Annotated in this window: 46 protein-coding genes, 2 tRNA genes and 1 riboswitch (1 of these 49 cut by a window edge); of the genes, 19 read left to right on the top strand and 29 right to left on the bottom strand. The window is 51.7% G+C overall.

Annotated elements, in window-relative coordinates; translation table 11 throughout:
- The 6 genes in view from LHF31_RS12925 to LHF31_RS12950 are tightly spaced (at most 32 nt apart) and all read right to left on the bottom strand, a layout consistent with a single transcriptional unit that may run on beyond the window.
- Positions 1-9, bottom strand: partial view of a tetratricopeptide repeat protein gene (locus tag LHF31_RS12925; RefSeq protein ID WP_298009662.1) — the 5' portion only. 345 nt of this gene lie to the left of the window's left edge; 9 of the gene's 354 nt are visible here — the first part of the coding sequence; it begins with the start codon at positions 7-9; its stop codon lies off the left edge, out of view.
- 24 nt (positions 10-33) lie between these two features.
- Positions 34-1,218: an ATP-binding protein gene (locus tag LHF31_RS12930; protein WP_298009659.1), complete on the bottom strand. Its 1,185-nt coding sequence runs from the start codon at positions 1,216-1,218 to the stop codon at positions 34-36.
- Between the two features lie 4 nt (positions 1,219-1,222).
- Positions 1,223-1,642 (bottom strand): GtrA family protein, encoded by a 420-nt coding sequence (locus LHF31_RS12935; RefSeq protein WP_298009656.1) that lies wholly within the window; start codon positions 1,640-1,642, stop codon positions 1,223-1,225.
- 32 nt (positions 1,643-1,674) lie between these two features.
- Entirely contained in the window at positions 1,675-2,637 is a 963-nt protein-coding gene (locus LHF31_RS12940; RefSeq protein WP_298009653.1) for a UDP-glucuronic acid decarboxylase family protein, read from the bottom strand.
- Between the two features lie 2 nt (positions 2,638-2,639).
- Positions 2,640-4,250 (bottom strand): G5 domain-containing protein, encoded by a 1,611-nt coding sequence (locus LHF31_RS12945; RefSeq protein WP_298009650.1) that lies wholly within the window; start codon positions 4,248-4,250, stop codon positions 2,640-2,642.
- A gap of 28 nt (positions 4,251-4,278) precedes the next feature.
- A complete protein-coding gene (locus tag LHF31_RS12950) occupies positions 4,279-4,818 on the bottom strand; it encodes an LmeA family phospholipid-binding protein (protein ID WP_303774286.1) in 540 nt (179 codons plus the stop codon).
- Between the two features lie 34 nt (positions 4,819-4,852).
- Here LHF31_RS12950 and scpB point away from each other — a divergent pair, with 34 nt between their 5' ends.
- Together scpB and LHF31_RS12960 are read left to right on the top strand one after the other, a co-directional pair.
- A complete protein-coding gene (scpB, locus tag LHF31_RS12955) occupies positions 4,853-5,443 on the top strand; it encodes an SMC-Scp complex subunit ScpB (protein ID WP_298003573.1) in 591 nt (196 codons plus the stop codon).
- A 6-nt stretch (positions 5,444-5,449) separates the two neighbouring features.
- Complete coding sequence (locus tag LHF31_RS12960) at positions 5,450-6,187, top strand: pseudouridine synthase (RefSeq protein ID WP_298003576.1); 738 nt, start codon at positions 5,450-5,452, stop codon at positions 6,185-6,187.
- Positions 6,188-6,246: 59 nt separating this feature from the next.
- Here the strand turns inward: LHF31_RS12960 and LHF31_RS12965 are convergent, their stop codons facing one another.
- Both LHF31_RS12965 and plsX read right to left on the bottom strand, forming a co-directional pair.
- Positions 6,247-6,984, bottom strand: a complete 738-nt coding sequence (locus LHF31_RS12965; protein ID WP_298003579.1) for a hypothetical protein — start codon at positions 6,982-6,984, stop codon at positions 6,247-6,249.
- A 24-nt stretch (positions 6,985-7,008) separates the two neighbouring features.
- Positions 7,009-8,022 (bottom strand): phosphate acyltransferase PlsX, encoded by a 1,014-nt coding sequence (gene plsX, locus LHF31_RS12970; protein ID WP_298003582.1) that lies wholly within the window; start codon positions 8,020-8,022, stop codon positions 7,009-7,011.
- A gap of 67 nt (positions 8,023-8,089) precedes the next feature.
- On the opposite strand from plsX, the gene LHF31_RS12975 reads away from it, so the two are divergent.
- The 3 genes from LHF31_RS12975 to LHF31_RS12985 all read left to right on the top strand — a co-directional run bounded on the left by LHF31_RS12975 (position 8,090) and on the right by LHF31_RS12985 (position 10,640).
- Positions 8,090-8,171, top strand: a tRNA-Leu gene (locus LHF31_RS12975).
- A 148-nt stretch (positions 8,172-8,319) separates the two neighbouring features.
- Positions 8,320-9,924, top strand: a complete 1,605-nt coding sequence (locus tag LHF31_RS12980) for a response regulator (RefSeq protein WP_303774287.1) — start codon at positions 8,320-8,322, stop codon at positions 9,922-9,924.
- On the top strand, positions 9,921-10,640 hold the full coding sequence (locus LHF31_RS12985) for a response regulator transcription factor (protein ID WP_298004300.1): 720 nt from the start codon (positions 9,921-9,923) through the stop codon (positions 10,638-10,640). The genes LHF31_RS12980 and LHF31_RS12985 overlap by 4 nt, the downstream gene beginning before the upstream one ends.
- Here LHF31_RS12985 and LHF31_RS12990 read toward each other — a convergent pair.
- The 12 genes from LHF31_RS12990 to LHF31_RS13045 all read right to left on the bottom strand — a co-directional run bounded on the left by LHF31_RS12990 (position 10,637) and on the right by LHF31_RS13045 (position 31,595).
- Positions 10,637-11,581, bottom strand: a complete 945-nt coding sequence (locus LHF31_RS12990) for a DMT family transporter (protein ID WP_298004302.1) — start codon at positions 11,579-11,581, stop codon at positions 10,637-10,639. The two genes, LHF31_RS12985 and LHF31_RS12990, sit on opposite strands and share 4 nt — an antisense overlap.
- A 7-nt stretch (positions 11,582-11,588) precedes the next feature.
- Positions 11,589-13,271 (bottom strand): pyridoxal-phosphate dependent enzyme, encoded by a 1,683-nt coding sequence (locus LHF31_RS12995; protein ID WP_298004304.1) that lies wholly within the window; start codon positions 13,269-13,271, stop codon positions 11,589-11,591.
- A gap of 17 nt (positions 13,272-13,288) precedes the next feature.
- Complete coding sequence (locus LHF31_RS13000; RefSeq protein ID WP_303774288.1) at positions 13,289-18,265, bottom strand: GAF domain-containing protein; 4,977 nt, start codon at positions 18,263-18,265, stop codon at positions 13,289-13,291.
- On the bottom strand, positions 18,234-19,016 hold the full coding sequence (locus LHF31_RS13005; protein WP_298006557.1) for a ParA family protein: 783 nt from the start codon (positions 19,014-19,016) through the stop codon (positions 18,234-18,236). Before LHF31_RS13005 ends, LHF31_RS13000 begins: the two co-directional genes overlap by 32 nt.
- A 9-nt stretch (positions 19,017-19,025) precedes the next feature.
- Positions 19,026-21,956: a GAF domain-containing protein gene (locus LHF31_RS13010; RefSeq protein ID WP_298006560.1), complete on the bottom strand. Its 2,931-nt coding sequence runs from the start codon at positions 21,954-21,956 to the stop codon at positions 19,026-19,028.
- Positions 21,957-21,983: 27 nt separating this feature from the next.
- On the bottom strand, positions 21,984-23,645 hold the full coding sequence (locus LHF31_RS13015; protein ID WP_298006563.1) for a GAF domain-containing protein: 1,662 nt from the start codon (positions 23,643-23,645) through the stop codon (positions 21,984-21,986).
- 3 nt (positions 23,646-23,648) lie between these two features.
- Positions 23,649-25,316, bottom strand: coding sequence for a GAF domain-containing protein (locus LHF31_RS13020; protein WP_298006566.1), 1,668 nt, complete (start codon positions 25,314-25,316; stop codon positions 23,649-23,651).
- Between the two features lie 3 nt (positions 25,317-25,319).
- The gene (locus LHF31_RS13025; protein WP_303774289.1) at positions 25,320-29,666 is read right to left on the bottom strand and encodes a GAF domain-containing protein; all 4,347 of its coding nucleotides are present in this window, start codon (positions 29,664-29,666) and stop codon (positions 25,320-25,322) included.
- Positions 29,667-29,676: 10 nt separating this feature from the next.
- Positions 29,677-30,075 carry a response regulator gene (locus tag LHF31_RS13030; RefSeq protein WP_013559606.1) on the bottom strand — a complete coding sequence of 133 codons (399 nt, stop codon included), beginning with the start codon at positions 30,073-30,075 and terminating at the stop codon, positions 29,677-29,679.
- A gap of 57 nt (positions 30,076-30,132) precedes the next feature.
- On the bottom strand, positions 30,133-30,504 hold the full coding sequence (locus LHF31_RS13035) for a response regulator (protein WP_298009425.1): 372 nt from the start codon (positions 30,502-30,504) through the stop codon (positions 30,133-30,135).
- 165 nt (positions 30,505-30,669) lie between these two features.
- Positions 30,670-31,473, bottom strand: a complete 804-nt coding sequence (locus LHF31_RS13040; protein ID WP_298009428.1) for an HAD-IIA family hydrolase — start codon at positions 31,471-31,473, stop codon at positions 30,670-30,672.
- A gap of 50 nt (positions 31,474-31,523) precedes the next feature.
- Positions 31,524-31,595 (bottom strand) — tRNA-Gly (locus LHF31_RS13045).
- Between LHF31_RS13045 and LHF31_RS13050 the strand changes: the two genes are divergently transcribed.
- The 3 genes from LHF31_RS13050 (at position 31,582) to LHF31_RS13060 (ending at position 34,002) form a co-directional block, all read left to right on the top strand.
- A complete protein-coding gene (locus LHF31_RS13050; protein ID WP_303774290.1) occupies positions 31,582-32,067 on the top strand; it encodes a hypothetical protein in 486 nt (161 codons plus the stop codon). The genes LHF31_RS13045 and LHF31_RS13050 overlap by 14 nt on opposite strands.
- Before the next feature lie 167 nt (positions 32,068-32,234).
- Complete coding sequence (locus LHF31_RS13055) at positions 32,235-33,332, top strand: hypothetical protein (protein WP_298009434.1); 1,098 nt, start codon at positions 32,235-32,237, stop codon at positions 33,330-33,332.
- 7 nt (positions 33,333-33,339) lie between these two features.
- Positions 33,340-34,002 (top strand): hypothetical protein, encoded by a 663-nt coding sequence (locus LHF31_RS13060; protein WP_298009437.1) that lies wholly within the window; start codon positions 33,340-33,342, stop codon positions 34,000-34,002.
- Here LHF31_RS13060 and LHF31_RS13065 read toward each other — a convergent pair.
- The 7 genes from LHF31_RS13065 to metH are packed head-to-tail and all read right to left on the bottom strand — an operon-like array spanning position 33,988 to position 44,323.
- Complete coding sequence (locus LHF31_RS13065) at positions 33,988-34,920, bottom strand: DUF4349 domain-containing protein (RefSeq protein WP_298009440.1); 933 nt, start codon at positions 34,918-34,920, stop codon at positions 33,988-33,990. The genes LHF31_RS13060 and LHF31_RS13065 overlap by 15 nt on opposite strands.
- 50 nt (positions 34,921-34,970) lie before the next feature.
- Positions 34,971-35,699 (bottom strand): metallophosphoesterase, encoded by a 729-nt coding sequence (locus LHF31_RS13070; protein WP_298009442.1) that lies wholly within the window; start codon positions 35,697-35,699, stop codon positions 34,971-34,973.
- Positions 35,700-35,705: 6 nt separating this feature from the next.
- Positions 35,706-36,902: a DUF3048 domain-containing protein gene (locus tag LHF31_RS13075; RefSeq protein ID WP_298009445.1), complete on the bottom strand. Its 1,197-nt coding sequence runs from the start codon at positions 36,900-36,902 to the stop codon at positions 35,706-35,708.
- Entirely contained in the window at positions 36,893-38,104 is a 1,212-nt protein-coding gene (gene coaBC, locus LHF31_RS13080; protein WP_298009448.1) for a bifunctional phosphopantothenoylcysteine decarboxylase/phosphopantothenate--cysteine ligase CoaBC, read from the bottom strand. Before coaBC ends, LHF31_RS13075 begins: the two co-directional genes overlap by 10 nt.
- Complete coding sequence (locus tag LHF31_RS13085; protein ID WP_298009450.1) at positions 38,101-38,868, bottom strand: type III pantothenate kinase; 768 nt, start codon at positions 38,866-38,868, stop codon at positions 38,101-38,103. Before LHF31_RS13085 ends, coaBC begins: the two co-directional genes overlap by 4 nt.
- 46 nt (positions 38,869-38,914) lie before the next feature.
- Complete coding sequence (locus LHF31_RS13090; RefSeq protein WP_298009453.1) at positions 38,915-40,789, bottom strand: bifunctional homocysteine S-methyltransferase/methylenetetrahydrofolate reductase; 1,875 nt, start codon at positions 40,787-40,789, stop codon at positions 38,915-38,917.
- Positions 40,790-40,804: 15 nt separating this feature from the next.
- Positions 40,805-44,323, bottom strand: a complete 3,519-nt coding sequence (gene metH / locus LHF31_RS13095) for a methionine synthase (protein WP_298009456.1) — start codon at positions 44,321-44,323, stop codon at positions 40,805-40,807.
- 70 nt (positions 44,324-44,393) lie between these two features.
- Positions 44,394-44,507, bottom strand: a riboswitch (SAM riboswitch).
- A gap of 121 nt (positions 44,508-44,628) precedes the next feature.
- Here metH and LHF31_RS13100 point away from each other — a divergent pair.
- The 10 genes from LHF31_RS13100 (at position 44,629) to LHF31_RS13145 (ending at position 51,995) form a co-directional block, all read left to right on the top strand.
- Positions 44,629-45,567: a 4Fe-4S dicluster domain-containing protein gene (locus tag LHF31_RS13100; RefSeq protein ID WP_298009459.1), complete on the top strand. Its 939-nt coding sequence runs from the start codon at positions 44,629-44,631 to the stop codon at positions 45,565-45,567.
- 16 nt (positions 45,568-45,583) lie between these two features.
- A complete protein-coding gene (locus tag LHF31_RS13105; RefSeq protein ID WP_298009462.1) occupies positions 45,584-46,009 on the top strand; it encodes a hypothetical protein in 426 nt (141 codons plus the stop codon).
- Positions 45,993-47,378 (top strand): L-seryl-tRNA(Sec) selenium transferase, encoded by a 1,386-nt coding sequence (gene selA, locus LHF31_RS13110; protein WP_298009464.1) that lies wholly within the window; start codon positions 45,993-45,995, stop codon positions 47,376-47,378. Before LHF31_RS13105 ends, selA begins: the two co-directional genes overlap by 17 nt.
- Positions 47,375-48,613, top strand: coding sequence for a Xaa-Pro peptidase family protein (locus LHF31_RS13115; RefSeq protein WP_298009467.1), 1,239 nt, complete (start codon positions 47,375-47,377; stop codon positions 48,611-48,613). Before selA ends, LHF31_RS13115 begins: the two co-directional genes overlap by 4 nt.
- A gap of 8 nt (positions 48,614-48,621) precedes the next feature.
- Positions 48,622-49,665 (top strand): tRNA (adenosine(37)-N6)-threonylcarbamoyltransferase complex transferase subunit TsaD, encoded by a 1,044-nt coding sequence (gene tsaD, locus LHF31_RS13120; RefSeq protein WP_298009469.1) that lies wholly within the window; start codon positions 48,622-48,624, stop codon positions 49,663-49,665.
- A 34-nt stretch (positions 49,666-49,699) separates the two neighbouring features.
- On the top strand, positions 49,700-50,332 hold the full coding sequence (locus tag LHF31_RS13125; RefSeq protein ID WP_298009472.1) for an RNA polymerase sigma factor: 633 nt from the start codon (positions 49,700-49,702) through the stop codon (positions 50,330-50,332).
- Positions 50,310-50,561 (top strand): anti-sigma factor, encoded by a 252-nt coding sequence (locus tag LHF31_RS13130; RefSeq protein WP_298009475.1) that lies wholly within the window; start codon positions 50,310-50,312, stop codon positions 50,559-50,561. The genes LHF31_RS13125 and LHF31_RS13130 overlap by 23 nt, the downstream gene beginning before the upstream one ends.
- A gap of 76 nt (positions 50,562-50,637) precedes the next feature.
- Positions 50,638-50,832, top strand: a complete 195-nt coding sequence (locus tag LHF31_RS13135; RefSeq protein WP_298009477.1) for a hypothetical protein — start codon at positions 50,638-50,640, stop codon at positions 50,830-50,832.
- A gap of 48 nt (positions 50,833-50,880) precedes the next feature.
- On the top strand, positions 50,881-51,555 hold the full coding sequence (locus LHF31_RS13140) for a thioredoxin family protein (RefSeq protein WP_298009480.1): 675 nt from the start codon (positions 50,881-50,883) through the stop codon (positions 51,553-51,555).
- Between the two features lie 23 nt (positions 51,556-51,578).
- Positions 51,579-51,995, top strand: a complete 417-nt coding sequence (locus tag LHF31_RS13145) for an OsmC family protein (RefSeq protein WP_298009483.1) — start codon at positions 51,579-51,581, stop codon at positions 51,993-51,995.
- Positions 51,996-52,051: 56 nt separating this feature from the next.
- Here LHF31_RS13145 and LHF31_RS13150 read toward each other — a convergent pair whose 3' ends face one another.
- Complete coding sequence (locus LHF31_RS13150) at positions 52,052-53,386, bottom strand: MFS transporter (RefSeq protein ID WP_303774291.1); 1,335 nt, start codon at positions 53,384-53,386, stop codon at positions 52,052-52,054.
- Positions 53,387-53,413: 27 nt separating this feature from the next.
- Entirely contained in the window at positions 53,414-54,868 is a 1,455-nt protein-coding gene (locus LHF31_RS13155; protein WP_298008844.1) for a LysM peptidoglycan-binding domain-containing protein, read from the bottom strand.
- A gap of 95 nt (positions 54,869-54,963) precedes the next feature.
- Here LHF31_RS13155 and LHF31_RS13160 point away from each other — a divergent pair, with 95 nt between their 5' ends.
- Positions 54,964-55,380 (top strand): hypothetical protein, encoded by a 417-nt coding sequence (locus LHF31_RS13160; RefSeq protein ID WP_303774292.1) that lies wholly within the window; start codon positions 54,964-54,966, stop codon positions 55,378-55,380.
- The last annotated feature ends 51 nt before the right edge of the window (positions 55,381-55,431 follow it).

The raw sequence follows: 55,431 nt of genomic DNA on the forward strand, positions 1-55,431 counted from the left end.
TTTTGCCATTTTTATTTTCCTCCCGTGACGTTTTCAGGACAACGAGTCGAGAATTTTGTGCATTTCTTCTTCTTCTCGGGATTGTTCCCGGAAATATTGTATCATGAAGGCAGACCGCCTCAGGCGTAGAGCCATTGGGGCAACGGTTTTGATATCTTCCAGAGTGACAGTGGTTCTGCCATCCGCTGCTGCATAGGCGCGCGCGGCTTCAAAGAGGGTGATTTCAGCACGGAGGGATTCGACCTGGAATTGCCGTACCAGTTCGGTTCCAGCGCGGGCAATTTCGGCAGGAATTTCTACACTGGGCAAGAGTGAGCGTGCCATTTGAATCTCAGCGCGTGCCTGGGCAGTTTCTTCTGCATACTGAGCCACCGTGGCTCTTGGGTTCAAGCGATAGGCTCTTGCGCGGCGGTAGGCTTCCAGGCGCTCATCAAGGTTGTCCAGCCCCCTTACCACCACCCGCAAGCCAAAGCGGTCCATAATCTGTGGTCTCAGGTTGCCCTCTTCAGGGTTCATGGAACCAACCAGTGTAAATCGAGAGCGGTACGTGGCTGCTACCAGATTGCGCCGCAGGGTATAGGTTCCCGAAGAGGCTGCATCCAGAATCGCATTGATGATATCGTCGCTGAGGAGGTTGACCTCATCCACATACAGCACGTTTTGATCCGCCTGAGCCAGAATACCGCGACGAATGCGCATGCGAAGATGACCGGGAGCATGCTCATCCAGTGCGCCTACCACATCTTCCAGTTTGGCATTCAATGGCAGTTCAATCAAACGGACACGATCCTTACGGGTGAGGGGGATGCCTTCGGCATATTTCCGGGCGCAGTCAGGACAGACCGCATCCATGCCTCCCTGTTCGATATCTTCAGGGAGACACCCGTAAAAACAGGTGCTGCGCTGGACTTCGGGAAGCAGGTCAATCAAACTGCGCGCGGTGGTGGTCTTCCCTGTTCCACGTGGTCCAATCAACAAAACCCCGTTCACCAGAGGGTTGATAATAGCGAGTAAAAGAGCCAGTTTCATTTCCTGTTGACCGACAAGTGCAAGGAAAGGAAACGGCATTACCTCAGCCAGCCCAGCGTCTTCGCGGTTGACTTCTGCCTGGAAGGCTTTTCCACTGACCAGATCTACCAGTTCCTTGAGCGACTTGACCGTGCGGGTCAGCAGATAATCTTTTGGCTCCGGAATGTCAAAAGAGGTATTATCGGACATATCTTTAGTTTACATCATTATATGTCCAGAAGCGATTGGCAAAGAAATTCCACATCATCACCACCAGCACGGCAATTGCCAGGGTGATGTTGTGCCCTACAAAAGTTGGGGTAAAAATAAATGGGCGTGGCAGGATGCGTGAGAACAGATTGATCATCGGGATTTCCAGGGTCGCAACCAGCGGAATGCGGATTCCTAACCCGATTGCGCTTACCAGTGCGAATTGAGCCAGTTGCTGTGAAAGTTGCTTGCTTCGTGAGTCGGGGTATGTCCAGAAACGGTTCCAGGTGAAATTGCTGATCACCGCAGCGGTAAAAGACATTGCACTTGCCCATACGGCTGGCATTCCCAGAAGGAGAATGCCGAAGTTAAACAAGCCAAAATCAACTACCGCTCCAATAACACCTACAACAGCAAATTTCAAAAACCGCTCTCGTTCTCGCGGATTGGACAAAATCATAAAGAAAGCCCCATTTTTTGTCGGAAGTATGGGATGGTGCGTTGAATGCCTTCGGCTAAAGATATTTTCGGTTCCCATTTTAAGATCTGCCTTGCACGAGTAATATCTGGTTGTCGGCGTTGAGGGTCATCTCCCAGGCGCGAAGCCGGTTGGAAGATGACGCCTGCCGGGTTCCCTACAATTTCATTGATGGTTTGAGCAAATTCCAGAATGGTGGTCTCAGTAGGATTACCGATATTGACAGGGTTATGTTCATCCGAGAGGAGCAGGCGGTAAATGCCTTCAATCAGGTCATCTACGTAGCAAAAACTGCGGGTTTGCGAACCATCTCCGTAAATGGTGAGGGGTTCGTGCCGCAGGGCTTGCTGAATAAAATTGGGCACTACTCTTCCATCGTCCAGCCGCATGCGGGGACCATAGGTGTTGAAAATCCGCACAATACGGGTATCAATGCCGTGATAACGGTGATACGCCATGGTCAAGGCTTCGGCAAAGCGTTTGGCTTCATCGTACACCGATCGCACACCAATAGGATCAACATGCCCCCAGTAACTTTCCTTTTGCGGATGTTCGAGAGGATCGCCGTAAATTTCACTGGTGGAAGCCAGCAGGTATCTGGCCCGGTGAGCGCGTGCCACTCCCAGTGTGTTATGGGTACCCAGCGCGCCCGCTTTCATGGTTTGAATGGGCAGGTTCGTGTAACCATACGGCGAGTTTGGGTTAGGACTTGCCGGTGAAGCAAAATGGAGCACTGCATCAATTTTGCCCGGCACAAAAATAAAATTGGACACATCATGGCGAATGAACAGGAAATTTGGATTCCCTGCCAGATGTGCCATATTATCCGGACTGCCCGTGATAAAGTTATCCATACCAATGACGAAGTGACCTTCCTTGATCAGACGGTCACATAAATGAGAACCGAGAAAACCAGCAGCGCCAGTAACTAAAATTCGCATCTTTACCAATCCACCTTTTCTATTAATCCATCTCCGGTGATTTGAATGGCTTCACCGGTTTGCGGGTGTACCAGGAACAAATTCTTCTGGTAAATTACTGCCAGACGAAAAGTTCCGTCCTCAAACGGCTCTGGCGACCAAACCACTTCCTGCGGGTCCAGTCCCAGTTTTCCTTCCTCAGGGAAAATTTGCCGGTTGTTTGAGCCATCCCGGTCCATCACCGAGAGGCGATATCGTCCATTCTCTCCCTGTTCACTGGAAATGTTATTCAGGTATGCCACCTGGTAACTTCCATCTGCACTTCGCGGCGAGACTACAGGATAGGCAAACATGCCTGCTTTTTCCACAATTTTAATGAATGCACCATTGTTGATGACGTAAGCGCTCACATCAAAATAGGGTGAGGTTTCGGCGTTCTCCTGCCCCGGGCGAGGTGCATGAGTTAGGGTATAAAGTACCTGGTGATTGGGAGACCATGCCAGTGCCGGCACCCATGCCCAGTCAGCGCGCGTCTGGTAGGGGGTGATTTCCACCAGAGGGGTAAGTTCACCGGTTTCCAGGTTGACCAGCCCGACAACATTCGGCTGAGCGTATGCCAGCAAGGCTCCATCCGGAGACCAGGCAAATTGAGTTCCCCACCAGCCGAACGCCCCGCCGTAATTGGCTTCAACCAGGGTAGAGGTTTCTAGTATGATGCCGCTGGGGCTGTAGCGGGTTAGGATCAGGTCATTGTTGGCTTGCCATCCAGGAGCAGTTGTTCGCGGTTCTACGGTTGAATAAGTAATACTTAGCCCCTGTCCGGGTACCCAGTCCGCAAAGTGAATGATGTTTTTGGCTCGCAGGTTGACCGGTTGGGCTTCAGGATCGGTCAGATTGAGCATCCATAAGGTGTTGATTTCCTCCCCCGGTTCGGTAGAAGAACGGCGGGTGAACAGGAGCCATTCCCTGTTGGGAGAAAGCGAAAAAATCCGCCCGTCTAAATCTCCTGTGGTCACCAGCGGACGCCGATTGCCGGTATTTCCCTCCATCAGCCACGCATTACCCCCCGAAAGATATACTAACTTGCCGGGTATATCCGTAGGGGTGAAAGGACGTTGTACCCCTACCATTTTGATCTCCGGACGGGGATCAACAATCCGTACTTCTTTGACAATGCTTCGGGAGACTTCCTGTCCATCCTCATAGACGACTCGGATGGTACGCTCCAGTTTTCCGTTGCTCCCCGATTGAATGATCATCGTGCGGCTTTCAGGAAGCGACTCGTTCTGCACGGTTTGGCTGTCAAAAGGAATGGTGATCTCCTCAATTTTCAGTTCTTCCTGGACACGAATCACTCGGATGGTATCGCCCTTTTCCAGTACGGTATAACCCGGCGGTTCCAGGCGATCCAGCGGATTCAGTTTGATACCGGCTTTTTCCACTGCACCTTGAGCGGTTGTCCCGGCAGGAACTTGCAGAGAGAGGCTTTGCCCATCTACCGAAATCTGTACGGTGTAATTCTCAACTGAAGGGCTGGGATTCAGAGAACAGGCACTTAAAACCCATCCCAGCAGGACAAATAATCCCATCAGGTGGATGCGAAGAGAGCGGCGGAAGGGTGTCAAGAACTGCATAATCAGGTATAATCCTGCCTCGTAAGGGTTATTTGAGGGAGCCAGTGATGGAGAGCAGTTCATCTTCTACACGGACCTCTTCAATCTTCAATGGCTTCCCCTGAAAGGTGGTCAGTTGCCCGATACGATCATTGACGGTTTGACTGAGGGCATTGACAGTTCTTTCGGGAAGGGGTAGAGAGCCAACCTTTGCAGAAACAATTTGCATTTGAAGAGTGCCTTCTGCAACAGAAGGCTCAAACACAACCTCCACCTGTGCATCCATGATGCCTGTTGAGGTCGTTCCGGTAAGTCGGATCTGGTTATCTTGAAAATCAACCTGAAGGTCACGGAGATCGCTTTCGGAGGTTGTGGATTGCTCTCGGATGAAAGAGGAAAGTTGTTTCTCAGTAATGGTCAGGGTGACTTGCCCCGTTGTGGCTAACTCTTGCAGTGCACTGGATAACTGCTCTTCCAGTGAAACGGAAGGTATGGTTTCGGGAGATGGAGTCGATTGGATCCGTTGAGGAAGGTTGCAGGCAACACTCAACGTGATCAGTAAGGCAACAAACAAAAGAATTTTACGCATCAATTTACTCACAGGACAACCGTATAAAAATCTGATGACAACCAATTATAGCATGAGTGAAAACCTGACTCTTAACAATCCCGTAAGCACAATCCTTCCCATGGTGGAGGCGTTGTTGTTTGTGGCTCCCGCACCGGTTGCGCCAGCGCAACTGGCTCAGGCTCTGGAAGTGCCGGTAGAAACCGTAGAGGCGGCATTACATGCACTACAGCAAAGTTATCAGAATGGGCGCGGGTTAAGCCTGCAGTGGCATCTGGGAAAAGTCCAGTTGACGACAGCGCCACATGTGGCGGAAGTGGTTGAGCGTTTCCTTGGACTGGAAGCCACTGCTCGCCTGAGCCGGGCTGCACTGGAAACGCTGGCGATTATCGCTTATCGTCAGCCCATCACCCGTCCAGCCATTGACGCCATTCGCGGGGTGAACAGCGATGGTGTGCTGAAAAGCCTGCTGAATAAAGGACTGGTCGAAGAAGTTGGGCGGGCAGAAGCCCCCGGTCGTCCAATCCTTTATGGCACGACCAGCGAGTTCCTGCAACATTTTGGTTTATCTTCCTTGCAGGAACTGCCGCCATACGATCGGGAAGAAGAAACACCAAAAGAAGAAAACCTGATTTTGAAGGATTGAGAAGATATGGCTGAAGAACGTGTACAAAAGATTCTGGCCCGTGCAGGGTATGGTTCGCGCCGTGCCTGTGAGGAATTGATTTTAGCGGGCAGAGTCAAAATCAATGGACAAACAGCGGTTTTGGGCTCGAAAGCCGATCCTGCCCGTGATCAAATTCTGGTGGACGGTCAAAAAATTCCCCTGCAACCTCCACCGATTTATATCATGTTGCATAAACCACAGGGTGTGCTATCGGATGTGGAAGTTCACAAGGACCCCCGTCCTACCGTACGCGATCTAGTCCCTGTGGAAGGGCATTTGTTCTCGGTAGGCAGGCTGGACTACGAGAGCGAAGGTCTGATTTTACTGACCAATGATGGTGAACTGGCGAATCGTCTCACCCATCCGCGATATGGGCACGAAAAAGAGTACCGTGTCCTGGTAGGAAGCCGCCCCGACGAGCGCCAACTCGAAGCATGGCGTCATGGCATTGTTCTGGAAGATGGGTATCGCACAGCCCCGGCACAGGTGCGGGTTGAAGGGGTGGCAGGGAAAGGCGCATGGTTGCGGGTGATCTTGCGGGAAGGACGAAAGCGCCAGATTCGTGAGATGGGGCGTTTAACCGGCCTGCCTGTTTTAAGAATCATTCGCATCCGGATTGGCAATTTGCTTTTAGGAGACTTAAAACCCGGTGAGTGGCGTTATCTGACTCCGCAGGAAGTGCGATTGCTCAAAGCCGGCGTTTCTTCCTCCGGACGGTCGTAATTTTCAACGGTCCCGAAAAAAATTCCTCCCGTCGGGTTAAGCGGGAGGAATTTTTGTGTTTATTCAGCAGGCAGGGCTTCTACAATGCGCTGGATTTGTTCAGACGGTAGCACCTGTTGTTTGGCGCGTTTTCTAACAAAATCCTTTAATTTTTCCACCGTGATGGCAGGATAAGGAGCATCATCCATCTGATCCAGTTGAATTTGCGGATGGGTGAACACCAGTACAACATTGGCGGGGGGAAGTTGCTCATCCGGTAAGGCTTTCTTGATGAAGCGGTCCCAGTCCACCAGTGCGGCTTCGGCATCCAGATCCGGTCTGCCAATCCCTTCTTGCCCAAACAGGCGCGTAAACCACGAAACACCATGCTGGCGGTAGCGGTTCTTCTCAAAGGTGATGAACCCTTTTTGATAATACGGAATCAACAGCCAGATTCCTGAAGGACCCACCAGCAGATGAGATACCGGTCCCCGGTAGTGATAGAGGTGGTAACGGTCATCCAACCCTTTAAGTTTTTGGGAGATGATTTCGTCAATGGTTGGAGATTTGCCCCAGCGATTGCCAAAGTACAGGCTGATTTGGGTCAGGATTAACCCGACAAACATTGCCCCGTAAGAAAGGGTAAGATACCGCTCGCTTTCAGGGGTGGTCACCAGGGTTGGATCTCTAAATGAAGCGATGATTTGATTTAATGCCAGTACAAATCCACCTACCAACACTGCTAACGCCGCAAAGGAAGTGTAACGCCCGATTTTCTGGTTGCGAAGGACCTTTTTCTCGTCGCGGATGATATTCATACAGAAAAATTCTCCTGGTTTGGTTTATGATACCGGTTCATTGGATGAAAGTTCTTGCTGGATGGCATCCCGAAGGGCACCGAGCAAATTCTTTTGCACTGCTTGGTGTGCCAGTTTAAGACCACTGTAAATGGCACGCGCATTGGAGCGTCCATGCCCCACAAACACTAATCCGTCAATCCCCAGCAAAGGTGCTGCACCCACCTCATCGGGAGCCATCATCTTTTTGAGTTGACGGAAAGCCGGTTTTGCCAGTAGACCGCCCAGCATAGTAATGGGCGAGGATTTGATTTGTTCCGTCAGCATGTCGATGAGGAGTTTGCTTACGGCTTCCACCGATTTTAACATGACATTGCCAACAAACCCATCAGTCACCACCACATCCACATCACCCTGGAAAATTTCTTTGCCTTCCACGTTGCCAATGAAGTTGAGACGGGTTTTCTCCAGCAGGGGGTAGGTGTCATGGACCAGTTGATTGCCCTTTGAGGCTTCCTCTCCATTGGAGAGCAGACCTACTCTTGGCCGCTCAATTCCGAGCATTTTTTGCGCATAGATTGAACCCATCACTGCAAACTCTACCAGAAATTCCGGGCGGCAATCCACGTTGGCGCCGATGTCGCAAACCACACAAAATCCCTTGCGGGTGGGGAAAACCGCTGTGAGGGGAGGACGGGAGACCCCACGAATCCGTCCCAGAGTGCGCAGGGCGATGAAATTTGCTCCACCGGTGTTTCCTGCGGTGAAGAACGCGCTTGCCTCGCCAGATTTGACCAGTTCCATTCCCACAGCCATGGAGTTGCGCGGCTTTTTCCGTGCCCCTTCGACGGGTTTATCGGTCATTTCCAGTACATCAGGAGCGTGGACAAGCCGCACAGGGGCGTTTCGGGTATTGGCTTTTTCCAGTTTGGGGCGAACAATTTCTTCATTTCCTACCAGGATGATTTCTTCCCCCAGTTCCAGCGCGGCATGGATAGCGCCTTCTATCTCGGGGTCAGGGTAATGATCGCTTCCCATTGCATCAAGTACGATTGGCATGGCAACCTCTCTTTTGTGGTTTTTGGCTTGACATTCAACCAGAGCCGATTATAATACAGACACGCACGCGCTGGTGCTGGAATTGGCAGACAGGCATGGTTGAGGGCCATGTGCCGCGAGGCGTGTGGGTTCAACTCCCACCCAGCGCACTCCAAAAGCCGCAGAGAGCGGCTTTTTTCGTAATTCCTTTCCCTTTTTACTTGTCTCTATCACATGATTGGGGGATAATGGATGAAAATTCCTGTATGGAAAGCGTTGTAAAATGGAGATGGGGGAAGATTTATTTGAGGTGAGCCTATGACCACGCCGACCATTCTGGTAGTGGATGATGACCGCAGTATTGTGAAATTATGTCAGCGGTTGCTGGAGAGGGCTTCCTTCCAGGTTCTGGCGTCAACCGATCCTTTCGAAGCGCTCAAAATTTTGGAAGTCCACCGGGTGGATTTGCTGCTGACGGATATCCGTATGCCGGTAATGGATGGTTTTGAACTCATCGAGCGGGGTAAAGCCCTGCAACCCGATTTAGCCGTCCTGGTGATGACAGGATTTGGCACTGTCGATACTGCCATTCAGGCGCTTTATCGTGGCGTGGATGGGCTAATCCTCAAACCGTTCGAAAATACCGCTGGATTGGTGGAGGCGGTTCAACGGGTGCTCACCTACGCCCGGCAGAAACAGGAAGCGGCGCGTGCTCAAGTTCTCAAACCCCTGTTTGATATTACCGAGACATTACTTGCTGAAACGTCTTTACAGACCCTGGAAAAGTTGATCCAGAATGCCATCATTGGAATTTTCCAATGTGAGTATGTGGGTGTGATTCAACGTGAAGGGCAGGGGAAAGGCGGAAACCTGATTGTTGGTCACATGCTCCCCCGTCAACTGGACAAGGATGTATGGGAGAAACTGTTCCGCATCCTGATTGAGCATGATAGCACCTCCATTTTGATCCACCAAACGGGTCCCGGCAACGCAGAGTTACAGAAAATCTTGCGTTTGGCAGGGTGGACTTCTCTCATGGTTACCTTCATCAACCGTGGAGGGCGTGAGTTTATCTTTCTGGCGGGGCGCTCAAGCCCGGCACAGCCCTACACCTCAGCCGATCTGGATCTCTTCACCATGCTGGCACGCCAGGCGGCAGTTGCGCTGGAAAACGCCCGCCTGTACACGGATTTGAAAGACTACATCCGCCGGGTGGAGGAATCCCAGCAGGCGCTGGTTCAGGCAGAAAAGATGGCGGCAGTGGGGCGTTTGGTGGCTTCGCTGGCGCACGAAATCAATAATCCATTGCAATCTTTACAAAACTGCCTGCACCTGGCTTTGCGGGCGGATCTGGACCCAGAACAGCGCAGTCACTATCTCAATTTGACCGAAACCGAATTAAATCGTCTGATTCAAACCGTTCGCCGGATGCTGGAGTTTTACCGTCCCAGTTCGCACGAACGTACGCCCATTCAACTGGCAAAGGCGGTTCAACATGTTGTTGATCTCATGCGTTCAGAAATTCGCTCCCGCGGTGTGGAAGTATCGCTAAATATCCCGGAGGATGCAGAAATTTCCGGGCTGGAGGATCAGATTCAACAGGTCTTCTTCAATCTGATTTTGAATGCTCTGGATGCTGTAGAGGCAAGTGAAACGAAGCGAATCTGGGTAGAATGTGTTTCTCATGAAAACGAATGGGTGATCACCGTGGAAGATTCCGGACCGGGTGTTCCGTCCGAGATCAGGAACCGTATTTTTGAACCCTTTATCAGCACCAAGAAAAATGGAACCGGGCTTGGTTTAGCCGTCAGTTACGGCATCATCGAAGCCCATGGTGGCACGCTTGCCCTCATTCCAGGAAAATATGGACAGGGCGCTTGTTTTGAAATCCGCTTTCCGAAAGAAGAGGGATTGGATGCATGAACCGGATTCTGATTGTTGATGATGAGGAAATTGCCCGACTTTCTCTGGCTGAGATCCTCAAACTGGAGGGGTATATTATCCGTACCGCAGCCAGTGGGGAAGCCGCAGTGGATTTACTGAATCGCGAGTCCTTCGATGTTATGATTCTTGACTTGAAGATGCCCGGTATGGGGGGCATGGATGTACTTAAGGCAATCGTGGATACTCTCCCAGACCTCAAGGTGATTGTCCTGACCGCACACGGTTCCATGGATACTGCCATTCAGGCTTTGCGTTATCGGGTTCATGATTATCTACTCAAGCCCGCTACCCCTGCGCAGATTCTCAAAAGCATTCAGGGGGCTTTGGAACAGCGCCAGCGGGAGCGTTACCACGCTGAACTGCTGGCACGCGCGCCGCAGGTCATGTCATTTCCCGGCGGGGCAGAGATGGACCTGAACCGGCGAATCATCCGCTGGCGTGGAGGAGAAATCTCCCTGACCCCCACCGAAGCCAAACTATTGGGGATTTTGTATCAATTAAAAGGGCAGGTCATTACCCATTCAGAACTGGTGCTGATCTGTCAGGGGTATCATGTGGATAACGAAGAAGCGGCGCGCATTTTACGTCCGGTGGTCAGTCGTTTACGTCAGAAACTGGAAGCCGTGCCTGGATGGAATGACTGGATTAAGAACGTAAGAGGTTCTGGATACGTTCTGGATCTTTCCAGTAACTAAGGCTGAGATTGCCATGGCACGTCGGTGGTTGGAATGGATGGGGGATTAAGCCACGAAAGCCATCCGGTTGCCAGCCGTTTCTGTGGGGGAATGCGATCCAGTCCAACAAGCACCAGACTGATACATAACAGCGTAGCCCCCAGCCACTGATGAGGGGTGAGCCTTTCGTGGAGGAGGATGCTGGAAAGAATGACGGTTACCAGCACTTCTCCCAGTCCAAGCAAGGCGGTTTGCAACCCGCCGAGGCGTTTGATTCCCAGAAAAAGTGTGAACCGGGAAAGAAAAGTGATCAGCGCCATGGAAAAAATTGCCCACCATGCCACTCCATCGGCGGGCGGGCGACGGTCTCCGAGGAGATAGGCAATGACTACCGTTGCCGACATTCCCAGTAAGGTGTAAATGGTAACGGTAGGAGCAGGCACTTCAAACAGGATGCGTTGATTAATCACCAGGTGAAGGGCATATAAAGCAGCAGACCCCACCATCATTACAGCGCCAAGGAGATCAATCGTTCCTTCAGTGCTCTGGAGAAGCAGTCCAACCGCAACGATAGAAATGACCAGACGAAGGGCGGTCAGTGGGGTGATGGATTGTCGGTCCAGCAGTAACCAGAATGCCAGGAAGAGGGGGTAAAGGGAATAGAGTAATTGCCCAACCCCGGCGTTAATTCTGCCCAGAGCGGTGTAGTACAGCACAGATCCCAATCCATTGATAAATCCTGCCAGCAGGCACCCGATTAATCCCACCGGGTAAATATAAAAGAAGGGACGCCGCCAGATAGCCATAAAAGTCATGAACAAAATAGCAGCGATCCCTGTTCGTAAGGCAATGACCGCGAGAGGCGTAAAACCAGAGAGGATGGCAACTTTCCCGAAGATTGGAACCACCCCCAAAAATAACGCTGATGCCAGCGCAGCGGTGATGCCTTGCTGTTTGGTCATGCTCCTGTCATCCTAACAATGCGCGCACCTCATCCATAAATTCATCGCTCATGAAATCCCCTTTTTGCATTAACGTTTGGATGTGTCCCCGCAAGCGATCTTTCTCGTTGGGGGTCAGTTCTTTGGCGGTGACGACGATGACGGGAATTTCAGCCGTTTCTGAAGATTTCTTCAACTCGTTCAAAACGGCAAAGCCGTCCATCTCCGGCATCATCAGGTCGAGGATAATCAGGTTGGGTAGTTCGCGACGAGCCAGTTCGATGGCTTCCATACCGTTGGTGGCTTCGAACAGTTTGTATTCGCCCTGCGATTGCAGAATACGCCGGATGAGGCGGCGCACATCCGGGTTGTCGTCCACGATCAGGATACGCGGGAAGCGGTCCAGTGAGACTTTCGTCAGCGCTGCCAGCAAGCCTTCCTCGTTGCTCTCTTCCATGCCCTGAGAGGGCACCAGATCGCGTGCCCAGCCCTCGCCAAGGATGTTGCGCTCCACGGGGACTGTATGCCCGGTGCAATTGACCACCACGGTTTCGTGAGGTTTGATGACCCCGGCACGAATCAGTTTGACCAGTCCGGCAAAAGCAACCGCTGCGGCTGGTTCTACCGAAAGACCTTCCATCTTGGCAAGGAAGTGCATGGCACGGAAGGCTTCGTCATCTGAGACGGCTTCAAATTCACCGCCGGAAGCCGCGAGCATCTTCTGGCGCAAATACGTATATGTCCTGCCCGGATCGCCGGTTGCCAGGGTGGCGATGAGCGTTCTTGGGGACTGAACAGGGAGGGCTGTTTCGCGGTTCTGTTTCCATGCATGCACCATGGGCGCGCACCCTTCTGCCTGAATGGAGGCAATTTTGGGAATGCGGTCAATCCATCCCATTCGATACAGTTCCTCAAACCCTTTGAGCACCCCAATTGGTCCCATGCCGCCAGAAACTGCCTGTACGTACCAGTCCGGTGCGCGCCAGCGAGGTTTTTGCCCTTCTGGAGGGAAAACAGGCTCACCCATGAGATTGGTCAGCTGCTCGGCAATCTCAAAGGCAATGGTTTTCATGGATTCGATACAGGGCACGGTGCGGGCTCCCAGGTCAATGCTCAAATGGCGTTGCTGGGCAAATTCTGCCGCGACCTTTTTGGCTTGATCGTACGAGCCGGTAATTTTAATCACCTGCGTACCATAAATGGCTACCTCGCGCATTTTTGCCGCGGGAACCAGACTCGTCAGAAATGCCCATAACTTGATCCCCGCCCGGGCGGAATAGGCAGAGTAAGAAATGGCAACATTCCCCGTAGAAGCAATGACAAACTCAGAAACCCCAGCCTCTTTAAGGGTGGCAACCGTCACAGAAGCCTGCCGATCCTTAAAAGAAGCGGTGGGTCCCTGACGTTCGTCCTTAACGTAAATATTGGGGTTTCCCAGCATCATCCCAAGGTTGGCGGCGCGAATTAACGGAGTACCGCCTTCCCCCATGCTCAATTCAGGACGGGGGCTTTCCACCGGCAGCAATTCGCGGTACCGCCAGATGTCAAACGGGCGGGAAACCAGGCGCTGCGCCAGTGTGGTGGATAGTCTGTCGTAATCGTAGCGCGCTTCGCGCCACATACTCCCACACTGGGGGCAGGCGGGTTGGACAATGGAGAAGGGGGCTTTATGTCCGCAATCCAGACATTCAACGATAACGTGAGAAGGCATATGGTCAGTCCATTAATTTAGGAAGGTTTGGTTTCGTTACGGAAGCGGCGCAAAGCCTCTTCCAGAGAGTTCAGCAGTTCTTTTTCGCGCAACATGGCTTTGGTCAGCAGGCTTTGTCCAAACTCGTTCAATTGCTGGTGCTGTTCCGCGGTCAGATCCGCACCAGTCAATACAATGACCGGAATGCTCTTGAAGGTTGGGTGTGTCCGCAGATTTCCCAGCAGTTCAAAGCCATTCATCTCTGGCATGAACAAATCCAGAATGATGACATCGGGTACGCTGTTTTGCAGGAAATCCCAGCCTGCTTTACCGCCCTGAGCAAGGTTGACATGATAGCGCTGGCTTTCTTCGAGCATCTTCTGCACCAGGCGTAAATCTTCCGGGTCGTCATCAATCACCAGCACTTCCCGAATCTTGCCATCCCGGTTCAGGCGGTTGAGCGCGCCTAACAGATCTTCGGAGAGGAATGGCTTGACCAGATAATCAGCCGCACCGAGGCTGTATCCCTTTTCCTCTTCTTCGAGGATGGAACATACAACAATCGGAATATCCCTGGTCTCAGGATCGCTCTTGAGTTTCTTCATGACCTGCCAGCCATCCACTTCGGGCATCATGATATCCAGTGTGATGGCAAAGGGTTGTACTTCCTTGACCCGTTCCACAACGGTGCGGGGATCGGTGTGTGGAATGATGTAATAGCCCTGAGGTTTGAGGAAACGCTGATACAGTTCAATGACCTGAGGATCGTCATCAACGGCAAGTACCGTCAATGCATCCTCAGGAATGTATTCTTCCGGTTTTCCTTCCTCAAGCGGTAAGGGCAGGGTGAAGAAGAAGGTCGAGCCCACTCCTACCGTGCTTTCCAGCAGACCGATGCGTCCGCCATGCATTTCGATGAGCGAGCGGCAAATAGACAACCCCAGACCGGTACCGCCCGTCTTACGGGTGGGCGAGTCGTCTACCTGAGAGAATGGAAGGAACAGTTTGGAACGGTCTTCTTCAGCAATCCCCGGTCCGGTGTCGGTCACGGTGATCATGATCTCGGGTTTGCCCTCCGGGCTGCGCACCCGGCGAGCGCGCACCGTAATCGAGCCTTCATCGGTGAACTTGGCGGCGTTCGAGAGGAAGTTGATGAGCACCTGACGTACGCGGGTTGCATCCGCGCGGACAGTCGGTAATCCCTCTTCGATTTCGGTGATCAACTTGATGGGTTTATCTTTGACCAGCCCGACTGCGGTGGACATGGCACTGTTGATCATGTCGGGGATGTTGACGTCCGAGAAGGACAGTTCCATCTTGCCCGCTTCAATCTTGGAGAGGTCGAGGATGTCGTTAATCAGATTCAACAGATGTTGACCGGAGTTGTAAATCGCTGTGAGGTCCTGTTGTTGTGTCTCGTTGATGGGACCATCAATGCCCCGCAGAATGACGCGCGAGAAGCCAATGATGGAGTTCAACGGGGTGCGCAGTTCGTGGCTCATGTTGGCGAGGAACTGGCTCTTGACGCGGTCCACCTCGCGCATCTCTTCCACCGCTTTCTGCGCCAGTTCGTACGCCCGGGCGTTTTCGATTGCTACGGCAATCTGGTCTGCCAGAATGGTTAACACAGCCAATTCATCTTTGCGGAAAGCGTTCAGGTTTCTGGATTGCAAATCCAGCGCACCGATAACGCGGTTGCCCAGTTTGAGCGGCAATGCCATTTCCGAGCGTGTTTCCGGCAGGAGCGGGTTCGGGTAGTACATGGTAGAAGTGGTGACGTCGTTCAGGATGAACGGTTCTCCGGTAGCGGTCACCGTGCCAACTACCGAACGTGAACCGACTGCCAGTTTGTGCTTGCGTTCCTTCAATTGCTCAGCGGCAGGTCCATAGGATTCTCGGACCACCGCATAGGTCCCGGTATCATCCAGCAGGAAGATGGACGCCTGATACAGGTTGAATCGTTCCACCACCAGGGTAACGATACGGCGCAGCAGTACGTCGGTTGAGAGGGTGCTGGTGGTATCGCGGGCAATTTCTGCGGCGGTCTGCAATTCCAGAGCGCGGCGTTCGGCTTGCTGAAGCAGGCGAATCTTCTCTATGGCGACTGCGATACCGTTCGCAACCGTCTGGAAGACTCGGATTTCTGCTGGATCGTACTTCATAGATTGGCTGGAAAATGCCCCCATGACGCCAATAGTTCGTCCGCCGGAACGCAGGGGTACAATGACGCCCGATTGAATACCAAAGCGCTTCAGAGTAGTGGCTGAGACCGGGTCGAGAGTGCCGTCGTCAATTTGAGCAAAGGAGATGCCTTCATCGGGCAACGCAAACAAGATGGGAACATCAGATGCGCGAAGGCGGGCACCTTTGAACTGGGTTCGTCCGGTAATGCTGTGGTATGCGGCAACCTCGATTTCGTTTATTTCGCCTTCTGTGCCGGTGGTCAGGTGAAGGGAGACGGCTTCCGCGCCTCGCGGGAGGGCTTCGCGAATCACCAGGTCCACCATTTCATCGGCGTCCTTCGCAGCGGCGATTTCGCTGGAGATGTTGTACAACCGCGCGGTTTCTTTCAGGGCTTGCTGGGTCTGCTCAAACAGACGCAGGTTTTCAACCACGATGGTCAACTGGTCAATCAACGGTGGTAAGAGGCGCTTTTCACGCGGGGAGAAGGCGCGTTTTTGTTCCCCTTCCAGTAAAACCACGCCAATTTGGCGTTTCCCTGCCCACATGGGCAGTACAGCAAGCGAACGTACGTTTTGCTTTAAGAGGTCTTGCTTCAGCGCTTCATCAAAGACGGCTTCTTCCAGATTCTCAAAGTAGTATTGCGAATTGGTTTGAAGCGGTCGTTCGTAAATGACACGTGGAAATTCTGTTCCAATCTGGGGCGGTGGGGTGCCGCGACCGCTGTACCAGTTTGCCTGGACGGACACCCGGCTGATGCGTTGATGGCTGTCCATTTCAAACAGGAGCATCACGCCGCGGTTAATTTCCGTCATACGGACGCCGGTGATCACCGCGCTGAGCATTTCCTGGAAATTGCTGGCAACCACCAGTTGATTGCTGGCTTTGTAAAGGCTTTCGGTTTCGTCCAGGTTGGCGCGCAATTGGACCAGCAGGTCTTCGCGGACAAAGGTGTTGGCAATGGCTTCTGCGGCTACCCGCAAGGCATTGATTTCATCCTGTGACCACCTGTGTGCCTCAACATGCTCAAAGATGAGCAGGTCGGGCATGGTGGTCTTTCCCTGAATGCCTAAAATTAATGCCGATTGGATACCCTGGGAGGTAAAGAACTGGGCGGCAAGGTCCTCGGAAGAGAAATCGGTTGGAATGACCCAGCCCTCGGTTCGCAGAAAACCTACCAGATTGGCAAATAATTCAGCAGGGATGGTGTGAATTTTAGAGGGATCCAGCAGGTAAGCCACAATGGGTGAGGTCCAGTCTTCCACCAGTGTCCAGCACGAAGTGACCCCTTCAGAGAATTGCAGGAAGTAAACCCGCGATGCTTGCGCCGCCTGTCCAAGGTATTTGAGTACGTCTCCCAGAGCCTGCGTACCGGCTTCGGACAGCGTAGCCGCAGACCGTGCCACGCCAGCCTGGTAGCGCTCACGGTTTTCCAGCGCTTTCAGGGTTTCCTGCATTTGCAGGAACAGGGTTGCGTTTTCCAGCGCTGTCGAGACCTGTGATGCCGCGGTTGAGAGCAGTTCTACATGGACTTCATCAAATTGGGGCGCATTTTCCTTTTCATAGTCCTGAATGACCAGTACTCCCCGTGGACGTTCATTAACCAGAATTGGGATTGCCAGCAGACTCTTCGGGAGCCGTTCAGGCAGTTCACAATTGAAGCGGGTAATTTGCCGGGCGACCTGGTCTTTGAAAAGGACCGGACGGGCATGCTGAATTAGCGCTTCGGGTAACCCTTTGCCAAATGGTCGCTCCGCTAAAAGGATATCTACCCCTTCTTCTCGATATATCGGGAAGGTAAGGGTCTGATAATGTTCATCCGCTACTGCAATGAACAGGTTTCGATCGCTTAAAACCTCTTTTGCCATTTCGGCAAAAGTCTGATAAATTTCTTCATGAGATCTCAGGCTGGTCAGGCGCTGACCGATGCGGTTCAACGTTGCCAGATCCTGATTGCGATGGAGAATTTCCTGTTCTGCACGGACGCGCTCTGCCAGTTCCTGTTGGGCGGCGTTGTACAGATGGGCATTCTCCAGCGCCAGCACCAGCTGAGAGGCAACTTCCAGCACCAGTTGATGCTCTTCATCATCCCAGATCCGCTGTGGGTCATTATCAATGATTTCTACCAAAAGTTTGCCGTATTCCCCGGCATTTTCCGGTACTGCAATGGTTGCAGGCAATCCCGCCTGTGCCGGGACAACAACAGGCTTTTTCTGCCGCAAACTCTCCATTGCCAGGGGGGTGGAAGGAGCCGTTACCAGATGGGTCTTCCCATTTTCAGCGGCGACTCCGAAGATTGTTCCACCGGCAACAAAAGCGGGTGTGAACGGTTGGGCTGGAGTCAGGTGGGAGGGGGGCTTCCTTGAAGGAGATGGAATCCGGGTTTTTGTTTCAACGGCAGGAGGCTTTGGAGCAGGAACGGCTTTTGCCTCTTCTTTTGGAAGCAGAACAACCGTTCCTTTCCAGGTGGATTGATGATCATCCGGAGCAGAAAGGATGCTCAATATTGCACGGTGCCAGTTCCCCTGAATGTCCTGAAAACGAACTGAAAATTCAACCGGCAAGGCGTCTGCCGGGATCGTGCTGAAGTCGGCAAAGATTTCCTCATCCAGAAGATAACGATAAAACGGCTTTCCCAGAACTTCTTCAACCGGAATACCCAATATTTGCCCCATTTCCGGGCTTACGGAGCAGTAATGACCATGCTCATCGGCTTCCCATGTCCATCCCTGTGGACGGGTAGAATCCCCCCTTAAAGCAGGGGAAGAATCCACCTCATGGGTGATGCTGGAGAAGAGATGATTAAGCCGGTTCTGCAGACGTTTCTTTGACATACGTTAAAATCTCCTGACTGAGGGCACGGTATTGCAACGCAGACCTGCTGTGAGGGGAATGATAAATGATCGGCAGCCCCGCAATGGCGCTTTCACGCAGGCGGGTATCTACCTCGATTACGGTTTCCAGAACGCCATTGCCAAAAGTAGCGCGTAGTTGTTCTGCCAGTGTGCGATGAATGCGATTTCGGCGATCGTACATGGTCAGCAAAAGGCGGTAAAGCAACTGGGGATTATGTTCGTTGCGAATCTTTCGAATCAATCCCATCATCGTTCGTAGAGCGCTCACCGAGAAATATTCAGCCTGTGTGGGCATGATGAGCATATCTGCGGCGGCGAGCGCGTTTGTGGTCAACGCACCCAGAAAGGGAGGACAGTCCAGTAAAATGGTATCGTGTTTCCAGTCAGGGGTGCGCAAAAGACGGCGCAGGAGGGTTTCGTAACCACTGCGGATGGGCAGGAACCGCTCTGCCATTCCCAGGTCGAATGCTGCCGGTATGATATCCAGCCCTGGAATGCCGGTCTCTACCTGGTGTTCTCGCAGCGAACCGGTGTCCTGAAACACGCTCATGATGGATTTGGATGACGGCACCGGTTCTATCCCCACTGCCATACTCAAATTGGCTTGGGGATCTAAATCCACCAGTAAAACGGTTTGCCCTGCCTCTACCAGTGCCGCCCCCAGTGAGACGGCGGTGGTAGTCTTGGCAACGCCTCCTTTTTCATTGGCTATGGCGATGATGTATGCCATATTCCCCTCCTACTGATTCCCGTTATTTGAACCACTACCGTTGCCATGCGCAGAAAGTTCTTCTTCATCTTCCGAGAGCAGGAAGATTTGCGCCTTTGAAGCGCCCAGCACCCGTTGCAACTCTGCTGCGGCAATTTGCAACATTTCCTTTGGATCATTCGTGGAGCGGATCTTACCGGTGATCTCCAACACCCGGCGTTCACGCTCGGCGCGATGTACGGTTTTCTCAAACAGGCGTGCGGTTTCCAGAGCCACGCCAACTTGCTGGGCAACATCCTGAACCGCCTGTAATTCATTGTCCGACCACACCCGTGCTTCTCCCTGATCTTGAACGCGGATAACCCCAATGATCTCGCCGCGAATGCTGATGGGAACTGACAGGACTGCCCGCTGGGTGTTATCGCTTAAGGCTTCGGTAAAGATATAAGGCTTGCCGTTCTGATAGACATACTCCACATCTTTTAAGTCCAGATCTTCATGAATGGGCTCAACACCCTTCGCTGAGTACCTGTATCCACGGTGCTGATGTGTGCGGACTTCTTTTGCCCATTCCTGCTGGAGGTACTGACGGTGCAGTTGCTGGGCTTCGGCAAGCGCACGCAGAGTCTCGTTGTACAATTGGTTGTTGTAAATGGCAATGGCTACCTGATCTGCCAGTGTGGTAAACACACTCAGGTCTTCTTCGCTGAAGGCGTTCGGCAATTCGCTCTGTACATCCAGCGCCCCGATGATTTCATCGCCAACTTTGAGGGGGAGCGCCATTTCAGACCGTGTGGTGGGCAGGTCGGGGTTATTAAAGAACACGGCATCCTGACCAACATCCAGTGCAATTCTGGGTTCTCCTCTGGAGGTGACGTACCCTACGATACCTGTCTGACCCACTTTCAACATGTGGGAGCGTGCCAGCATGCGTTTTCCACCCGGGCTGTTTGCGGCGCGCAGCACAGCGTATTCCCGGTTGGCATCGAGCAGGAAGATGCCCACATGGTAAAATCCGAAGCGGTCGCTGATTAATTCGGTAACATTTTCCAGGAATCGGGTTAATTCCTGCGCCGAAACGATACCGCGCGCGACCTGTGCAATGGTATTCAATTGATTGGTGCGGTACGTCAATGTCTGATTGCGGCGCTCCAGTTCTGCTGTACGCTGGGCGACCCGCTCTTCCAGTTCTGTTACCAGTTTTTCCAGTTGTTCAGCCGTCTGGTTGAAGACCGAAGCCAGCATACCGAACTCATCCGAGGTGTGGACATCGGAGCGGGCTTTCAGGTCTCCATTGGCAAGACGGCGGGCTACATTCGCCAGGTCTCTCAACGGAGAAGCCAGGATATTGGAAACCCCCACAGCCGCGAACCCCAGCCCGTATGCCAGCAGTGTGGCAATGATGGTCGCCACCCTGGTCTGGCTTTTGCGATACGGGGTTTCATCGAACTCAGCCTGGAAGAATACCACTTTCCAGGGCATTGTCTTCATGGAAGAAATGCCTGCAATTTCGGGTTTTTCCTGAACCTCGTTACCTTCCTCTCCCCCTTCGATCTCCAGAATAGCGCCCTTGTTTAATTCAGAAGTCTGCAAAAAGCGCGCCAGGTCGGCATTGTATACTGGACGGATCATGGGAAGATCGGGGATGCGCTTTTGAATGATCAACTCGGCGCGTTGTTCTGGAGTTAAAGCGGTCACGGTGGTAAAGATCATTTCTGGCTGGTACGTGTCAGCCAGTCGTACCAGATTCTCATCGAAAATAATGACATGGGTGTTGGGACCACCGAACCCGGCATAGTTGGTCACATATCGCTGAAGAACCAGCGTATTGTATGTGGCTCTCAGTACACCAACAACTTCGTTCTGATTGTTAAAAATCGGGGCTGAGAAATGAAAGTAACTGGTGCCGTCCAGGTTAAATGTAACCGGTGAGACATACGGCTTACCGGTCGTAAAGGGTACCAGGAAGTAGTCCCTTCGTCCCTCATATCTGCCGCGATTTGCCTGAATGGTGTCATAGACGTTATATCCACCTGAATTCAGCAATGCATAAGAAGAAAGGTAAGCCCGCTCGCTGGACTCGCGCAATTCCAATACGCGGAAAATCATGCGTATCTCTGCCGTATCCAGTTCTTCGCGTTTCCCGGCTTTCAGGTTCTCAAAGTATCGAGAGAAGATATCGGCTTTGGCTTCCTGCTGGATCGCTTTCAGGTTATTTTCAAAGAAACGATCCAGACTGAGGGCTACTTCCTCCGCGGAATCGATCATGTTTTGTTGAATCTGGTTGCGGTTGGTATTGATGGTAGTTTCGGAAAGCGCTATGGTTGCAATAGCCAGAGGAATGATCAATACGACGAGAAACGCAGTGACCAGACGAATCTGCAAAGTTGTGGAGATGAACTGGGTGATACCCAGCAGGAAAAAGACCATCACAGCCATAGCCAGGAAAGCGATAAGGATGACGATGAAGGTTTCACTTTGTACCTGTGAAAACGGGCTCAAAGCGCCTGCCAGCGCGGCAATGGAAGCGGTGGTCAATCCCAGGAAAAGCGAGGCAGTACCTGAGCGGAATAACCCCAGTGTGGATGTGAGAGAGAGCGCAATGATGATGTAGTTGATTGCGATTAACAATCCAGCGCCATCCACCAAGAAAGCAATGGCAACCCCCAGGAGCGAGAAGAAGCCATTTGCCCAGCCAAAATCTTGATCGGAATACTCTCCACGAGCGTTTTTCAGGGCAGATTTAATGCTGAAAAAGAAAGGAGGCAGAGATAGTCCAGCCAGAATGTAAAATTGCCAGGCTCCCTCTTGTATGCCATTAATCAAGAATAGCAGGATACCCAGTCCTGAAAGCGTCGCAATCAGGGTGTTAAAGGCAAGGGACACCTGAAGGATGTTCAGGGTTCTTCCTTCGAGTGAAAGGTTATTTCGTGGAGAAGTTGGTGGATTAATCACTGCCATTTTTCCTCCTGCTCGGGCAGGGAACCATTATTTGCGTGTATCCAGATGCACCACGACATCGGATGCTCCCAGGGAACGCCCAATTTCCCGGGCGGTAATTTCCAGAATTTTTTCAATTTCGTTGGTGGCACGTACTTTAGCGGCAATTTCGCTGACGATTTGCTCGCGTTCTGCACGCATCTGAATCTCTTCCAGAAGACGCACGTTGTCCAGCGAAATTGCCATACGGTTGACGGCCTGTTCCACCAGATTGGCAACCTCAGGGGGAACTCTGTTGGTGGCAAACTTCAGGTTGACTACACCCAGCGTTTCATTCCGGATCTTAATAGGCACAGCCAGAGTGGTGCCACTACTCGCATCGCCAGTTTCATGTCCATTCGAGGACAATGAAGATCCACTGGCACGCATGTTGAAAGCGTATCGCTGCCGTTTTTTGTTGCGGAAGAACTGCGTCCAGCCTGTACGCACGGTTTGACGGGTGTTTTCTTCCATCTCTTTCAGAGAGGCTTGCAGTTTTTCCATCAATCCGACTCTTTCAATCAAAATGGAAAGCTGGTCGGCAACGTCTTTCATAGTTTCCATTTTGTCCACAAACGACGCGCCAATTTCAGTGCTTTGCAAATCCAGTACGCCAATCAGACGTCCTTCTACGCGGAGGGGCAAAGCCGCTTCCGAACGGGTATCAGGCAAGAGAGGGTTGGGATAGTGCTGGGGGTCTTCATCCACATTGGGACTGATGTTGGGTTCTCCAGTTGCGGCGGCGTGTCCAACGATGCCTACCTGTCCTACGCGCAGGCGGTGCTGGTTCTCCAGCATCTTCCTGCCAACTTCGCCAGTTGCCGCACGCAACACGGCGTACTCACCCTTCTCATCCAGCAAAAAGATTCCTACATGATACAGTCCGAACTGCTCTTTGATGACATTTGCGGCTTTGGGAAGCATAGATTCCAGGGTGGTTTCCGGATAAACGCTCCACAGAACGTTGCGGCTGGCTTCAGCCATGGCATTACGTTTCTTGCTTTCGGCATTCAAAGCCCGCAGAGCATTTTCCAGGTTAGTGCGATCGTGTTCCAGCGCATTAATAGTATTTTCCTTCTCAGATAACCGTCTGGCGAACCCCAGAGTTAATTCATGAATAGCCGATAACAACACACCCGCGCTCATCAGAAAGGCAATCAGGTGAAATATCCATGCAACAAGTTGATTGGACCCGGCAATCTGCTCTACAGGTGCCTGGAGAGCTCCCGTTGTCATCATGATGCCGATTGTCAGTTCACCAATTGCCGTTAGTGCGGTGAGGAGGATGCCAGTTACAGTTCCAAAAAAGGCAGTAGAGAGCAGAGCAAACGTGAAAAGGTAGAACATGCCGTTCCCGTTTAAGCCGTTGGCGAGCAAATCCGATGTTCCCATGATCGCAAATACCAGTAATACTGCCAGTGCGCGCCAGTTAAAGGGAATGCGGCGGATTAAGGCAAAAATACCTAAACCTAACCCAATGAACAGACTTTGTGTTGCCAGATCCCGGTAATCGGGAAACAGCACTCTTAAGATGCCAGCCCCTGCCAGGAAAAACAGAGAAAGGAAATTAAGAGCGTTTTGCAGCACGATTTCCCGGTGCTGTTGAAGCGGAGGCAATTCCTGTAGATACGGCGGAAGTTCGTTGGGACGCAGATATCTCAAGAAATTCATCTTTTACTCCTCCTGCCCATTGTTCCGATAAACGCCAGGGGTTTCGAGGGCGGATTCGGGAGTGATCAATTGCACTGAGACCTCGGCGATGGATGGCAATTGGACTAACTGTTCCACAGCAGCGCGCAAAATGCTCTCCACATCTGCGGCGCGGACAAACTGAGCCGTGATCTCGTTCAATTTGCGTTCCTGATATACGCGACGTTCCGATTCGCGCACCAGACGGGCATTTTCAAGTGCCAGTGCCGTTTGGGTGGTAATGGCTTCAAGAAGGTTGGCTTCCTCTTCTGAAAGTTGGTTTTTATCCAGCTCGACTTCCAGATATCCCAGCGTTTGGTCGCGCAGGGTGATGGGAATGTTGACCTTATTCGCTCCCTCGCCGGTTGAACCACCTACGGCGTATTCTGAAGAGATGACGTCTTCTTCCTGCAATACGCGGCTCCAGGTTTCCTGGACGAGTGCGCGGTTGAGCGAGCGAATTTCCTCCAGATTACGGTTCATCTCTGCAAACAAACGGCTGTTTTCAATGGCAATTGCCAGACTGTCGGCGATACCCTGCAGAACGATGATGTCGTTCTGGTCGAAGGCGTTAGGCTGATCCGATTGAATGGTCATTGCCCCAAGGACTTCCTCGCGGCTCAAAATGGGCAATGCCAGTTCAGAGCGGGTATTGGGTAACAGGGGGTTATTGAAGCGTACTGCCTCTCGTCCTGTATCCAGTGCAATGCGGGGTTGGCGATGATTGATACACCACCCAATCATTGAGGTCCCGCCAATCAGAAGGCGGTGTTTCTGTTCCATCATGATTCGCCCTGCCTCTCCCGTTCCGGCTTGCAAGACGGCATAGCGATGGGAGGGCTCTACCATGAAAATACCCACGTAATACAATCCAAAACGCTGCTGGATCAGATCTGCCACCTGCTGAAGGAGGGTATCAGGATTCGTAATCCGGCTGATGGCGCGGGAAATTTCTGCCGCTGTGCGCAACTGGCTTACGCGGCGCTGTACGTCTTCCGTGCGTTCCCGAATGGTTTTTTCCAGTACATTTTGCTGGCTTTCGAGATCGTAAGCCAGTTGTTCTTTCTCTTTCAGGTTTTGCTCCACATTGTTAACCAGAATGCGCATCGCTCCGCCTGCCCCTACACCGAAGAGCAGGTAAAGCAGAAAGTTAAAACCCCAGTTCAGGTTTGTGTATCCGGTGGAGTTGATGAAAATCAATCCGTTTTCCTGTGCAAAGTTGATACCGACCATGGTAAGCAGATTCAATGCAATGATGCCAATGAACCCGCCTGTACCCATGAGCACAGCGCTGAGAATGGTGGACACCGCAAAGAAGAAACGAAGTTCAGATATTGCGCCGTATTGCATGAAGAAAATGATCCCGATGATGTACGGGAGCAGAATCACCAGAAGAGCGCGGAATGATGGATTCCAGTTGCGGTTTACAGTAAAGAGGATGAGCAAGACATAGTACACAACCACAGCGGTGCCGAGTCTGTCTAATCCCCGGGCTGTGAAAGACTGGTAGAGGTAAAGGACAAACAGGATGCCGGAAGTGCTGAGCATCAATAGAATGCTTTGAAGGATGCGCTCACGCAGAACCGTCATCCCGCCCATTTTGAGCAGGGCAGGCGGCGTATAATCGGGAAAGAGTTTATCGTAAGTGTCCATACCTTACTCCACTGGGTGGCTACCGTTATGTCCGTTGCCTTTATCCCCCGGCTTGACTGCGCCTTCTGACAGGGTAAGTCGGATTTGAGCGCGCCGTGCGCCCAGAATCCGCACCGTTTCCACAACGGAGGTTTTCAGGATTTCAGAAATATCCATGGAACGGCGAATGCGCGAGGTGGCTTCGAAAAGAAGTTTTTGCCGCTCTACCTGCTGGCTTACCTGTTGCACCAGGCGCCAGGACATGATCACACCGGAGAGGTTATTTGCCAGAGATGTCATTACCTCGAGGTCGTTATCACCAAAAGCGTAGGTGGTTCTGGCTTCAAATGTAATGACACCCAGAGGTTCATCACCAAACAGTAGAGGAATTGCCATGACCGAGTGGGTATCCTCTCCCAGTTCAATACAACGCGGATCTTCTGAAGCATCTCCAACTCGCAAACCGCGCCGCTCGGCAAGACAGGCGCCCTGTAGCCCTTCATCTGCACCAATGATCAGGGCGGGTTTCTTCACCCCGTATCCGTTCATTACGGCTAATTCCAGTTGACCGGCGGGGTTGAGCAGGCGGATATTGACTGCATCGGCAATCTGCAGGTCAATCAATTGATTGACAATTTCCATCAGGGCTTCGTTTAGGGTCTGTGTAGAGGTGCCAATCAGGTTGATGCGATTCAAAAGACGGTGGCGGGAGATCAGGTCCTGGGCTTTTTCGTACAGTTCGGCGTTGTGAATAGCCGCCGCCAACTGGTCTGCCAGAATGCCTAAAATCTCGATGTCTTCATCGGTAAAGATATTCGGCTGGGTGCTTTGTACGTCCAGCGCCCCGATGACCTCACTGGCAAATTTGAGCGGGATCGCCAGTTCTGCGCGGGTATCCGGTAAGAGGGGGTTGGGCAGGTGGGTGGGGTCCTGGGTAACATCATCTACGATGACGGCTTCACCTCGCAGGGTCGCCTGACCCACAATCGAGCGCGAACCCACCGCCAGGCGGTGCCCGCGTTCTTTCATGATGCGCCCGGCTTCTCCGGTGGATTCACGCAAAACCGCATACTGGCGTTCGCTGTCCAGCAAGAAAATCGAAGCGTGGTAGAAACCAAAGCGCTCGCGCACCAGATTAACCACTTTGGCGAGCAGTTCATCAATGTTAAGGGTGCCCGTAATATCGCGGGCAATTTCCGCTGTGGTTTGTACCTGATAAGCGCGTTTTTGCATTTCCTGCTGGGCACGGAAGATATCCGAAATATCGCGGCTGATGGTAATCAGACCGACGACTTCACCGCTTTGATTCACAACCGGGATGCGCGAGACGCGGTAGTAGTCATTCGCAGTTCCGCGAATATCCTCGATGTAAGGTCTACCCATTTCCATCACCCGTAAATCGGTCTCAACGGTCTTCTCGGCATCTTCTTTGTTGGCGAAAACGTCGAAGTCTGTTTTACCCAACATCTCTTCCGGTGTCATGCCTTGCATGTTGGCGTAATACAGACTGACGCGTTGATAACGTGCCTGACGGTCTTTAATGGCGATGGAATCAGGACTGTGCGTAAGCCATGTTTCCAACAGCAAACGCTCGTAGTCATAGGCGCGCAGGGCATTCTGCATTTCCTGAAGCAGTTGCGTATTCCGGATCGCGGATGCCACCTGCGGTGCAAGGGTCTTGATTAAATTCAAATCGTATTCGGTAAAGCGCTCTTCGTGTTCCTGATCCTGTAAAATCATTGCCCCGAGCAGTTTACCGCCGGCTACAAGGGGAACGCCCAGCCATGATCGCGCTGGTTTGCCTACTATCCGGGCGTTTAGTTCCATCGCCCGGCGTTCAGATTCGTTGTTGATTAATAACGGTTGTTGATTCTGGATGATGTAGGAAGTCAACCCTTCACCCAGAGGCATGGGCTCAATCTCAAGAATCTCATCATTTTCAATGGCAAACGGGAACTCAATTATGCCCTGCTTTTCATCATAGGTAGCGATGATGAACCCGAGATCGCTTCCAAAGTTGTCGCGGATTTGTTCATAAAGCGCCCGATACAGTTTTTGAGGGTTGATCTCATCAACAGTGACCCGGCTGAAGTTTGCCAGGATCTGCAATTCGTTCAGGCGGGATTGCAAGGTCTCCAACACAAACAACTTGTCCAGAGTAGCCCTGGCGACTTCAGTAAGGTTGATGAAGGGTTGCAACATGACCTGGTTGACTTCTTCCTCAGGTGTAAACGCCAGAATGTACACATAGGCAACTTTGCCGCCTTTTAGGATGGGCAAAAGGACAGTGGATTTACATCCTCTACGCAGGAAGAAGGAGACCAGGTTTTCAAATTCAGATGACTGGTGTATATCTTCGATAAATATGGGAGCGCCTCGATTGAGTGATTCCAGGGCTCGAGAGGCAGGAATGTCAATGGAAGATAATCCTCGTTCAAGGCGTAAGGTGTGAGGGTCATATAAGGCTTGAATGTGGAAGTAATTCCGATCCAGAGAAAGAAGTGCGGCGTAATAAGGCATGCGAGGCATGACCTGAAGAATATGCTGTACCAGTTCTTCCTCTGTCTGTGCTTCGGAAATTTGCCGTGTCAACTGGCTGACCAGGTTGGTCTCTTCCAGGTTAATCTGAGTGGCTTCCAGTGTGCGGATATTCCGCAGCGCGGCAGCGATCTGGTTTGCCAGTGTTTTCATGACGAAGAGGGTGTCTTCATCAAAAGCCTCTGGAGTGGTCTGGTGTAGTTCGAGTACCCCGATAACTTCATCCACAAAAGCAATAGGGATAAAAGCCTGCGACTGGCTCTCTGGCAGCAGGGGGTCATCCAGAAATTCTTTTTCTCCTCGTCGGTCCACCGCAATGGCTCGGTGATGCCGCGCGACATCAGATACAGGGCTATCGCTGCCAATGGGGATACGAACTTCTTTTTGTTTTCGCTCTTCCGCTGCGGCGCCGCTGGTTTCACGCATGACCAGCGTAGTGCCCGTTTGATCTTTCAGATAAATGGCTGTGTGATAGAGATTGAAACGATTGTTAACCAGTTCTACGGTGCGATTCAGGATTTCGCCCAGACTGGTGGATGAAATAACCAGTTGGGCTACTTCGGAGGCAGTGCGTAATTGACTTGTGCGGGCTTCAACAGCCTGTTCCAGCGAGGTGTACAGACTGGCCAACTGATCTGCCATCTGATTCATCGAAGATGCCAGCAGCCCTATTTCATCGGAACGACGCACCTGAGAACGCACGTTGAAATTCCCCGAAGCCAGCGATCTGGCTACTTCACTCAGTTGGAGCAGGGGAGTGACGATCCACCGGGCACCGGCGTAGGTCATCACGCCCAGAACTACAAGGATAGCCAGAAGAGTGTTCCGGGTAAACGAGTCCACTACCCCGATATTCCCATAAACCACCCGGAAAGGTGTTACGATGGCAAGGTACAGGTTGGTGTTGGGGATCCGTCGGATCCCGGCAAAGCCACTTTCATTTTCCCAGGTCGAGACTTCCTGTACCTTTGTCTGCAATCCTCTCTGTTCAATCTCTTGAATTTTGCTGAACAGGGATGGATTTTCGGAAAGTTCTCTCAACCCGGCAATGGTACTGGTGCTTTCGTAAATCTTACCGTCGGGGAAAATTAACACAGCCCGCGAGTCTGGATAAAAACTGGCAGCAAGGTTAAGTGCGCGGTTAAACAGGGTGCTGGAAGAGATACCGTAGAGCGTCAAAGGTTCTTCCAGTCCTGCAATGCGTACGGGCTGGGAAACAATCAAGTATAACTGTGTCCGAAGAGAAGATGCCTGGAAAGGATTGATCACTACATTAACGACTTGATTGCCAAATTGTGAAAGAATCAGGGGATGGCTAATGGGGGCGTTTCCAAAATTGGAGTTGATAAAGGCTTGATCGCTTGCAGCAACAACAGTGCCATCCCGTTTCATCAAGAATACTACCGAGAAAGCCGGCTCGCTTTCGTTGCCTATCGCAAGTTGATTCATCTGGGAACGCAAATTGACAATTGCGGCGGTCTTTTCAGGTAAAGGCATCTCCTCTTTGAGAGCCGCTAAGGTATTTACAGTAAAGGTATCTGTGACCGAATACGTGTACAGGGAACTCTGTTTGTTGAAAACAAAATTACCCAGTTGATTGGTGGTGTAATCGGTCAGGTTGGAAATTTGATTGGTGACCAGAGAAAAAATTTGCGTACGGGTTCTCCAGTAAGAGATACCTCCAACCATTAAGACCGGAATTAACGAGATCAGTAAAACTGCCAGAACAAGGGTACGGCGAAGCGAATTCTGGCGGAATAAAGCAATGATGGCTTTGACCCATTCCTGTACCGCGTTCTTCACCCCGCTCCACACCTGCTTCAACCGCTCCATGCTTCACTCCTTAGTAGTTCATTTCCCACACCGATTCCCCATTGAGGATGCGCTGAATCTGATCGGGGAATTTGTCCGGATCCAGTGGCTTGCCCAGAAAACCATCAAATCCTGCTTTTCGGGCTTTTTCCATTTGCTCCAGACTGGCTTCTGCCGTGACCGCAATCACTGGAATGTTTTTCAATCGTTCGGACTGGCGAATTTTCTTCAAAGCGCCGTACCCGTCTTCGTAAGGTAACCGAATGTCCATGAGGATGAGGTCCAGTTTGGGGAGGGTGTCGGCATATTCGACGACCTCATAACCACTGGTTTTCCATTCGCAGTGAATGCCAAGGAAGCCCAGCATTCGGGCAATCAACACAAAGTTGGATACGTTATCTTCAACGACGAGGACAGTTTTATCGGTCATAGGAAGTTATGTTCCTTACAGAGAACCATGAACAAAAAGTTGCAGGATGAATACCAATCAGGCAAGAAAACGCTCGATTTGATCTATGAATCGATCGACGTCAATGGGTTTTTCAATATACCCATCACATCCGGCGTCCAGTGTGCGCTCGCGATCACCCTTCATGACATTTGCCGTGAGAGCCACGACCGGGATGTTGAATAATTCGGGATCAGACTTGATGAGGTTTGTCAGGGTATAACCATCTACATCCGGCATATTGATATCCATCAGAATGAGCACCGGCTTCGTTGTCTTTAGAATTTCCATTGCCCGAGTGGCGTTCTCGGCTTCGATGACCTCATAGCCGAATGCTGTTAATAACCTTCTTACCAACATACGGTTGTCTGGATTATCTTCCACGTAAAGAATGTTCTTTTGTCCTGCCATGGTGGTTAATTCACTCCCGATTATTTCAACATGATTCCTTTACCCACAGGATGGGAAAGTCTAATCCGCTACACGTATATTGTACTTAAAAATTGGGGGTTCTTACCTTATCAGTGCCCTTCAATTACTTTGCAGTTTTGCAAAGCGCGGGGTTTTTGTGTCTTTTCAAACTATGACTTTTTGTAATGAATTGAGCAAATCGGCTAAGTTTGAGAACACAAAATCGGGTTGAAAAGGTGAGGAGATCAGATCTTCGGGTTTTGTCTCGCCGCTCAATACCAGAACCGTATACACGCCAGCGTCTTTCATGGCAATATCTGTGTACAGGCGATCGCCAACCATACATAATTGCGCCGGGGAGAGAGCCAGTTTGTGGCATAAGGCTTCTACCATGGGAGGGTGAGGTTTACCGATGACCACGTCGGGCAGGCGCCCGGTGGATGCCTGAACAAATGCTATTACTGCGCCAATATCGGGCATAAAACCGTCCTCGGTTGGACAATTGATGTCCGGATGGGTGGTGATATACGGTAATCCCTGTGAAACCCATCGGCAGAGTTTCCATAATTTGTTATAGGTGAGGGTTGTATCAAACCCAACCACAACCACCTCGGGGTTTTGATCGGTCAGGGTAAAGCCCTCTTGCTGAAACTGTTCTTCCAGATCAGGTGTTCCGACAAGATACAACCGCCTTCCGGAAAAATGCTGGTGGAGATAATACAGGGTAGCATCTGCGGAGGTGAAGATATGCCCGGGTTGAACAGGGATGCCAAATCCTCGAAGACGTTCCAGGTATCTACGGGGACTGCGGGATGAGTTGTTTGTCAGGAAGAGATATTCCATTCCTTTGGTTTCAAAAAATTCAATTAAATCCCTTGCCCCCGGCAGTAATTGATTGCCGAGGTAGAACGTGCCATCCAGATCAAGCAGAAAACAACGAATGGAGCGGAACAGTTCAACAGAGGGCATGGAGAGTCTCTCAAAGAAAACGCAACTGCCCGTCAAACGGGCAGTTGCAGAGCGGGTGATGGGATTCGAACCCACGAATGGTAACTTGGGAAGCTACTGCCTTACCACTTGGCGACACCCGCATCATCTGCCTGTAATTATATTGTCCTGTTTGTGTCTGTCAAGGGTCATCTTTGGGAATTGGAAACCAGGGCAAAAGTTTCAAAACCCAGAAACTTTCAATGGACATCCAGCATACACAACCCCGTGAGAGAGGAAATTCCCGGCAGGTGGATGAAAAGGGAGTTTTCGATTTTTGCGAGGAATTTGCCGGTTGGCTTTCCCCTCTCCATCTTCTTTGCAGGTCTTGAAAAGCAGGCAGGTATCTGGAAGGCGGTGTGGCTTGAAGGGCTTTCAGAATTCCTATCCGTTGGAGCGGAGGACATTCTTTCAAAAAAGCCAGAAAGGTGTACACCCCATGAATGCGCACTATCTCATTGGTGTTCTCGAAGATTTGGAGAAATGTTTCCAGATCACCTTCTTTCAGTTGAAGCAGTTTTTCACGGACAGATGAAAACCCTCTATTGGATGAAGATACAGGTTGCTGTTCCGTAAGGGCTATATAAATTTCCAGCCATTGCAGGTGCCAGTGAAAATCCATCATATCTGATTCTCATTATAGCAATCCTCCTTACCCGGATTTCTCAAAATCGTCCCCTCTTTTATGTTATGATGATGAAAAAGTTTTCTCTTGTTGTGTGTTCCTGAAGGAGAAACACCTCATGGGAATTTGGACTCGATGGTTCATTGTGCTTATTTTGTTGATCCCGGCAATGGTTCAGGTAACCTTTCCTTCCCATGCCCAGCAAAGTACCCCCGAACCCCGCCTGTACCTGCCGGTGGTGATGAACATGAAGAATCAGTACGGTCCGGAAATTTACACTACCAGTTATTACATTAAATCCTTAGACCCTACTCTGATGTATAACCGCGGGTGTGATCTGGGAAAGCGGGATCTCGCCCTGCCCGGTACACAGGAAAACCTGGTGATTCTGGATTTTGGCGGACCACGCTATTTTCAAAACGCTTCCGGAAAAATGGTCTATGGAACAAAACTGTTTTATCCAGGCGGTCGCGCCAGCACAGATGAAATTGCAGAAGCCGTCAAGTGGTACGCCAGAGGTTACTATGTGTGCACTGGAGAGGATACCACTTCATTCGTTCTGGTTGGGATTGGTACCAACAATTATGAATATGACGGATGTGGGGATTATTGTGCAGTAAACTATGCCCACGGACGGGCATGGGCGCAAATGGTCAATGCCGTGAATCAATGGCTGACCGAAAATAACATGTTCGCCCAGGTTCGCGCTGTAGGAGCCAATGATATTGAACTTTCCTGGAATGATTACACCCGCACTCGCGACTGGTTGGATGGCTACGATTCGGTGAACGAAGCCATCATGATAAATTTTGGAGCCATTCCCGGTTGTCCTTATCTGGCGGCTCCGGGAGCAACCTGTGGCTCTTACCGGTGCTATGATATCAACAAGTCCTGTGTTTGGACCAAAGAACAGGTCTGGTATGTGATCTGGGGGTCAAAGCCGGTGTATCCCGTCCCGGAAATTTATTCCAACAACGGGGTCAATGCCCAGCAGTGGTACCTGATGAGTGTGTATGGATACACTGCGCATGGCTATCCTGTGGAGTTCTTAGGTGTCTTGACTCAGTATCAGGCTTGTAAAGATAAACCAGGCGATCCAACCTGTGAGTACCTGGATAACACCCCTCTGGAAGGCTGGACGCAGTTACAGTCCCTTTTGAATGGGGATACTCGAGTCAAACATGAACTTAAATATTCAACCGATATTCGCTGGTGAGGACCGTATGCGCAAATTATTTTTGATACTCGGGATCATCCTGTTGCTGGCGTTTACTGGTTTCGTGTTCATTTCCCGCTGGCTGCAAGAGCCCCCTGTTGATGAAACGGGTAAATCCTTTGTGAGTGCTACACCGGTACAACCGATTCGAGAAGCATGGAACATCCAGCAGATGAAGGAAAGCCTTTTTGACCCTGCGCTGGATGTGACCATGCGGGAAAATTTGACCGAAAAAATTGAACTGGCACAAAAAGCTCAGCAGGCGGTGCTGGAAAGCGCCGCATCTCCGGCACCCAAAGAGGCTCCCGTCTTACCCCGTTACTCCATGAATTCATTGATGGGTGAATGGCAATCAGCCAGTGGCATTTATGAAGGCAGTGATGGTCTGGTTCGTCCGGAAGATGCCACCATTTCCAATTACTGGCAGGGAGTCGTTGCCGGTAAGGGCATGGCTGTGCTTGCCGGGGCAGATGCCAGCGACCCCGCTCAGAGCATACTCATCGTACTGACCACCGAATTACCGGATGGCGTGAGCACCTATCAGCGTCTCCCCCTGCAAGAAAAAGCGGGGAAAATCCGCATTGTTCATGCCGATTTTCCCCGTCTGACGCTTCAATCTGCTGAAGGTCGCCAATGGATTTTCAATGTGGAAACCTTATCCCTGGAGTGATCCATCTTGTTGTGATGGCTTGGTTTTGCGGCGAAAGAGGCGGCGCAAACCACGGATGATCAGCCATACGGGCAGGATAATGACGACTGCTACGGGAATGACGTAGAGCACAAGCCAGATTGCCGCGTTGGCAAGGAACTTGAGCGTATTCAGTGTGGCTTGCAGGGCATCCCGGGCAACGCCCACTGGCTGCCATTTGCCGATAGTCAGCGGTTTGACTGCCGCACTGGCGCGCAGGGTTACGGAAATCATAGAAAGCGCGGCGGATTCTTCGTAATATTGAATCTGTCCCTTCAGGACTTCTATTTGTTCCCGCACAGAGACCAGTTGGTTGTACACTGCCAGAACATCCTCAGTCTTGGTGGCTTCTTCCATGATGCGTTGCAGTTGTTTTTCTGCGTTTTCCAGATTGGTCAGGCGCGATTTCAGGTCAGTGTATTCTTTGGTCACGTCCTGCCCGGAGACGTTCTCGCTCAAAATATCGGTATTCTTATCCTTGACGAGGTTCTTAATTTGCATCAGCGCATCGTTCAGGCGTTCCGCGGGCACCCGGATGATCACGCTGGCTTCAGGAATCTCAATCCCCTCTTCGGTCTGTGTTTTATAGAGATTGGATTGAACCACGAAGCCGCCCATCTCTTCCGCCATTCGGGTGATTTCATCCAGGGCAGAAACAGGATCCTCGACCACAATTTTCAGGTCGGCATTACGAATCACCAGACGATCGGTGGAAGGGTCGGAGGGCATAATCAGGCTGGCGCTCTCCACACCTTCATAGGCAGGTGCAGCGCTTTTCGACATTTCACCGGGAACTGCGTTCCGCCGGGATTCCTGGGATTCAGGTGCTACCAATCGAGCCGGAGAGCAGGCGCTGAGTAATAAAATCAGCGTGAGCAGGGCAATCCAGAAGCGTTTCATTTTATCCTCCTATGTCTCTTTGACGACTGATCCCCCTGAAAGGTTCCCCTTTACCATCCATCAGAAAGGCGGGTGGCGTGCCGTGCGGGTAATTCAGCATTTAATATACGTCGTTGTACCGACTCGATATCATAAATGACCCTTCGGGCTAGCCAGAGGCGTTCATCCGTTTCCAGAATGGCGTAAGCCGCACGGGGATCGTGATCGCGTGGCTGTCCAACCGAGCCCGGATTAATCATGGTGCGAGGTCGGAGAGAAATCTGTCTTCGGACCATGGGTTGTGTCCAGCGGGCAGGATAATCCGCCGAAACAAAAGAAAACTGCAAAGGAATGTGAGTGTGCCCGATGAGACAAAAATCGGTGTCAAAGTAAGCAAAATTCTGGGCTGCGCTGACGGGATCGAGCAAATATTCCCAGATGGGGTTGCGTGGGCTACCGTGCACCAGGGTAAAATCCCCAACCACCCGTCTTTCAGGTAATTCTGCCAGCCATTCCAGATTTTCTTTCGTTAAAACAGAGCGTGTCCAGTAGATGGCATGCCGGGCATCCTGATGGAAAGCGTCCAGTGGAATCCATCCCAGTACTGCAGCGTCGTGGTTTCCCAAAACACATACCAGGTTGGGGAGACTGCGTATCCGGTTGATGCATTCATTCGGGTCGGGTCCATAACCGACAATATCCCCGAGGCACCAGACTTCATCCACTATACCGACGTCATTTAAAACAGTATCCAGCGCAGTCAGATTGGCATGAATGTCGGAGATGATCAGCACGCGCATATTGCCTCAGGGGATATCAAAACGTAGTTCCCATTGTCCGGGTGCCAGGTTGCGAAATATCGAGGTTTCTCCTACCAGGACAATCCAGGAATTACCCGGCTTCAAATGCATGGGGAGCCCGTAAGAATTGAAGAACTGCAATGGACGCCCATTACTGGCAGTTACCCAGGTGCCTTCTATGCGGACACCATCACGGAAGAAAATTGCCCGTTTTCCACTGTTCTGGTCAAACAGGGCAATGTCGTGCAGGGTGGGGGCGTATTCCGTGTAAGTAGCAAAGAGCAAAATCACATTGGCAAAAGCAATTTGCCTGTTGTTTTCACGATCTACCAGACGAATCATGGGGATTGTTTCTTCGCTGGTACCGGCTTCAATCCAGCGTTCGTACAATCCAGTTTCGGCGTTGTAGCGCCATTCTCCACGCGCCTGCCGGCTGAACTGAACGGCAAGGAAGTCGGCTTTTTCGTTAACCGGATGGATCTGATCGCTAAAAATCATTCCCCGCAGATCCCGGCGCTCATTGCTTCCTCTGCCTGAACGGGTGTAGTATTCAGAAAGCTCGCGGGTGTTAACGAACAGAGCCGTTTCGGGGATTTCTGCCTCGATGCGATATTTGGGTGGTGAAGGAATATCGCGTTCTGCCAGCGCCCGCGGACCCAGTTCCTGTACCAGAACTTCATCCGTGCGGTCATCGGCGTTTCCGTAAAACAGGATCCCCTGATACAACTCAGCCAGCTGGGCATCTACCAGTCTACCGGAACGCACTGGTCCAGCCAGCGGGGCGTCATCGCCAAGAAATACAGCCAGAAAACGGTTGAACCCCAGTCCAATATAGTACTCAAAGACCAGATCGGCGTGTGAAAGCCCCATATGAGGACGTCCGGCGCGTGGATAATTGGAAATTTTGACCATCACCGGACGCCGCTCTAAACGGGTGATATCGCTGACGGGTAACCCGGTAAGTGGATTAATGTTGTTGGGAAGATCCGGAAGTTCAGTCAGAGGCATGGGCGTTGGTGTGGGAATAGGGCGTTGTTCCTGCCGGGGGGTGGGTAAGACTTCCGGAATCTCCTGTGCCAGAGCTTTTTCCGGGTTATCGGCAGACCATACTGCCGGTTGAGGCGGGGTAGTCTCACATCCCACGCCACTGAGCATGAGCAGGAAGAAAAGACCCCAGAGAATGCCCAGTCTCTTTATAACCAAGAAAGCGCCTCCCCCAGGATTCGTTCGGCTACTTCGTACTTGGATTGGAGTGGAAAGTCCACTTTTCTGCCGTCGGGGAACAGGAAAGACACCCGGTTGGTTTCGACTTCAAACCCTGCATCCAACGCGCTCACATTGTTGGCAACAATCATGTCCAGCCCTTTGGATACCAGTTTTTTCTGCGCATTGTTCAATAAATCTTCCGTTTCGGCAGCAAATCCAATGACGTGTCGGGGAAAACCGCTTTGCTGGCGTTTCTGATGTACCATTGCCAGAATGTCTGTGGTGGGCATCAGAGTCAGGGTAAGTTCCTTGCCTGTCTTTTTAATTTTTTGTTCCGCAGTTTGTGCCGGGCGAAAGTCCGCAACGGCGGCAGACATGATCAGCAAGTCGGCATTGCGGGAGTACGTCAACACAGCCTGAAGCATTTCCTCTGCGGTCCGCACGTGAATCACTGCCGCACCGCAGGGGGCGTTGAGTCCCGTGGGAGTGGTAATGAGGGTTACATCTGCGCCTAAATCCAGCGCTGCCTGTGCTATAGCATACCCCTGTTTACCGGATGATCGGTTGGTAATAAAGCGCACGGGATCGATGGGTTCCTGGGTTCCCCCTGCGGTCACCACCACGTGTTTGCCCGACAGAGGACCCGTTCGGGAAAGCAGGTACCGCACCTGCCCAAGGATATCCATGGGTTCAACCATGCGTCCTTTACCGACCAGTCCTGAAGCGAGATGTCCTTCCGCGGGTCCGACAACGACCGTGCCTCGTTCGCGGAGAATTTCCAGATTCTTCTGAGTAGCCGGATTGGAAAACATCCCGGCATCCATGGCTGGTGCAATCAGTAGAGGGCACGTAGAGGCAAGCACAGTCACGGTCAGCAGGTTGTCGGCAATCCCATGGGCAAGTTTGGCAAGGGTATTGGCTGAAGCGGGGGCAACAATCACAAGATCAGCAGCATGTCCAATAGCCACGTGGGTTACATGCCCTTCTCCACCCCACAGGTCAGCATCCGTATAGGCTTTGCGCGCTGTGACCGATTGGAATGTCAGTGGTGTGATGAACTTAAGCGCCGCTTCGGTGAGGATAACATCAACCTGAGCGCCTGATTGATGCAGTTTAGAGGCTAAATCTGCGGCTTTATACGCCGCAATTGAGCCAGTGACGCCCAGCGTAATCGACTTTCCAGCAATTGGGTTGCTCATTTCTGATTCATCTCCCACAACATGCGCAGTCCTTCCAGGGTCAACCAGGGGTTGACAATCTGAATGACGTCCGTTTCCCGGGTGATGATTTCCGCCAGTCCACCGGTTGCGATGGTTTTCATCTCATCCCCAAGTTCTTTGCGGAAACGGGCAATCATCCCTTCTACCAGCGCCACGTAGCCAAACAACAATCCCGACTGCATGGCGTGGATGGTGTTTTTTCCGATGACGGAAGGTGGACGTTCGATATTGATACGGGGCAACTGAGCCGTGCGACGTGTCAGCGCCTCTGCGGCGATGCCAATGCCCGGGGCAATGGCTCCTCCAAGGTAGTTCCCCTCTGCACTGATGGCGTCGAAAGTGGTGGCAGTGCCAAAATCAACAATACAGGCAGGACCTCCATAGAGCGCTTTGACCGCTACCGCATCCACAATCCGGTCTGCTCCAACAGAAAGAGGATTATCGTAACAGATTTCAATGCCGGTCTTGATGGTGGAATCGACCACCAGAGGCTGTTTCCCTAAGTAGGCCTTGCAGGCTTCAATGATTCTGCTGGTAAGCGGGGGGACAACCGAAGCCAGACATACCCCCTCCAGTTGGGCAACGGAACACCCTCCATGCTGAAGCAACCCGAGGATTTGAATACCAAACTCATCGGGCATGCGTTCGTGGTCGGTGGAAAGACGCCAGTGGGCTCCGAGTCGGTCTCCCTCGAAAAGCCCAAGGGTAAGATTGGTATTGCCAATATCAATGGTCAGCAGCATAGAATCCTGCCATCCTCATCATTTTCCCAAAGTATAGCACGGGAAACTATCTGCTGGCAGGTTCTTTGCTCCTTACGGCTTCGATAATTTCAGCGGCATAGTCAAAGCGATTGAAAGCCGGCATGATATAAATTCCCTGAGCAAATGTGTGAATCTGTTCTGCCAGTTCAATAGCGATGCGTATGCCTTCACGGGCACCATTTTCTCCGGCTTGCTCCATTCGGAAACGGATCTCCTCTGGAATGGTGATGCCCGGCACTTCCTGATGCAGGAAGTTGGCATGGCGACTGCTGGCAAGAGGCAAAATGCCAACCAGCATGGGAATGGGCAGAGGCCCGCCCAGGGCAACCTCAATCTGTTCCAGAAATGCCTTTGCAGGTTCCATTTCGTAAATCGGCTGGGTGAGGATGAAATCGGCACCGGCGCGAAGTTTTCGCCGAAGGTTCTTAATTTCGTTGTCCGGGTCTGCAGGGTTCAAATTGAGCGCACACCCCACAAAGAACGAGGTGGGCTGCCCGATATCGGCTCCAGAATGATCCACGCCGGCATTGAAGCCCTGTTTGATTAATTGAATCAAACCGGAAGGGACAAGGTCATAATTGTCCATTGCCGTTGGATAATCGCCAATGGCGGTGGGATCGCCCATAACCACAAACACATTGCGAATACCGAGAGCGTGCGCTGCCAGCAGGTCGCCCTGGACACGTAAGAGATTTCTCCCCCGGGTGGGGAAGTGCAGGACAGTTTCGATGCCAATTTTGTCCTGTATCAGGTCGCAAACCGCCCATGGGCTCATTCTCATCCTTGCCATGGGAGAATCGGCTACGTCAATGACGTCGGCGCCGGCATCCGCCAGCAGGGATGCACCAGCCAGCAATTTGTGAGTGGAAAATCCACGCGGCGGGTCCATTTCTACAGCAATGACAAATTGTCCCTGCGCCAGTTTTTGCGCCAGTTGAGTGGGGTGATCGGGCTGTGCGGAAACTTCCTGATGGTTGTTTGAAAGGATCAGAATGGTATCCGTTACGCAGGGACGAGGATTGGATTGAAGAGCAAGAGCCATGGCTTCAATATGTTTGGGAGTGGTACCACAACATCCTCCAATCAGGCTGGCACCGGTTTCACAGAATGCCAGCGCATATTCTCCAAAGTATTCAGGCGCGGCAGGATACATGATGCGCCCACCCACCTGTTCGGGCCAGCCGGCGTTGGGCATCACCGAATAGACCGCATCTGGTACAGCCTGGCGCATTTGTTTGAGGATGCGTAAAATCTGATTGGGACCGCCGGAACAGTTGATGCCAATGACATCCGCTCCTGCTTCGTATATTCTGCGGGCAACCTTCTCAGGGGAATCTCCTAACATGGTGCGGTCGTCGCGGGTAAAGGTCATTGAAGCCACCACCGGCAGATCCGGGTCCACATCACGAGCCGCACGAATGGCTTCGAGAACCTCGTAAAGGTCAGTCATGGTCTCAATGATCAGTAAATCAATCCCGGCATCGGACAGGGCTTGAATTTGCTCCAGGAAAGCATCGTATGCCTGTTCCAGTTGCACCCGTCCAAAAGGAGCCAGCCGCACTCCAAGAGGACCTACATCCCCTGCAATCAGGATATCCTTGAATGAAGCCAGAACTACTCGACGTGCCAGTTCCACTCCGGCGCGGTTAATCTCTGCCACCTGATTCTCCAAACCGTGCTTTGCCAGTTTATACCGGTTGGCGCCAAAGGTATTGGTTTGAATGATTTGAGAACCTGCATCAATGTATGCCCGGTGGATATCGGCAACCAGTGCGGGGTTGGTGAGATTCAAAGCATCAAAACACTCACTGAAATCCACCCCTCTTTGATGGAGCAATGTTCCCATTGCACCATCCGAAAGAATTGGACGTTTTTCCTTCAATAATTCTTTAAATTTCATACTCCCTCTCAAACCTTACTTCATTAATTGTTCTATCCGGGATTCCCCAACATTGAAGTACTTCGCCTGTGGATGATGTACGATAATCGCTGCTGTGGACTGTTCGGGAATCAACTGATATGCAGGACTTAAGGACATCTTCAACGCACTTTCAGCCGGGAGTAACTGGAATACCTTTTGATGATCTGCCAGTTCCGGAATCGCAGGGTATCCCCACGAGTATCGCTTTCCCTGACCGGTTGCCAGTCCCAATTCCCGGCGAATGTGATCATGCAGGTAAGCCGCGCTGGCTTCAGCGGTTTGTACCGCCAGTCCATGCACGTAGTAGGCTTCGGTGTAATTGCCTTCTTCCTGTAGACGTTCAAATTTCTCTGTAGCACTTTCTCCCACAGTCACCACTTGAAACGCAACCACATCCATGATTCCTGACTCAACCGACGCATAATAATCCGCCAGACAGAGTCGTTCCCCTTCGGGTTGACGCGGGAAGGTAAAGCGCATCAGTTCAACGGGGGCTCCGGCAACCAGCGAGCGTGGATCATAGATAATGAGGTCATTTCCTTCCGATTGTGCCGGAAAGTATCCATAGACCCCTTGTGGTTTTAACCAGCCTTCTTTGAGGGCATCTCGCTTCATGCGTTCCAGGCGCCCGGTGAATTCGGCTTCCAGTTGCTTCCAGGCTTCGCCGTGTGCGTTCTTTGCTCCCCACGAAAGGCGGAATAATTCATTGATAGAAAGGTACTGAAAAACCAGTTCCAGTGGCATACTATGCACCACCTTAGCGCCCCAGAATGGCACTGTGGGAATTCGTGTAGCAGGTGGGACTTCAGAACGTTCAAGACTTCTGGCACGGTTCCGCTCTCCAGCAGGACGTCTGCCCAGTTCGATTTCCGCTTCCCGGACAATTTGCTGAATGAGGGTCAGGCGGGTGCCCGGGTGCATCAGGGCGTCCATTGTTGCCAGCCCTTCAAAGGCGTCTTTACAGTAAAAAACTCCCGGCTCGTAAAAAGCCCCGTCGTCGGTTTGTAAAATTCTTCTGCCAAAATTACGGTTGATTGCCGCTCCGCCTATCAATACCGGGAACTTCAGCCCGCGGCGGTGTAACTCGTTGACGATTAACGGCATTTGCTTGCTAGTGCTGACCAGAAGTGCGCTCAATCCAATAGCATCCGCCTGGACTTCAACCGCTTTGGTTATAATGGTCTCGGCTGGAACCTGCTTTCCCAAGTCAATCACCGTGTAGCCGTTGTTGCTCAGAATGGTCTTGACCAGGTTTTTCCCAATGTCATGCACATCACCATAAACGGTTGCCAGTACCAGGGTGCCTTTAGAGACGCCTTCTTGCTTTTCCAGATACTGCTCCAGGTGGGTAACGGCTTTTTTCATCACTTCGGCTGACTGCAACACAAACGGCAGGATCAACTCCCCGGCGCCGAAACGATCGCCGACTTCTTTCATTGCAGGTAACAGTACCTCGTTGAGAACCCGCACAGCAGTTTCATGACGAGAGGTTTCACCGGGGCGCTGAAGGATTTCATCAATATCGGCTTCAACGCCTTCTTTCTGGCGGTGTACGATGCGCCAGTGCAATCGTTCTTCGGCAGATTTCCCCACTAAAGCCAATTGCTGCGAGGTGATTTTCTGTTCTTCTTTCCCATGTTCTTCGAAGTACTCAATTAATCGCTGAAGCGCATCGGGACGGCGGTTGAAAATTAAGTCTTCGGCGAGTTCTCGTTCCCCGGCAGGAATATCCGGGTAGGGTGTAATCTGTGCCGGATTGACGATTGCCATATCCAGTCCTGCCTGTACGCAGTGATACAACATTACGCTGTTGAGTACTCCACGGGCGGCAGGTTTTAAGCCAAAAGATACATTCGAGACCCCCAGTGAGGTCAGCACTCCGGGAAGTTCGGCTTTAATCAGCCGGATTCCGTCCATTGTCTCGATGGCTGAACGGTTGAACTCCGGATCGCCGGTGGCGAGGGTAAATGTCAGCGCGTCAAAGACCAGATCCTGAGGGCGCAAGCCAATTTCATCTACAGCCAGATGGTAGATCCGGCGGGCAATCTCCAGTTTTCGCTGAGCCGTTTTTGCCATGCCCTGTTCGTCAATAGTCAATGCAATGACTGCGGCATTGTAGGTTTTTGCCAGTTGCAAAATGCGGGTGGCTTTAGCCATTCCGGCTTCCAGATTGACCGAGTTCAGCAGGCATCGCCCCGGAGCGGTCTTGAGAGCAATTTCCATGACATCCGGTTCGGTGGTGTCAATGACAAAGGGTACCCGAACGGTGGGAGCGAGGGTTTTAATCAAACGACGCATTAACTCGCCTTCATCCGAACGTTCGGTCAGGGCAGTACATAAATCCAGTCCATGAGCGCCGGCATCTACCTGTTGACGGGCAATCTCCAGCGCACCTTCAAAATCCTCAGCCAGAATCATCTTCTTGAAACGAGCACTTCCCTGGGTGTTGAGCCTCTCGCCGATTAAGAACGGCGCTGGTTCCTGCACCATGGGTACGGCTTGAGTGGCAGAAGCCAGCCGCGGCAGGCTGAAAACCGGACGGTGCGCAGCCGGGTGGGTATCGATTTTTTCTACCAGTTTCCGCAGGTGTTCCGGGGTTGTGCCGCAACAGCCGCCTACAATGCCCACGCCAAATTTGTCCACATATTCGCACAGGGCGCTGGCAAACGGTTCGGGTTCGAGCGGGTAAACGGCTTGCCCATCCACGTTAAGGGGCAGCCCGGCGTTTGGAATACAGGATACCGGTACCGGCGCATGTTCTGCCAGATAGCGGATGGGTTCACGCATGTAATCGGGTCCGGTGGAGCAGTTCAACCCGACAGCATCTATTGGCAGTCCTTCCAGAATGGCTAACACGGCGGCAATATCCGTCCCTAAGAGCATTCTACCGGTGGTATCCAGTGTGACCTGTGCCTGCACAGGAATGACAATGCCGGTTTCGGTAAAGGCTTGCTGTATGCCGGCAATGGCGGCTTTGACTTCCAGAATATCCTGCGACGTTTCGATGAGCAGAAGATCCACCCCGCCTTCGATTAACCCCCGGGCTTGCTCTCGGAAGACATCTGCCAGTTCGTCAAAGGTAACATTGGAAAGCTCAGGGTCGTTCATGGAAGGCAATTTACCCGAAGGTCCCATAGAACCGGCTACCAGGCGCATTTGCCCGGTTTTGCGGGTATATTCGTCGGCTAAACGGCGCGCCAGGCTGGCGGCGGTGCGGTTGATCTCCAGCACACGGTTCTGTAATCCATACTCCGCAAGCGTCAATCGGTTTGAGCGGAAGGTATCAGTTTCCAGAACATCCACGCCTACTTCCAGAAAAGAGCGGTGTACGGCTTCCACGGCTTGCGGGTAGGTAAGCACCAGATAATCATTACAACCTGCATATTTCTCTCCACCGAAGTGTTCGGCAGTCAGGTTCTGTTTTTGCAGGCTGGTACCCATAGCACCATCAAATATGGCCACGCGTTTTTGGATTAAGTCCAGGTATCGACGGTTGGTGTAGATGCGCTTCATGCTGTCTCCACAGATAAAAAATGAAACAAAAAACCTCCCTGGAAAGAGAGGCTTGTGGTTCAATCCAACTGCCTCATCTTCCAGAAGACCGCGTTTTGCGGTACATCTGCCGGAATTGGCACCGACTGTATTGCCGGTTGCCGAGGTTTCACAGGGCCGGTCCCTCCACCTCTCTCGATGAGTGGGCAAAATTGCCCTTTTAATTTCGCTCAATCATACCATATTTGATGAGAAAGCGCAAAAATTTTGGAGCCATTTTTCACTTGAAAGATATACAATGAATAAAAAATTGCCGGAGGCCTGAAATGAAAATCCCTCTCTTGAAACCCTCCACGCTGGCTTTTTTGAGAGAAGCCAGAAAAACCAGAAATTTCACCCTGTTTGATGCGATCCATGGATACATTTATTTGCGTTTTCCCTACCTGTACATTTCTTTAGCCAAAGGTGACCATCCCCTTTCCCGCCAATTAGCCCCTGTATTGCGTTGGATTGGACGGATCATTGAACTTCAGGCGAAGCAGGGCGGAAATGGGAACAATCCAGGTTTTGCAGATACCTATCATGGTAAAGTGATGCCAGTTCAGGAAGCGAAGCAACTGGTGTCCATCAAACAACCCATTCATCTGGAGAATCTTGAACAGGTCATCCCGTTCTCTCGTGCAAAGGATTTAATTCTGGAAAATCCGGATCACATTGCTGTGCTGGATTGCCCCTGTCGGGCGGGTAAGCCGCAACATTGCCTTCCACTGGATGTGTGCATCATTGTGGGAGAGCCTTTTGTCCGGTTTGTGCTGGAGCATCATCCCAAAAGAGCCCGACGCATTACTTCAGAAGAGGCAATGAGGATTCTTGAAGAGGAGGATGAACGGGGGCACGTTCATCACGCCTTTTTTAAGGACGCCATGCTGGGGCGTTTTTATGCCATCTGTAATTGCTGTTCCTGCTGTTGTGGGGCAATGAAAGCCCAGCGAGAAGGTACGCCCATGTTGATTTCTTCGGGATTTGTGAGCGCTGTGGATGAAGAGCGATGTATCGCCTGTGGAACATGTGCTCAGGTTTGCCCGTTTGATGCGATTCAGGTCAATGGACATGCAGTGATTCTGTCAGAGCGTTGTATGGGATGTGGTGTATGCGTGGGGCATTGTCTGCAAGAGGCACTTTCTTTGCAACGAGACCCTTCTCGTGGTGAACCGCTGGAGATTCGCCGTCTGCTTGAGATGGCATCTCCAAGCCCTGAGGATTGAGGTTATAATCAACCATATGAGCACCGGACAGCGTCCTTTTCCTCCATTTCGTTCTTTTCTCTGGGCAAGTGTTCTGCTCGGGTTGTTAGGATGGGGTGGTTTAGCCGTACTTGTGGTAACTACTCTGCCCACTTTATTCCCCCGCTGGATGTTTTTCTATCTTTTCATGTGTGCGCTGAGCGGTCTGGCGTTACCGGTGGCGTATTTCCTGAACCTGCGTTTTCGCACCCATCCTCCTGCAACGAGCGGGGTCATTCTACGCGAAGCCATGTGGGTGGGGGTTTATGGCTGTCTGGTCGCATGGTTACAGATAGGTCGTATGCTGACTCCGTTGCTGGCGCTTGTGTTAGCCTGTGGTTTTGCCATTGTAGAAGTTTTATTGAGAATTTATGAGATCAGCCGCTGGCAACCAGAACAGGGCGAGGATGAACCACCTGCGTGATATTCCTTCCGTAGATGCTCTCTTGCAACACCCCAGAGCAGATGATCTGCAAAAGCGGTTTGGACGTTCTCTTTTGCTGAGCGGGGTGCGTTCTGTTTTGGAAGACACCCGGCTCCAACTCGTACAATCGCCCGATAAAGTCTCCCTGGATGTGGAATTCCTTCTTGAGCAGGTAGAAACTCTGTTAGCCCGGTGGGTGGCTCCTACCCTGGTTCCGGTGATCAATGCTACCGGGGTAATTTTGCACACCAATCTGGGCAGGGCGCCGCTCAGTCCTCAGGCAATTCGGGCAATTAACGAAACGGCAAGCGGTTATTGCACACTGGAATACGATCTGACACGCGGTGGACGTGGTTCTCGCAGTGTTCATGCTGAGATGTTACTGCAACGCCTGACAGGCGCGGAGGCAGCACTGGTGGTGAACAACAACGCCGCCGCCGTTTTGCTGGTGCTTACTGCGCTGGCACGCCGGCGTGGGGTGTTGATTTCCCGTACCCAACTGGTGGAAATTGGGGGCGGTTTTCGCGTTCCCGAAGTCATGGCGCAGTCGGGTGCAAAGTTAATTGAGGTTGGCACCACCAATCGGGTGCGCCTGGAAGACTACGAAGACGCCTTACATTCTCACCCCGTTTCACTGGTTTTACGGGCTCATCACAGTAATTTTCGTATTATTGGCTTTACCACCGAACCTTCTTTGAAAGAACTGGTTGAACTGGCACATCGGCACAATCTCCCTCTGATGGACGATCTGGGTTCCGGTGCCCTTCTGGATACTGCCAGATTTGGCCTGGCACACGAGCCTATGGTGCAGGAATCCCTTGCAGCCGGTGCAGATGTGGTCTGTTTTTCAGGCGATAAATTGCTGGGAGGTCCGCAGGCAGGGATTATTTTAGGGCGCAAAGAATGGCTTGCCCGGATTAAGAAACATCCTCTGGCGCGGGCAGTTCGTCCCGATAAACTCACCCTTGCTGCGCTTTCCGCCACACTGATTCATTACCTCAAAGGCGAAGCCGAACAAACGATTCCTGTGTGGCGCATGATTGCCCAAACGCCTGAATGCCTTCGCGAGCGAGCGCTGGCGTGGCAGACGGCTCTTGGATCCGGAGAGGTGCTTGCTTCTCTATCGACGGTAGGAGGGGGTAGTCTTCCGGAAGAAACCCTGCCCACTTATGTGCTTGCCTTGACGGTGCAAAAACCGAACGCTTTCCTTGCCGCTCTGAGAAAGTGCACTCCGCCGGTGATTGCGCGAATCGAGGAGGAACGCGTGATGTTGGATCCCCGGACGGTGCTACCCGAACAGGACTCGCTGTTACTTCATCATCTAAGCAATCTTCTACAGAACCAGAAACGAAAGGAAGCCACATCATGAAAAATGATCTCCACCGCCTCATGGCAGAACATGAACTGGATGCAATTTGGGTTGTCGGTCCCGCCATGCATAACCCACCAATGGTCTACTTAACCGGGGGTGGCCATATTACCCAGGGAGATCTGATCCTCAAACGCGGAGAAAAAGGGGTCTTATTTCACGGTCCAATGGAGCGAGATGAGGCAGCCCGTACGGGGTTGATTACCCGCAGTTATTCTAATTATCCCTTTGCTGAATTGCTCAAAGAAGCCAACCAGAATCGCTTCCGTGCCAGTGTTTTACGCTTGAAACGTATGTTGGAGGACTTAAACCTGACTCAGGGGCGCATCATGCTTTACGGTCAGTACGATGCCGGGGTTGCCTTTGCGCTCTTTGATGCTTTGCAAAAAGAACTTCCCGGTTTAACTGTCCTGGGAGATGTAGAGAATCAGGTCCTTCAACAGGCCATGTTGACCAAGGACAGGGAAGAAGTAGACCGAATCCGCAGGGTGGGAGAAAAAACGGTAGAGGTAATTGCCAACACGGCAGATTTTCTTACCTCCCAAAAAGTCCGGGGAGATGTTCTGGTTGACTCTGAAGGTAAGCCTGTTACAGTTGGACGGGTTAAACGGTTGATTAACCTGTGGCTGGCAGAACGCGATCTGGAAAATCCGGAAGGGACCATTTTCGCTATAGGAAGGGATGCCGGGGTACCACATTCCAGCGGCAATGCTCAGGATGTCATCAAGACTGGACAGACTATTGTCTTTGATATCTTCCCCTGCGAGGCAGGCGGAGGGTACTTTTTCGATATCACCCGGACGTGGTGTATTGGGCATGCACCCGAGGCGGTAGAGAAGGTTTATGAACAGGTGCTTTCGGTATTTCACACCGTTTCGGCGGAGGTGCGCATCCATGGGCATTTCCGGGATTTACAGCGGCGCACCTGTGAACTTTTTGAAGCCATGGGGCATCCCACTGTGTTGACGCAACCCCAGACCGAGGTGGGGTATGTACACAGCCTGGGGCATGGCGTCGGGTTGAATATCCATGAAAAGCCACTTTCTGGTTTGATGGCTGCCCCAGAAGATGATGTACTTTTGCCGGGGAGTGTGATTACAATAGAGCCGGGTTTGTATTATCCTGAGCAGGGTATGGGAGTTCGTCTGGAAAATACCCTTTACCTTTCTCAGGATGGTACAGTTGAAACCCTGGCAAATTACCCGCTGGATCTGGTATTGGAGTTAAAGGGCTAACGGAAAGCATGGACAAACGAAAAGATCTCTCCAGACAGCCTGTACGAGTGCTGGGTATTGAAACTTCATGTGACGAGACTGCCGCGGCGGTTGTCGAGGATGGGCGCATTCCTCTTTCAAACGTGGTGGCATCCCAGGCGGAATTGCACAAAAAGTATGGAGGAGTCTTCCCTGAGGTAGCCTCACGCCAGCACATTCGCACCATTTATGCGGTTGTAGATGAAGCCCTGCAAAAATCGCACCTCAGTCTGAGAGATCTGGATGCCGTGGCAGTTACGCGGGGACCCGGCCTGGCAGGATCACTGGTGGTTGGTATGAACACTGCCAAAGGGATTGCCCTGGCGGGAAATCTGCCCTTGATTGGAGTCAACCACCTTGAGGGACATCTTTATGCCGCCTGGGTGCGACGCGATGAGCATGATGATCATCCAGAGCCGCAGTTCCCTCTGGTGGCTTTGCTGGTCTCGGGTGGGCACACCGAGTTAATCTTAATCACCGATCATTTGCAATATAAACGTCTGGGTGGCACACTGGATGATGCGGCCGGCGAAGCCTTCGATAAAGTGGCGCGTCTGTTGGGTTTGCCTTATCCCGGTGGCCCCTCGATTCAAAATGCGGCCCTGCGCGGCAATCCCGAAGCCTTTTCCTTTCCGCGTGCTCGCCTGGATGGTACCTGGAATTTTTCCTTTAGCGGATTGAAGACTGCGGTGCTGAGAGTAGTGCGAGAATTTGAAGAAAAACAGCAACCTCTTCCCGTTGAAGACCTTGCCGCCAGTTTTCAAGCCGCGGTGGTGGATGTGCTGTTTACCAAGACGCTTCAAGCCGCGCGCATGTTTAAAGCACAGGAAATTCTGTTAGCCGGAGGAGTTTCAGCCAATCTTGCTTTACGTGCTGCCTTCACGGGGCAAAACGAATTTCGGGTCCATATTCCCGATCTGTCCTTGTGTACCGACAATGCTGTCATGATTGCAACGGCTGGATATTATCGCTGGCTTCACGGACAGCGAGATCCGCTGGATCTGGATGTCTTGCCTACCTGGCAATTGCTTTGATTACAGGTCACGAAATTTGAGGAACTGCATCTAAATGAATGAGCCGAACGTTAAAAAACCTCTCTCCGTGCAAGCCTTGAAAGCGGGAAATCGGGAAGAATTTGCCCGCATGGTGGAACAGTACTCACCGGGGATTTATCGCCTTGCGCTCAAGATGCTGGGGAATGCCCAGGATGCTGAAGATGTGCTTCAGGAAACATTCCTGAAAGCCTTACGCGCTTTACCCGGTTTTGAAGAGCGTTCCAGTCTTTCCACATGGTTGTACCGGATTGCTATGAATGAAGCCCTGATGATTTTACGAAAAAAGCGTCCTGAGGCTTTTTCGCTGGAAGATCAGACCACCAGTCAGGAAGACGGAGAAAGTATTGAAGAACCGCGGGATATTGTAGACTGGTGCTGCCTGCCTGAGAATGAATTGCTCAGTTCTGAAGCCAGGGATTTCTTGAACCGTGCCGTTGAACAACTTTCGCCGGCTTTGCGCGCGGTTTTTGTCCTGCGGGATTTACAGGATTTAAGCGTCCGGGAGACTGCCGAAGCATTGGGGATTTCCGAAACTGCGGTTAAAACCCGGTTATTGCGTGCACGGTTGAAATTGCGTGAAGAACTCTCGGCTTACTATGGTCACCGGATGGAGGTGTTGGGATATGACCGAATCGAAAGAATGTGAGCGGTTACTGCATTCCCTGGGGGAATATGTGGATGGCGAACTCAGCGAAGACTTGTGCACCGAGATTGAACGTCACTTGCTGGAGTGTCATAACTGTCAGGTGGTGGTCAATACCTTACGAAAAACAATTGAACTGTATCATGAAGAAGAGGAGCAGGAAACTCTTCCGCCTGAAGTGGGACGTCGGCTGTACATGCGTCTGAACCTTGAAGATTATTTACGTCCTTAATCCCATCTGTGCCTTTCTCTGTTGTAACTTTTTTGCTCACTGAGCATCTATCTGTTTGTGCATGGAAGAGGTTCATGTGAACTCATCCCCTGAAGGGGAGGACGAATCCCTTAAGCCTGTGCTGATCCCGCTGGAGGATCAGTACAGGGGGAAGGCTACCGGTGCGGGTTCGCTTTGTCCGAAATGTCATCAGGGAGTGCTGGATTACGATGGAATGCTGAACCTTTCCTGCCCGGTGTGTGGATACAAAGAAGGTGGTTGTTTCACCTGATAAACCAGAATGAGATGTCCTGTATGGACAAAAAAGGAGAATGAAAAAATGGAAAAGATGTTAGACGAGAATATTCGACAACAGGTGCGTGAGTTCTTTGAGGCGCTGGAGAAACCTGTCCAGATTCTGTTCTTTGGGTCTGATGATAAATCTGTGTGTCAGTACTGTGAGGAAACCCGCCAGTTGCTCACCGAAGTATGTGAGTTGTCCGATAAACTGGATCTCAAAGTGTACAATTTAAATGAGAACCCGGAACTGGCACAGCAATACAAGGTGGATGCGGTTCCAACCTTTGTGATACTGGGAAAAGACGGCGATACCCTGACAGATTATGGGATTCGTTACAAAGGCATTCCGGCCGGGCATGAATTTACTTCGCTGGTCAATTCGATCTTGATTGTTTCCCGCCGTGATTCGGGACTGTCGCCGGAAACCCGTGAATTCTTGAAGACGCTGGACAAGCCAGTCCATCTGCAGGTGTTTGTCACGCCGACTTGTCCATATTGCCCGCGCGCGGTAGTGCTGGCGCATCAAATGGCGCTGGAAAGCCCTATGGTAGAAGCCGAGATGGTGGAAGCAATGGAATTTCCTGAACTCTCTGACCAGTACGGAGTTTCTGGCGTTCCCCATACCACGATTAATTTTGGCGCTGAGCACATGGTAGGCGCGGCTCCCGAACACATGCTGATTGATCACATTCAGCGGGCACTTGGAAAGAATTAAGTATTTTGGAGGAGGATGCGGGTATGGATGCGAAAGCCACATGGAAACACGGGTTGTCCTTTGAAGGTTGGGCATCAAGCGGATTTACGGTTAACCTTGGTGCTGCGCAAGAAGTAGGCGGGGAGAATGACGGTTTCCGTCCCATGGAACTGCTTCTGGTTGGTCTGGCAGGATGCACTGCCATGGATGTAATTTCGATACTGGAGAAAAAGCGTCAACAGGTTACAGGATTCGAAGTCCGAGCCCACGCGGAACGTGCCAACGAACATCCGAAGGTGTTTACCGAAATCACCCTGGAATATGTGGTGACCGGGCATAACATTGACCCTGAAGCCGTCAAACGGGCTGTTGAACTTTCTGAGAACAAATACTGCTCGGCGCAAGCCATGCTGGGAAAAACAGCAAATATCCAGCATAAGATCACTATTCTGGAAGGCTAGAAGGAAGCAATAGAAACAGGGCTGTGAGTTTACTGGCACAGCCCTGTTTTGCATTTTCAGGATGGTGAGGATACAGTGTCGTGATCTGGAATGAGGGTTTCCACATCCCGAACCAGCGGATTCATCCAGCCTGAAATCGCCACCCCCAAAATCACCACGCCACTCAAGAAGATGATTGTCCCCATGCCTGCCCCGGGACCAGTTCCGGTTAGAGGGGCAAAAATGGTGGACAACGGAGAGGTGTTGCTTTTCATGGTGGGTTCGAAGAGAAAATCTGCCAGTGGACCGGCAATGAGCATGGCGAGAGGGGCAGTAATTTGGGCAATCATCCGACGGATGGAGAAGACCCGTCCCTGCAGATCAGGGGGAACTTTGGATTGCCAGATGGCTTGATTACTGCTGTTGATGATGGGTCCAAAGAAACTGGCGAAGAAAGCAGCGGCAATCCAGACGGGTAAACCGAATCGTAATCCGTACAGCATTTCCCCCAGCAATCCACTCAGGAACCAACCGCCCAGCACGCCGTAAACTTTCTTTTTGGGCCCTCCCCAGATTGATATGAGAATGCTCCCGGCAATCCCTCCGGCAGATCCCACTGATTGAACAAGTCCAAGGATTGCGGCGTTATCCCCCGTTCTGGCAAGAATCATAGGAGATGTAAGAACCCCAGCCAGCGTAGACATGAGGTTTCCGGAAAAAAAGACTAACTGCAGGAAGAGCAAACTGCGTCGGTTCAAAATGTAACGGAAGCCGAATAACGCTTCTTTGAAAATAGACCCCTGTCCTTCCAGGGACTCCTGTGAGCGGGGCACAGGGGGGACAAAAATCCACAGGAGCATGGCAATGGCAAAGATGAAAGTGACGATGTCAATGATCAAAATACCACTCACTCCAATAACACCAATTAAGGCGCCAGCCATCACCGGAGAAAGTATCCCCGAGCCCCATTCAGCAAGTGACATCATCCCAGAGGCGCGGCTGTAGTGCTCCTTGGGAATCATCACGGAGATTGCCGCTGAATAGGCGGGCCACTGGAAGGACTGAAAGATACCGGTGAATGCACCGGCAATATACATGTGCCAGATTTGCAGGATGCCCTGTGAGTACAGGATCAGGATAACAATGGTTGCCAGCCCTGCAGCCAGATCGCTCAGCATCATCACCAGTTTCTTGTTCCAGCGATCCACCAGGACACCCGCAAAAGGGCTGAAAAGGATGGAGGGACCAAAACTGAAGAACGCCATCAGCGATAAAGCAGTAGCAGAACCGGTCAGTTTCCATGCCCAGATGGTCAAAGCAAAACCGCTCATGGAAGACCCCATGAGCGACACCACCTGACCAAACCATACCAGAGTGAAGGCAGTCATACCACGAGGACGATGAAGAGCCATGTTGATGAATACTCCTTTGGTTCAGGTTTAACGGGTTTGTGCTTGAATTTGACTTGCCTGATCTGAGCAGACACAGGCTTTCACAGACCGGTTTTGTCTGGTCAACCAGCCTTCGTAAGGCGCCGCGCCATTGCGGGCAATCCATCCCTCCAGATTGAATGGGATAACCCCATCGGCGGGAATCCACTCACCGTTAAATTTGCGGGCAATGTGAACATGCGTTCCGGTAGCCCTTCCGCCTTCGCAGGAAGGTTTTCCAATCGGGTCACCCGCTTGCAGTTCGCTTCCCAGCGGCGCTTTACCGTCTGAGGCTATGTGCAGGTAAAAGATCACCCAGCCGGTGCGTTCGTCGCCGTCTCCATCCAGGTCCAGTACAGCGATTCCCGTCCCGGTGCGCACAATTTTCCCGCTGGCAACCGCGGTAGCAAATTCTTCGGTATCCGAGCATCCGCCAACCACAGAAGGGGGAGCAAAGTCCAGCGCGGCAAAGGGTTCGCCTTCTCCCCAGGCGGTATGAGGACCGCCCGTAAATGACCAGGATTTACCTGCGCCAAATGGAAGGCTCAGTTCGGGCTGACGCAAACTACCCGGAATGTGAGGCTCGCTTGTCCAGGGATCTCCAAACAACTGTTGATAGGTTCGGGCAAACCCTTCGGAAGAAATGGCAATTCGATAACCCTCGATTGTTAGCCGGCGGGCAAAATAAACCTGTAAAGCCACCGTGGCTGCATTTTGCCAGGGATCCGGGCGCTCCAGTTGTCCATCCGGCAGGGTAATCTCCAGACGGCGCTGCCGCCAGGTGTAATACTGCTGATTGAGAAAATTGGCTGTCCATGCCAGTTGCCGGTAAAGTCCTCGATAGGAAATATCCTCTTCTCCCAGCGGATACGCATCTAGACCTTCGGGCATTCTGGGATTGGTTAAAGCGCCTAACTGATATTCCAGAATGGCGAGCAGTACTCTGGGACTGATGGAGTAGTTATTTGCCACGTATTCGACAATTTCTGCGCCGCTTCTTTCACGATCGGCGACATACTCGCTGTAAAAACGCAGCCAGCCAGGCTGAAGAAGGACAAATTTCTGAGTGTCAAAACCGATCAGCGCAGGTCCATTGACAAAGTGACTGTCCGGAAGAATCTGGTATGGACTTCCCCACAGGGGTTGATAGTAAATGGGGATTTTCATGGGCATACCCGGTGGCATGGTGGTGGCATCGGCTGGAATGAAAGGATTGGCTTCCAGGATTTCTTTGACAGTGGTGTTAAAATGTGCTGCAATTGCCGGTAGTGTATCGCCGGTTTGCGCCACATAATCCACCAGTTCCCCCGGTTGATAAACGGGCCGGGTTGGCATGGGAGTAGGGGTGTCCTGTGGCGCGTCTACAGGCTGTCCAGGCAGGTTCGCGGAATCTGAGAAGGACTGTGCCTGGCTGTTTTCGAGCGGAGCACAGGCGCTCAACAGGAATGTGCAGATCCATCCCATCAGGATGCCTGCAAACAGAAAACGTTTCCAGAAGTTTACCACGGCAAGGATTATAACGCTTTATAATCTTTTTCATGAGAAATTGCAGGAAAGCCTTGCTGACACTTCTACTCGGTATTCTGCTCATCAATGCTGGGTGTAACCTGCCTTTCTCGGTTTTGCCTTCGATGTCCTCTGTGCCCAGACAGGAAATCCGGGCTATCGAGACGCTTCCTGCTCCTACCGCTTCTCCAACGTTGAATTTTAAACCTCAGCGGGTTACAGCAACCAAAACCCCTGTCCCACCCTTATTGCCATCCCCATCATCTCCTCCCTCTCCTCAGTTCTCCGATCAATCACTGGTTTTGATGCTGGATGATGGTGCAAACTGGCATGTCATGGTCAAGGAGGTCGAGGGTGAAGTGCTTTTTGAATGGCATTCTGATGAAATGATTCACCCTGCCTCAGTGGTTAAGATTGCGCTGGGGATGCTGGTGTTTCGTTTGCTGGAACAACAGGGAGGAGAGTCGTAACTGTCCCAAAGCTGGTGGGATTTGAAAAAAGAGCAAGCCCGGAGTAATATG

This window comes from Anaerolinea thermophila (genome assembly GCF_020723905.1).
GTDB classification, from domain to species: domain Bacteria; phylum Chloroflexota; class Anaerolineae; order Anaerolineales; family Anaerolineaceae; genus Anaerolinea; species Anaerolinea thermophila_A.

Coding starts and splice junctions, on each gene's coding strand:
- scpB (WP_298003573.1), top strand. CDS start 4,853: ATGACAACCAATTATAGCATGAGTGAAAACCTGACTCTTAACAATCCC.
- LHF31_RS12980 (WP_303774287.1), top strand. CDS start 8,320: ATGACCACGCCGACCATTCTGGTAGTGGATGATGACCGCAGTATTGTG.
- LHF31_RS13150 (WP_303774291.1), bottom strand. CDS start 53,386: ATGGCTCTTCATCGTCCTCGTGGTATGACTGCCTTCACTCTGGTATGG.
- LHF31_RS12985 (WP_298004300.1), top strand. CDS start 9,921: ATGAACCGGATTCTGATTGTTGATGATGAGGAAATTGCCCGACTTTCT.
- metH (WP_298009456.1), bottom strand. CDS start 44,323: ATGAAGCGCATCTACACCAACCGTCGATACCTGGACTTAATCCAAAAA.
- LHF31_RS13060 (WP_298009437.1), top strand. CDS start 33,340: ATGCGCAAATTATTTTTGATACTCGGGATCATCCTGTTGCTGGCGTTT.
- LHF31_RS13090 (WP_298009453.1), bottom strand. CDS start 40,789: ATGAAATTTAAAGAATTATTGAAGGAAAAACGTCCAATTCTTTCGGAT.
- LHF31_RS13035 (WP_298009425.1), bottom strand. CDS start 30,504: ATGGCAGGACAAAAGAACATTCTTTACGTGGAAGATAATCCAGACAAC.
- coaBC (WP_298009448.1), bottom strand. CDS start 38,104: ATGAGCAACCCAATTGCTGGAAAGTCGATTACGCTGGGCGTCACTGGC.
- LHF31_RS12965 (WP_298003579.1), bottom strand. CDS start 6,984: ATGAATATCATCCGCGACGAGAAAAAGGTCCTTCGCAACCAGAAAATC.
- LHF31_RS13105 (WP_298009462.1), top strand. CDS start 45,584: ATGAGCACCGGACAGCGTCCTTTTCCTCCATTTCGTTCTTTTCTCTGG.
- LHF31_RS13065 (WP_298009440.1), bottom strand. CDS start 34,920: ATGAAACGCTTCTGGATTGCCCTGCTCACGCTGATTTTATTACTCAGC.
- LHF31_RS13085 (WP_298009450.1), bottom strand. CDS start 38,868: ATGCTGCTGACCATTGATATTGGCAATACCAATCTTACCCTTGGGCTT.
- LHF31_RS13115 (WP_298009467.1), top strand. CDS start 47,375: ATGAAAAATGATCTCCACCGCCTCATGGCAGAACATGAACTGGATGCA.
- plsX (WP_298003582.1), bottom strand. CDS start 8,022: ATGCCAATCGTACTTGATGCAATGGGAAGCGATCATTACCCTGACCCC.
- LHF31_RS13130 (WP_298009475.1), top strand. CDS start 50,310: ATGACCGAATCGAAAGAATGTGAGCGGTTACTGCATTCCCTGGGGGAA.
- tsaD (WP_298009469.1), top strand. CDS start 48,622: ATGGACAAACGAAAAGATCTCTCCAGACAGCCTGTACGAGTGCTGGGT.
- LHF31_RS13005 (WP_298006557.1), bottom strand. CDS start 19,016: ATGGCATACATCATCGCCATAGCCAATGAAAAAGGAGGCGTTGCCAAG.
- LHF31_RS12950 (WP_303774286.1), bottom strand. CDS start 4,818: ATGCGTAAAATTCTTTTGTTTGTTGCCTTACTGATCACGTTGAGTGTT.
- LHF31_RS13020 (WP_298006566.1), bottom strand. CDS start 25,316: ATGGACACTTACGATAAACTCTTTCCCGATTATACGCCGCCTGCCCTG.
- selA (WP_298009464.1), top strand. CDS start 45,993: ATGAACCACCTGCGTGATATTCCTTCCGTAGATGCTCTCTTGCAACAC.
- LHF31_RS12940 (WP_298009653.1), bottom strand. CDS start 2,637: ATGCGAATTTTAGTTACTGGCGCTGCTGGTTTTCTCGGTTCTCATTTA.
- LHF31_RS12995 (WP_298004304.1), bottom strand. CDS start 13,271: ATGCCTTCTCACGTTATCGTTGAATGTCTGGATTGCGGACATAAAGCC.
- LHF31_RS13070 (WP_298009442.1), bottom strand. CDS start 35,699: ATGCGCGTGCTGATCATCTCCGACATTCATGCCAATCTGACTGCGCTG.
- LHF31_RS13040 (WP_298009428.1), bottom strand. CDS start 31,473: ATGCCCTCTGTTGAACTGTTCCGCTCCATTCGTTGTTTTCTGCTTGAT.
- LHF31_RS13015 (WP_298006563.1), bottom strand. CDS start 23,645: ATGAATTTCTTGAGATATCTGCGTCCCAACGAACTTCCGCCGTATCTA.
- LHF31_RS13100 (WP_298009459.1), top strand. CDS start 44,629: ATGAAAATCCCTCTCTTGAAACCCTCCACGCTGGCTTTTTTGAGAGAA.
- LHF31_RS12945 (WP_298009650.1), bottom strand. CDS start 4,250: ATGCAGTTCTTGACACCCTTCCGCCGCTCTCTTCGCATCCACCTGATG.
- LHF31_RS12930 (WP_298009659.1), bottom strand. CDS start 1,218: ATGTCCGATAATACCTCTTTTGACATTCCGGAGCCAAAAGATTATCTG.
- LHF31_RS12960 (WP_298003576.1), top strand. CDS start 5,450: ATGGCTGAAGAACGTGTACAAAAGATTCTGGCCCGTGCAGGGTATGGT.
- LHF31_RS12990 (WP_298004302.1), bottom strand. CDS start 11,581: ATGACCAAACAGCAAGGCATCACCGCTGCGCTGGCATCAGCGTTATTT.
- LHF31_RS13010 (WP_298006560.1), bottom strand. CDS start 21,956: ATGGCAGTGATTAATCCACCAACTTCTCCACGAAATAACCTTTCACTC.
- LHF31_RS13125 (WP_298009472.1), top strand. CDS start 49,700: ATGAATGAGCCGAACGTTAAAAAACCTCTCTCCGTGCAAGCCTTGAAA.
- LHF31_RS13140 (WP_298009480.1), top strand. CDS start 50,881: ATGGAAAAGATGTTAGACGAGAATATTCGACAACAGGTGCGTGAGTTC.
- LHF31_RS13055 (WP_298009434.1), top strand. CDS start 32,235: ATGGGAATTTGGACTCGATGGTTCATTGTGCTTATTTTGTTGATCCCG.
- LHF31_RS13030 (WP_013559606.1), bottom strand. CDS start 30,075: ATGACCGATAAAACTGTCCTCGTCGTTGAAGATAACGTATCCAACTTT.
- LHF31_RS13145 (WP_298009483.1), top strand. CDS start 51,579: ATGGATGCGAAAGCCACATGGAAACACGGGTTGTCCTTTGAAGGTTGG.
- LHF31_RS13025 (WP_303774289.1), bottom strand. CDS start 29,666: ATGGAGCGGTTGAAGCAGGTGTGGAGCGGGGTGAAGAACGCGGTACAG.
- LHF31_RS13155 (WP_298008844.1), bottom strand. CDS start 54,868: ATGGGATGGATCTGCACATTCCTGTTGAGCGCCTGTGCTCCGCTCGAA.
- LHF31_RS13000 (WP_303774288.1), bottom strand. CDS start 18,265: ATGTCAAAGAAACGTCTGCAGAACCGGCTTAATCATCTCTTCTCCAGC.